Genomic DNA, 57,671 nt, shown 5'->3' on the forward strand with positions numbered 1-57,671 from the left:
GATAAAATTAAAAGTTCTTCACTATATAGCCGCTGAGAACGGCGAAAATTACGAGGTTTTTTAAACTGTTTAGAAAAAGTTCAAATTTTTAGAAAGATTCCAAATCATATCATACAGACCGGCAGTCGCAACTTTTGCAACGGTCCTCAAAATTTTTGAAAAAATTATCTCTACTATATAGCCACTGGGAAAAGGCAAAAGGTAACGCTCGCTGAAAAAATAATGGAATTTTTTCATTAAATTTCAGTATAACAGTATAACTTGCAGGATTCCTGCAAGTTTAGAGATGTAAAGCGAAGAATTTTTTCTCAAGAACTGGCCTAAACGCCAAAATTACACTTCAAAAACAGCATATCACCCATTGTGCTAAAAAACCTTGCACTTTTACAAAATATCTAAATCCATTTTAACAGGCAATGGGGAAAAAAACTGCCACATTACTCAAAATAAAACAGGCAAGCCGCAGATTAAAACGGCTTGCCTGTTTTAAGTGACGATGGTGACGGTAGTGACGATGTTTATGGGATATGGGTAGGGGTATGCAAGAAAGATCGTCACCATCGTCACCACCGTCACGCTTATAGTGAAATGACGCTTGCAGTTTACTACTGCTCGAAACAAAAACAATGATACTACGAGAAACACAAAATCAGAATGACGCAGATGACGCTAATGACGCTGAATCTGGGATATGGTATAGGGATGTCCTAAAAACAGCGTCACGAGCGTCATCAGCGTCACTATCGTCACGCAAGAACTGTGCCGGGGGTCTGGGGTACGCCCCAGAAATGTGCATGTGGATGACCACATGCTATGCTAGCAAAACATGTCTCCACTCAAAACGATGACAAACAAACCCGATACCCGCACAAATTCGTATATGCTCTCAAGAGTGAATCACTTCTGATTCATCCAAAAATCTTGACTCGAAAAAGTGAATCAGTTCTGATTCACGCTTACAATGGCTCCACTATATCGGCTACTGTTATAAACGGGTATCTTGTATCGAATTGAGAGCGCAAACACATCTTACAATGATCTATTTTGTGGTTTTACATTTTGGGCAGCAGTGGAAGAAGCCCAGAACGAAGGTGGCCAATTTGAGAAAGCTGGGCATCCCGGCTGACAAGGCTTACCAGTGGGGTAATTCAAGACTGGGCTATTGGCGTATCGCCGGTAGCCCTGTATTAAAGTGTTCCATTACAAACGAAAGACTCGCAGCAGCAGGATACTTCAGTATCCTCAACTACTACGAGTCCTTGCACTTATGCTGTTGAACCGCCGTGTACCGGTCGGTACGCACGGTGGTGTGAGAGGTCGGCTATCTATTTGAGAGAGCCTCCTACTTGATTTAAGAATTATTTGTCTCTTCGAAATTCTCAATCATTTTCACAATGTTTACTACCGGTAAAACGATTGGAGTCGTTCCGGGCTGTGCGGTAAGCAAGGTCAGTTGAGAACGTACATAGGCAAAAAGGATGGCAACAGCATTGCTATTCAATAAAGCATCTTTATTTTCTAGAGATTCGTCAATAGAACAAAAGCCGCTGATTTGAACTTTAGCAACATATTCGTCTTTGCGAGTAGCCGTTACCAAAACAATAACGCGATATTTCCCATCAGACAGTTTTATGACCTGCTTTGTTACATCTAAATTGGTCTGAACATTAGTGCCTTCATTTTCGAACCCTTCTCGATGAAAAGAAAGCTCATCAAAAACGACGGGATTTATTTGCAAAGCACTTGCTACAGGAGTTAAATTATCCGACTGATTCATTGTATACCACCTTGGTTCACATTATCGAATGGAATAAAAGATTATGCAGCAGTGGAAGGGCTGTATTCATTCCGATAAGATATTTCTGTACGAGGTATTTGCTTTACAGGAATATCCAGAGCGGACGGCGCTTCAGATATTTGAACAGCAGAATAGCTAAATGGCGCATTTACTTGAGGTGATGCTAAAAAGCTGAGATCCAAATTGCTAAACTGTACAGTTTCAGAATTTCCATCAGAGGTGGATTGGATTTCAGAATGCAAACGCTGCATAATGGACTCACGCAATACAGCATTTTCATACGAAGGATGACGTAAATGATTCAGTAGGTTTTCCATTGTGTCGCGTGAAATATTATAGACATCTTGCATCATAGGGCGTGCCTCCTTTTCTGAATAGATTATTTACATGTATGTGGCTTCTAAGGATTGTATCTTGTCTAAATCCGAAGAGGAGATTAAATCTGAAAACATAAGATTTGTTTCTGGATTGTCTAGGCTGGGGGCTAAATCTATGAAGGCGTACTTCGAATACCAATTTATGAGATCGTGAAAAGCCTCTAAAGTGACTAGACGAAGAGGACAGCACTTTACAATATCATCGACAGATTGTAGAATATGTTCGAAAATTGATGAGCCAATGTGGTGCTGTTGATATTCTTTCCGGACGGCTATATATTGAATATGAAGAGCGTAAAGATCACTATACAAATCAAGGGAGTGTTCATCCAATGGAGGGTCAAACTTAGAATTGTCAAAACGCTTTAATTCGATACGATAATAGCCAACAATAATCCCGTTATAGGTTACTTCATAAGCGTAACTACGTTTCATTAAGCATAGAAAGTATGAATCTTTTACCATCTTATCAATGCTTTCTATGCCGCACGTGAAAGTGGGATCCGCAGGTTTTGCCATTTTTGTAAAGGTTAGCGAATCCATGGGAGTCATCCTTTCAAAAAATGAGGTGATGATTTATATAAGATAGTGATTGTAGCAAAAATAAAGGTAATAATCAACCTATTTCTACATAATATACCATATTTTACGAGAAAAGTATAGCTTTTACGAAAAAAATCAAGCGCACTACGGAAAATAATAAAAACAATACGCCCAGTAACCTAATCCGAAACCGTATAGGGCTAGATTGGCGAGATAAATAAATTATACTACTACGGACAGGCATAATGCAATCGTAAGTTGTACTCTCTGGTGTTAAGTTGTACGCATGACCGCAAAACAATAGTGGGGAAAAATCCGACTTTCTACGTTTTTGCAGATAAGATAAGATACGATAGTATCTTAGTATTTTATTTATTTAGTTATTTATTTGTGTTGGATTTACCTATACAGGGAAATCCCGTCTAGGTAAATGCCGTTGCGGTAAAATAAAAATCCCCGGAAGGCGGGGATTTTAGGGTGGTATTTGGCTGGACGGCTATCGCGTCGATGCGGTGCGAACGCGCCCAAACAGGGGCGTTTCTCGCGGTGACAGGGGCGGTGTGCGGGGATTGCGTGGAGTAGTGCTTGCGTACAACTTTTTGCTAGAGGGTAAAACTTATATACGGATTCGTAGGGCTTTTCACTGGCAAGAACCCAGTGATGCTCGTATTCATGTTTCTCAATGAGACCAAAGCTGCGCATTTATTTGAGCGGTGCGAGTCAGAATCCGTTTCACCGATTTGCCCCCAAAACTGCCCCCAAAAGGAGTTGGGACGGTTCAGCACTGTGCAGCACTCCTTTGTACACATGGGACAAAACCCATTCTGAGCCTTGGTACGCAATACCACCAAACCCAACAAAACAACACTGTAACGCACGATTTTTAGATTTCTCATAACCCGGAGGTCGCAGGTTCAAGTCATGTCTCCGCAACCAACAAAAGCTCGTTGAAACGACAAGTTTCAACGAGCTTTTTTCTACCTTATGGCAAAATTGGTAATATTCTGGTAACTTTGACCCCAAAATGACCCCAAAACGGCAAAGCAACTGCGCCCGGGCGATTGAACTTTTCAACCGCCCGGGCGCTTTTTGTGGATAAATTTTGCGGAGTTGGCAGGTAAAAATAGGATCGGTCAGTGTGGTCAGCTCGCCTTGACGAGTACCAACACGCTGTTGTTTGGCACGACGATCTGTTCCTGTTTGGTGGGAATGGGCGGGTTCTTGTACTGGCGCAGGGCTTTTTGGATTTGCTGCTTGACTTCCAGCAGGGCGGCATCCAGCGTAGCTGCTTGGGTAGCGATTTTTGGGAAGTCGGGAACATGGGCGGTGCAGCCGTCTGCCGAGAGTGTACAAAGCACAGGATAAGGCTGGTTCTCAACGGAGATACTGTACTGCATCCCGAACATATCGTCCATCTTGTCCATCTCGCGCCGTTTGTGTTCGTCCATGCTGTGAACGTAGGTGTCCATTGTGAACGCTACCGAGTAGTGACCGAGAATGGCTGACAACGTTTTGTAATCCATGCCGCGCTCCAGCGCACGGGTGGCGAAGGTGTGGCGCAGGGCGTGGAAGGTAAAGTGCCCGATGTCGGCATCCTTCAACAGGCGGTCGTAGTAATCCTTGAAAGTTTTCTGCTCAAAGTAGTGTCCAAACTCGTTGGTGACAATGAAGCCATCGTCGGTGTACTTATCCCCTACCCGCTGCTTGTCCTGCGCCTGCTGCTGTTTCCAGCAGGCAAGCTCGTCTGCCATTGTGCGGGTCAGCGGAATCGTGCGGCGGGAGTTTTTTGTCTTGGGGGTGCCAAATACAATTTCGGTCTTGTTCTCGCCGTCGTGGGCTTCGTACTTGGCAAGGCGGTTGATGGTACGGCGTACATGAAGCTGCGCGGTGGAAAAGTCGATGTCCTCCCACTTCAGCGCCAGCAATTCCCCCATGCGTAACCCTGTACACAAATCCAGCCGGATGAACACGCCATAGCGGTGGCGGTAGCTGGCCTGCACCAACGCCCGCTGCTGGTCGTTGGTAAATACGCTGATTTCGGGCTTCTCTCCGCCGGGCAGGGTCACGGCATCGCAGGGATTGTAAATCAGCAGACGCTCTTTTACAGCTTGCTGCAGGCACTTATGCAGTGCCATGTGGTAGTTGCGCAAGGTCTTGGGGGATAAGCCTTCCTCGCGGAATTTGTAGTTATAAAACTCCTGCAAGGTGTGCGGTTCTAATTTCTTTAATAAAATCTTTCCCAGCACACAAAAGTGCTTGTTGAGATAACTGCGGTAGCTGGCGTAGGTGGATTGCTTGACTGTGTCCTTCATATAGGTATCCAGCCAATACTCGTACCATTCGCCAAGGGTCACCGACATAGGATCGCGCCAGCCCTGTGTGCGGACTTCGTGGGCTTGCTGCTGTAAAATGGCAATGGCTTCCTGCCGCGTGTTACAGCAGGTGGATGTGCGTCTGGGCTTACCGGTTTTGTAGTCGATTCCGGCAGATAGCCGCACCTCCCACCGCCCGTCTGTTCGCTGACGAATATTGCCCTCGTTATGCCCACGGCGCAGGGATGTTTTAGATGTGTCTTTCACGGTGCATCGTCTCCTTTCGTGACACAAAGACTACCACAGGTACGACCACAAAGCTATTCATCAGACCCGACAATCTTCGGGTTCTCGTTTTGGGCTTTATTGACCTTTTGCTGCTCCAGCCAGCCCAGCAGTTCATTCCGCCGCACCAGCAGTCGGTTTCCAATGTGGAACGCAGGAAAAGTCGCGTCGTGAAATATGCGGTAGGTGGTCGAGCGCGAAATGCCGAAGTAAGTTTGCACCTCCTTGGGACTTACAACATTGGGTAAATCTTGAAATTCCGTGTTCATGGGTTCCTCCTATGTAAGTAGTGAAAAAACGCTTTCACTATATAGCCACTGGGAAAGGGCAAAAAGTATCGCAGGCTTTTGAGATGTAATAATTTGTAATAAAATGTCGACATTATGTAGCCAGTGGGAAGGCGCAAGATTTGACCTGTATCCAACAAAAATTTTCATCAAAATTAAAGCAGGCAAGCCGCAGATTAAAACGGCTTGCCTGTTTTAAGTGACGATGGTGACGGTAGTGACGATGTTTATGGGATATGGGTAGGGGTATGCAAGAAAGATCGTCACCATCGTCACCACCGTCACGCTTATAGTGAAATGACGCTTGCAGTTATGACGCTAATGACGCTGAATCTGGGATATGGTATAGGGATATCCCCAAAACAGCGTCATTTGCGTCACAAGCGTCATCGGCGTCACTATCGTCACACAAGAACTGTGCCGGGGGGCTGGGGTACACCCCAGAAATGTGCATGTGGATGACCACATGCTATGCTAGCAAAACACGTCTACCCCAAAACGATGACAAACAAACCCGATACCCGCACAAATTCGTATATGCTCTCAAGAGTGAATCACTTCTGATTCATCCAAAAATCTTGACTCGAAAAAGTGAATCGGTTCTGATTCACTCCTAGGGATAGAGGTATATGCTTCTACCTGTCAAGTGTATACAAGGCGGATAAGCAGCACAATGATTTATTGAAAATTCGGAAAATAATCTGTATAATACTTATTAGATAAAGCCTATACCCATGAAAAGCAAACGGTTTAACCGTCGGCACATAAACTCATTTGTTTGCCCCCAAAAGGAGAACACATCGTGAACCACATCGCAGTAGTCGAGGACAGCGCACAGGATCGGGCAGTGCTGGACTCGTATCTGGAAAAATACCAGCAGGAGAAAAACTGCCATTTTCAAATCACACATTTTTCAGATGGTGACGAGATCGCGCTGGGCTATAAGGGCGGCTATGACCTGATCTTGATGGACATCGAAATGACCTTCATGGATGGTATGTCAGCAGCCGAGGAAATCCGCCGAGCCGACCCGGAGGTGCTTATCATCTTCATCACCAACTCGCCGCAGTATGCCATCAAGGGGTACGCGGTGCAGGCGCTGGACTACATTTTAAAGCCGCTGAGCTACTACGCTTTCTGCCAGCGGATGAACCATGTGCGGGAACTGCTGGAGCGCCGCCAAAAGCACTATCTCACCGTTCCCTGCGCGGGCGGCGTGCAAAAGCTCGATGCCTCCGACATTTATTATGTAGAGATTTGCGACCACGACCTGCTGTTCCACACCAAGCAGGGCGAGGTGCATTCCACCGGCTCCATGCGCGATGTGGAGCAGAAGCTGCCGCCGGAGAATTTCTTCCGCAGCAGCAAGGCGTACCTTGTCAATTTGGAGCACGTTGACGGCATCCAGGACGAGGACGCCATCGTCAACGGCGATCGGGTGCAGATCAGCCGCGCCAAGCGCAAGGCGTTTTTGGCGGCGCTCAACCACTACATGGGGGAAAACATCTGATGGAAACGGAAGTTCTGGGCAACATTCCCCGCCTGTATACCGCGCTGGCGGACTGGCTGGCCTGCCTTTTGTATCTGTACTATCTGCCCAAGCGTACAGCAGGCTGGCGGCGGTATACGATCCACGCGGTGTTTTTGCTGCTGCTCGGCGTCTTTATGCAGGCAACGGGGCAGGTGCCGCAATTCTGGTTTCTGCCCTGCATTGCGGTATCCATCTTGATCATGTATCTGTACATCCGAATGCAGGCCGATGTGCCCGCCCGGTGCGCGGGGTATTATTGTGTCCGCGCGTTTATTTTAGGAGAACTGGCGGCCTCACTGGAATGGCAGCTCTACTACTATATGGCAGGGCGGCAGGGTACACCGGGCGTTGGTGTGCGCGTGGGCATTCTGGCGGTCGTTTATGCCGCAGTGTATGGCGCGGTGTTCGCGCTGGAACGCAATTATAACGATATTGCCTCGCCTCTGCATGTCCACAAAAAGGAATTTCTCAGTACGCTGTTCATCGGTGTGGCGGTCTATGCCGCCAGCAACCTGAGCTATGTCAGCCCGGACACGCCGTTTTCCGGCAAGATGACGGCGGAAATTTACAACATCCGCACGCTGGTAGACCTGGGCGGCATGGCCATTCTGTTTGCGCACCACATGCAGCTGGTGGAGTACCGCCGCAAAAAGGAGCGCGACGCTTTGCAGAACGTCTTGCAGGCGCAGTACGCACAGTACCGTTCGGCGCAGGACAGCATTGACCTTATCAATAAAAAATATCACGACCTCAAGCACCAGATCGCTGTGCTGCGCAGCGAGGCATCAGAGGAAAAAGCCCACTATCTCGACGCGATGGAGCAGGAGATCCGCAGCTATGAGGCGCAGAACAAGACCGGCAACGAGGTGCTGGACACAATCCTGACCAGCAAAAGCCTGTACTGCCAGCAGCACGGCATCACGCTAACCTGCGTGGCAGACGGTGCGGCGCTGGATTTTATGGATACGATGGACCTGTGCTCGCTGTTCGGCAATGCGCTGGACAACGCCATCGAGAGTGTAGAAAAGCTGCCCGACAGCGAGCAGCGACTGATTCATCTGGTGGTGGCACGGCAAAAGAGCTTTTTGTGGATCCGGATCGAAAACACCTACGACGATGCTTTCCGCGCGGACGGCACGTTGCCCAAGACCACGAAGACCGACGCCCGCTACCACGGCTACGGTCTAAAGAGCATCTACGACACCGCCGAAAAATACGGCGGCACCGCCGAGATCACCACCCAGGAGAACCAGTTTACATTAAAGGTGCTGTTTCCCATCAAGCAGAAATAACCCAGACAGCCCATTTTGGTGGGCTGTTTTTTTGCTTTAAGCAACCTGCACAAAGCGCCCCGGCATTCAATTGTTAAAAACGACAATAGTGCGTACCGTTTGCGCTGCAAAAGCAACGGTTGACGTACGAATCTCCCACAAAAAGAACGAGATGTGGTATGGTTTTGTCATCGAAAGGGAGCCGAGTGGCTCCCTACAAATGACAGGAGGAGAACATGAAAAAACGTGATTCATCACCGAAAGCAGCACGCATTGCCACTGCATCGCTCAGTGTGCTGCTGGCAGTAGCCATCGGCACAACCTGCGGCGCGACCTCATACAGATCGCTGGTTTGCAACACGATTGGCGGTACCATGTACAAAACCATTGATAAAGCGAATGCAGAACCGCTTCAGGCCAGCACTGACAACGGCATGTCCCTGGATGAGTGGAAGAAAGCCGCTGACCAGTTGGTTGAAGATGTGGCCAGCGAGGGTATTGTTCTGCTGAAAAACCAGAATCAGACGCTACCGCTTGCTAAAGGCTCCAAAGTGACATTGTTTGGCCGTTCTTCTGTTGATCTGGTTCTCGGTGGCACCGGCGCAGGTAATATCAATACTGACTATGTGGTCGACCTCAAATCGGCAATGGAGGCAGACGGTCGTTTCACCATCAACAACACAATTTGGGATTTCTATAAAACCTACGATGGAAAAGACGGCTATGTCCGCAGCAACGGCGGCTATATGGGTGCCAAGCCGGAGGATATCTATACGGCAGAAGTTCCGGTAAGTGAATACACCGATGAGGTCAAGCAGTCGTACATAGACTATAATGATGCGGCCATTGTGGTATTCTCCCGCGTAGGCGGTGAGGCTTCGGATATGCCGACCGGTGCATTTGGCGACGGCGAAAAGTACCTCGCTTTGCAGCCTGCGGAAGAAGCTCTGCTGAAGGAAATCAAGAACAGCGGTGCTTTTGATAAGATCATTGCCGTGATCAACACTTCCAACGCGATGGAATTGAGCTGGGTCGATCAGGAAGAGTATGGGATTGATGCCTGCCTCTGGATCGGCGGTGTTGGGCAGAGTGGTTCGCGTGCGGTTGCTAAAGTACTTGACGGCGAAGTGAACCCCTCCGGTCGCCTGTCCGATACCTATGCGGCGGATTCCTTCTCTTCCCCCGCTATGCAGAACTTTGGCGATTTCACTTTCACGAATGCCGATGAAATAAACTCTTCTATCGGCGAAGCAAACAACGGCACAAAGTATGTTGTGTACCGCGAAGGCATCTACGTCGGCTATCGTTATTATGAGACGCGTTATTCCGATGGTGTGACGAATCCCGCCGGTACGAACGCGCTGTCCTCTGCGGGTGCTTTCGTAGGCGATACGTGGAATTATGACAATGAAGTCTGCTATCCCTTCGGCTACGGTCTGAGCTATGGCGCTGAGGATGGGCTTCCGTTTGCGCAGGAAGTTGTTTCTTCCAAGATGAGTGATGATGAGCTGGAAATGCAGGTCAAAGTTACGAACAACGGCACTGCTGCGGGCAAAAACGTCGTGGAACTTTACGCACAGCAGCCGTATACCTGCGGCGGCATTGAGAAATCCGCCGTACAGCTTGTTGGCTTTGACAAGACGGATATCCTTGAACCTGGTCAGTCTGAGACGGTCACGATCACAGTGCCGAAGAAAGAGTTCTCTTCTTACGATTACCGAACAGACAAGACCTATGTGCTGGATGCCGGTGACTACCGCTTCGCTATTGGCAACAGCGCCCACGATGCACTGAATAATATTCTGGCTGCACAGGGCAAGACGGTTGAGGATGGCATGGATGCCGAAGGTGATGCAGAGAAAGTTTATCTCTGGAACAATGCCGAGAAAACCCTGCTGAATGTTTCTTACAGCGGGGACGAAGTAACCAACCGTTTCGATGATGCAAGTCTGGAATATTATGGGGAGGATACGGATTATTTGACCCGCAGCGACTGGAGCACCTTCCCCGAAAGCTATACTGATCTGACGGCCACGGCGGATATGATGGCGGCCATTGACGCAGAAGGCAGCTATGAGCCGGGCAGCAGCGATACTTCCGCTATCATTACCGGTCAGGACAACCAGATGACGCTGGCAAAAATGTACGGCGTTCCTTTCGATGACACGGAAACTTGGGATAAGCTCCTGAACCAGCTTACCACCGAGGAGATGACCCGCATTGTCACCGGCTCGGCGCTGTCTACCATTCCGTCCATTGCGTATCCGGCCATGTTCATGAAGGACGGCCCGCAGGGCAACCAGCTCCGCACATATGTGGAGGATGGCACAAGTGCTACTGGCTTCTGCGGTGAAGTTCTCCGCGCTTGCTCGTTTAACCGTGACCTGATGTATGAAGTTGGCACCGCAATGGGTGAGGACTGGTACCGTACTGAAACGGTAGGCGCTTATACGCCGGCTGTCAATATCCATCGCACACCGTATGCCGGCCGTAACTTTGAGTATTATTCCGAGGATGGCTTCCTTTCTGGTGAACTTGCCACGCAGGAAGTGGAAGGTCTGCAGAATCACGGCGTTATCTGCTACATCAAGCATTTTGCACTGAACGATCAGGAAACCAACCGTCAGGGCATCTGCACCTTCTCTAACGAGCAGGCTATCCGCGAAATCTATCTGAAAGCCTTCGAGAAACCTTTCACTGAAGGAAAGGTCAAGGGGTCCATGGGCGCATTCAACCGCATTGGTTGCACCTGGGCCGGGGCACACAGCGGATTACAGAAAGACGTTGTTCGCACAGAGTGGGGCTCTACCGCAATCCTGGATACCGATATTGCAATCAACACTACGATGCAGAGCGTTGCGGGCGGTCTGGAAGGCGGCAACACGATGTGGGCGACTTCCGGCAGTGTATTCTACGGCTATATGGTTGATAAGGTGCCCAAAGATGCGAAACTGCTTGCCAATATGCGAGAAGCCTGCCACGTCATCCTGTACAATGTAGCAAACAGCAACGGTATCAACAGACTTTCTGCAACGGCACATGTCGTTTCGGTTACACCTTACTGGGAAAAGCTTGCCTATGCGCTGATTGCTGTGCTGTCTATTGCAGATGCCGTTGCCGCATTCTTTGTGGTCAAAAATTCCAAACGTAAAGAAACGCTGTGAGGTGCTAAGATGAATACATTCTTCAAAAAATCCTCCCTTCTGCACACGATTACTGCGGTTGGAATGGCAGCTACTGCCATTGTGTATGCGCTGGCTAAGGCAAAAGAAAATTCGCCTATTATCATTGCTCTTTTGGTGATTGGCGCATTGCTGGAACTCTTTGTCGCATCCGACAAGGCTCCTAAATATTTCGAGTATCCTCCATTTGCCGCAGCACTCGTCAGCGTGGCTATGTTCATCAACCTTGCCTTTGATGAGATCGGTGACATTCTGTCGAAGATCAATATGGATGGTTTAAGTACTTCCTGGATTGCAAGTGCGGTCCTGCTGGTCATCTGCATGATCTGCGCGGCAGTGTCTACCGTGTGGGGCAAAAAATAAGAAAGGGTGTATACCTTGCTGCGAAAGGTTTGGAATACGGCAAAAAAACATATAGACCTATGTGCCTTTGCGCTGATCACCGGAATCGCCGTCATTGACCTGCTGCGTTACGCTGCGTTGGGAATGCTTCAGCCGTTGCTTTATATGGTGGTGACAGAACTTATCCTTGTAAGCTTTGCTTTTGCAGCGTGGAAGGGCAAGCTGCCGATTCTAATGCTGCCGGTCGGCCTTGCAGTCGGCTGGCTGGGAACATGGACGAATTACCTGGAAACAACGCTGTTCCATATCGGCTTCTTCCTGCAAGCAGGCGTTGCGATTCTTTGGGCGCTGGGTGGCATTGTGCTGGCGCTGCGTCATATAAAGCAGGCCGCGCCGCATTGGTGGGTGTTTCTGGCGTTGCCGCTGGTGCTGACCGCCGGCTGCATGGTCGTGTGCAAAGTCAGCTATGATGCAGCGCGCACGGCAGACCGCGCCGGGCAAACCGTATGGGCCGTTCCGCAGACATACGAGCAGGAATGTGAACATCCCGGAATCGTAGAGCATATAAGCTACAAGACGAAAGCCTACGCTACCGATGAAAGAACCGTTGAAAAACAGGCATGCGTATACCTGCCCTACGGATATGACCCGGAAAAGCAGTACAACATTCTATACCTGATGCACGGCACCGGCGACAATGAAGACTACTGGCTTTTGGCGCATCCTGAGAACAAAACCATGCTGGATCAGATGATTGAGCAGCAGGTAATTGAGCCGCTTATCGTTGTCACCCCGACTTTCTATGTGGAAGATGACTGCAAAGACGGTTTGGATCCCTTGACTTACTCCTTTGCCAAGGAATTGCGAAACGATCTCATGCCTGCGGTGGAAGCGCAGTATTCGACCTATGCGGAAACCTGCGACGATGCAGGTTTCGCTGCCAGCCGTGAGCATCGTGCCTTTGCGGGTCTTTCCCGCGGCGCAGTAACGACGAACCATTCTGCCGTGTGCCAGGCGCTGGATTACTTTGCATGGTTCGGAACTTTCAGCGGCAGCAGAACCACTGCGGATGAATTCCGGGCGGCTATCCAGTCTGATGAGTTTGCACGGCTTCCCATCAAATATCTTTACGCTTGCGGAGGCAGCTACGATTTTGCACTGCCTGGTCAGATCGAGGATTACAACAATTTGCTTGCAGTCGAACCCCGACTGCAAAGCGGCGTGAATACGACATTTGCTGTCTATCCTCTGCGCCACCATTCAGCAGATAATTGGCATATCGCTTTGTATAATTTCCTGCAAAAAGTGTTCGTAGAATAAAGCCGCATCTCCAATAAAAGGGTTTCCTCTACAACGGGTTTCTGCCAGGAGGAAGCCCTTTTGTTGGCATCTGCGTGATTTCTGTAAAACAGACTATGTAAGAGGAACATACAATGAAACCAACCCCACTTCTCACCGGCTGGACCTGCCGCCATCTGGGCGATACCGCACCCGGCAAACCGGTGACCCTGCCCCATGATGCCATGCTGGCTGAACCCCGCACCGCCCTGAGCGCGGGCGGCACCAATACCGGCTGGTACGAGGGATATGACTACGAATACCAGCGCACCCTGACCGTGCCGGAAAACGAGCTGGCAGACACCCACATTCTGGAGTTTGAGGGCGTCTACCATAATGCCGAGGTCTGGCTCAACGGTCAAAAGGCAGCGTTCCGCCCCTACGGCTACACCAATTTCTACGTGGACTACGCCCCCTACCTGCATTCGGGTGAGAACGAGCTGCGGGTCATTGCCCGCAACGCCGACCAGCCCAACAGCCGATGGTATTCCGGCGCGGGCATCTACCGCCCGGTGCAGCTTTGGACGGCAAGGGGCGCGCATATCGCGTTGAACGGCGTTAAAATCTGCACCCTGTCGCTTGACCCCGCCATCGTGGAGGTGCGCGTAAAGACCACCGCCCCCGGCACGGTACGCCTGATGGTGGACGACCTGCCTGCCATGCAGCAGGAGAGCGACGGCGAGGCTGTATTTACCCTGACCCTTGATAACGCCCGCCTCTGGACGCCCGAAACGCCAAACCTGTACACCTGCCGCGTCAACTTTGCCGATGATGAGGTGACCGAGACGTTCGGTGTTCGCAAGGTCGAGTGGGGTACGGACGGTTTTCTGCTCAACGGCAAGCGGTACATCATCCAGGGCGCGTGCATCCACCACGATAATGGTCTGTTGGGTGCAGTTTGTGACCCCGACGCCGTGGCACGCAAGGTACGCCTGCTGAAAGCGAACGGCTACAACGCCATTCGCTCAGCGCACAACCCCTGCTCCAAGGCGCTGCTGACCGAGTGCGACCGCCAGGGTATGCTTGTCATGGACGAGTACATCGACCACTGGTATATCCACAAAACCGAGCATGACTACGTGGATTATTTCAACGACTGGTGGCATCAGGATCTGACCGACATGGTGGAAAAAGACTACAACCACCCCTGCGTGGTGCTCTACTCCACCGGCAACGAGGTCAGCGAGACTGCCCAGAAGCGCGGCATCGCCCTGACGAAGGAGATGACCGACTTCCTGCACGGGCTGGACGATTCTCGTCCCGTAACTTGCGGTGTGAACATCTTCTTCAACTTTTTAAGCTCCATCGGCTTCGGCGTGTACAGCGACGAAAAGGCAAAAAAAGAAGCCGAGCGTGCCGAAAAAGCCAAACAGCGCGGCGAAAAGGCCGCCAAGAAAAAGGCGGTCGGCAGTCAGTTCTTCAACAATCTGGCGGGGCTGCTGGGGGATGAGTTCATGAAGCGCGGCGCGACCCTGCACGGCTGCGACGTCAAGACCCGTGACGCCTTTGCCAACATGGACATTGCGGGCTACAACTACGGCATCTACCGCTATAAGCATGACCTGAAAAAGTACCCGCAGCGGTTGATTTTGGGCAGCGAGACCTTCTGCAACGATGCTTATAAATTCCGCGAGCTGGCCAAACAGGAACCCCGCTTGGTGGGCGACTTTGTCTGGGCGGGCATGGACTACCTGGGCGAAGTCATGGTCGGCTCATGGGAGTACGCCGACTACGCCGAGACCTTCGACGGCGGTCCGGGCTGGGTGTCGGCGGGTTCGGGGCGCATCGACCTGACCGGCAAACCGCTGGGCGAAGCCCTTTATACCCGCGTGGCGCTGGAGGCCGACAACGGCCCCTATATCGCCGTCTGCCCGGTCAACCATACCGGAGACCGCCACAGCCCCAGTGCGTGGAAGATGACGAATGCCATGCCCAGCTGGAGCTGGACCGGATGCGAGGGGCGCAAGGCCAACGTGGAGGTCTACGCCCGCGCTGCCCGCGTGGAGCTGGTGCTGAACGGCCGCACCGTGGGCAGCAAAACGCTGAAAAATGACTGCCTGGCGAGGTTCAGCATTCCCTACGAGAGTGGCACGCTGGAAGCCGTCAGCTATGACGCTGCCGATCACGAAATTGGTCGCTGCAAGCTGCAAAGTGCCGGCGGCACGACCCGCCTGACGCTGGACGCAGAAGAACCTGCTGCACAAATGGGGCATCTGTGCTACGTCCGTCTGCGCTACACCGATGAAAACGGCATCACCAAGCCGCTGGCGCGCGGCAATATTCGGGTACAGGTGCGCGGCGGCACATTGGTGGGGCTGGGCAGTGCCTGCCCTTTCAACAAGCACAGCTATCTGGACAGCGAAACCGATACCTACTACGGCGAGGCTCTTGCCATAGTCCGCATGGGGGACGGCGACGCCATGACGATTGCTGCTTCCGACGGCGAATACAGCGCGGAGCTGACCGTGCCTGCGCAAGCATGAGGTGAGCTATGGAAACGATAAATAATTGGTGGACAAACTTCTCCCAAAAGCATAAGCTCGTGGCACAGTTTGTGAAATTCTACGCTTTTTCGCTGTTTGTCACGGTGCTGCAATATCTGCTGCTGACCTTTTTGCCGGGGCTGTTCTACAACCTGACCGACTGGTGCAGCATCCCCTGCCAGCTGATTCATCTGAACCTCGGTCCGGTGGATACCTATGTATTCAACTACCCTGTCACCGGCGACGCTACCGGCGGGATGGGCTACTTTGCGGCGTTTGCCATCACGCTGTTTCTGGCGCAGTGCGTTAATTTCCCGATGCAGCGTAATATCACGTTTAAGTCGAAGGGCAACGTGTGGTATCAGATCGCGTGGTACGTGGTGGCGTTCGTACTCATCACCATCGTGTGCAGCTTTTTGATGGGCATTTATGTGCCGCTGTGTAAGCAATTCTTCCCGCCTGCGCTGTACAACGTCCTCATCACCGTCATCAACGGCGGTGTGCAGATGGTGATTTATTTCCCAATCTATAAGATCATCTTCCCGGAGGGTGAGCAGAAGAAAAACTAAACTGTCCTTTGGAAAATAAAGCAGCAGGAAGCCTTAATCGGTTTCCTGCAGCTTTTTTATTGGTTTTCAACTTCCCAATGCCCACTGAAGCCGCGGCCAATGTAGTGAACATTATTTTCTTTTTTAGTATTCTATTTATTTGGTTACTTATTTGTGCAGGTGAAAACCGTCCGGGCAACGCCTGCACAGGAAAAGCCGTTCTTGGGCAAAAAAGCCTCAAAGATGGGGAATTTGGGGCGGTATATGGCTGGGCGGGCATCGGTACTGACGCGGCGCGAACGCGCCCAAACAGGGGCGCTTCTCGCGGTGACAGGGGCGGTGTGCGGGAATGTTGCGGGTTGGGTTTGCATACAACTTCTTGCTAGGGAGTAAAACTTATATATTAGTTTGCTGGGCTTTTCACTTGCGAGAACCCTGCGATGTAGGTATCTGCATTTCTCAATTAGACCAAAGCTGCGCATTTATTTGATCGGTGCGTATGAGAATCTGTCTTGCAGATTTGCCCCCAAAACTGCCCCCAAAAGGGTTTGGAACGGTTCAGCACCGTATAGCACCCTTTTGTACACATGGGACAAAAGCTGTTTCGCCCTTTGGTACACAATACCACCAAACCCAACAAAACAGCACCCTAACGCACAAATTTTGAATTTCTCATAACCCGGAGGTCGCAGGTTCAAGTCCTGTCTCCGCAACCAACAAAAGCTCGTTGAAACGACAAGTTTCAATGAGCTTTTTTCTACATCATGGAAAAAGTGGTAACAAGCTGGTAACTTTGACCCCAAAATGACCCCAAAACGGAAAAGTGACTGCGCCCGGACGGCTGAAACTTTCAACCGCCCGGGCGCTTTTTGTGGATAAATCTTGCGGAGTTGGCAGGTAAAAATAGGAGCGGTCGGTGCGGTCAGCTTGCTTTGACGAGTACCAACACGCTGTTGTTTGGCACGACGATCTGTTCCTGTTTGGTGGGAATGGGCGGGTTTTTGTACTGGCGCAGGGCTTTTTGGATTTGCTGCTTGACTTCCAGCAGGGCGGCGTCTAGTGTTGGCGCTTGTGCGGTGATTTTGGGGAAGTCAGGAACATGGATTGTGCAGCCGTCTGGGGATAAGGTGCAGAGTACAGGATAAGGCTGGTTCTCTACGGAGATGCTGTACTGCATCCCGAACATATCGTCCATTTTGTCCATTTCGTGCCGCTTGTGTTCGTCCATGCTGTGGACGTATGTGTCCATTGTGAACGCAACGGAGTAATGACCGAGGATGGCTGACAACGTTTTGTAATCCATGCCGCGTTCCAGTGCGCGGGTGGCGAAGGTGTGGCGCAGGGCGTGGAAGGTAAAGTACCCGATGTCGGCATCCTTCAGCAATCGGTCGTAGTAATCCTTGAAGGTTTTCTGCTCAAAGTAGTGTCCAAACTCGTTGGTAACGATGAAGCCATCGTCGGTGTACTTATCCCCTGCCCGAATCTTGTCCTGCGCTTGCTGTTGTTTCCAGCGGGTAAGCTCGTCTGCTATTGTGCGGGTCAGCGGAATCGTGCGGCGGGAGTTTTTCGTTTTGGGTGTGCCGAATACGATTTCGGTTTTGTTTTCGCCGTCGTGGGCTTCGTACTTGGCAAGGCGGTTGATGGTACGGCGGACATGGAGTTGGGCGGTGGAAAAATCAATATCTTCCCATTTCAGCGCCAGCAACTCCCCCATGCGTAATCCGGTACACAAGTCTAAGCGGATAAACACACCATAGCGGTGGCGGTAGCTGGCCTGCACCAGCGCCCGCTGCTGATCGTTGGTAAATACGCTGATTTCGGGCTTTTCTCCGCTGGGCAAGGTGACTGCCTCGCAGGGGTTATAAATCAGCAGACGCTCTTTCACGGCTTGCTGTAAGCACTTGTGCAATGCCATGTGGTAGTTGCGCAAGGTCTTGGGGGATAAGCCTTCCTCGCGGAATTTGTAGTTGTAAAACTCCTGCAAGGTGTGCGGCTCCAGCTTTTTAAGCAGGATTTTCCCCAGCACACAAAAGTGCTTGTTGAGATAGCTGCGATAGCTGGCATAGGTGGACTGTTTCACTGTATCTTTCATGTAAGTGTCCAGCCAGTATTCATACCATTCGCCCAATGTCACCGACATAGGATCGCGCCAGCCCTGTGTGCGGACTTCGTGGGCTTGCTGCTGTAAAATGGCAATGGCCTCCTGCCGGGTGTTGCAGCAGGTGGATGTACGCTTGGGCTTGCCGGTTTTGTAGTCGATTCCGGCTGACAGGCGAACCTCCCACCGCCCGTCTGTACGCTGACGGATGTTGCCCTCGTTATGCCCACGGCGCAGGGCTTTTTTAGATGTGTCTTTCACGATGCATCGTCTCCTTTCGTGACACAAAGACTACCACAGGTACGACCACAAAGCTATTCATCAGACCCGACAATCTTCGGGTTCTCGTTTTGGGCTTTATTGACCTTTTGCCGTTCCAGCCAGTCCAGCAGTTCATCCCGCCGCACCAGCAGTCGGTTTCCAATGTGGAACGCAGGAAAAGTCGTGTCATGAAATATCCGATAGGTGGTCGAGCGTGAGATACCGAAGTAAGTTTGCACTTCCTTGGGGCTGACAACATTGGGTAAATTTTGAAATTCCGTGTTCATGGGTTCCTCCTATGTAAATAATTTATAAAAAGGTCTTTACTATATAGCCGCTGAGAATGGCGAAAATTACGAGTTTTTTTAAACTGTTTAGAAAAAGTTCAAATTCTTAGAAAGATACCAAATCATATCATACAGACCGGCAGTCGCAACTTTTGCAACTGTCCTCAAAATTTTTGAAAAAATTATCTCTACTATATAGCCACTGGGGAAGGGCAAAAGGTAACGTTCGCTGAAAAAATAATGAAATTTTTTCATTAAATTTCAGTATAACAGTATAACTTGCAGGATTCCTGCAAGTTTAGAGATGTAAAGCGAAGAATTTTTTCTCAAGAACTGGCCTAAACGCCAAAATTATACTTCAAAAACAGCATATCACCCATTGTGCTAAAAACCCTTGCACTTTTACAAAATATCTAAATCCATTTTAACAAGCAATGGGGCAAAAACCCTGCCACATTACTCAAAATAAAACAGGCAAGCCGCAGATTAAAACGGTTTGCCTGTAGAATGACGATGCTGACGGTGATGACGATGTTTTTGATATACCCCTTTACCCTATCCCACGAACACCGTCACCATCGTCACCACCGTCACGCTTATAGTGAAATGACGCTTGCAGTTTACTACTGCTCGAAACAAAAACAATGATACTACGAGAAACACAAAATCAGAATGACGCAGATGACGCTAATGACGCTGAATCTGGGATATGGTATAGGGATATCCCCAAAACAGCGTCATTAGCGTCATCTGCGTCACTATCGTCACACAAGAGCAGCGAGGGGGTCTGGGGAACACCCCAGAAATGCGTTTGTGGATATCCAAACGCTATGCTAGCAAAACACGTTCCCGCTCAAAGCGGGAGTAATCAAAGCGGATACGCATACAAATTCACATATACTCCAGAGTGAATCAGTTTAGATTCATCCAAAAATCTTGACTCGAAAAAGTGAATCAGTTCTGATTCACTTTCCAAAGTGCTGTTATTATTCCCCTTCCTCCACGTGCGTGGTCATCACGGCGATGCTCTTTTTTCCGGGAACGGGGTAACGCACCTTCTTAAATAGCAAGAAAAAAACAAGAATATAGTCATGGCGTTTTCAGAGAGCCGTGTTAGTCTATCTGATTCTTTCCAAATACATTGTCCGCGGTATTGCGCTCGGCAGCGTGAAAGGGTAAAATAACACTTACGGAGGTGCAGTGCGCTTGCGCTGCACCTTTTTTGGTGTTTATGCAAAAAAAGCAAACGACAAAATACGGAGGAATATACGATGTCATTTCCGGAAAATTTCGTCTGGGGCGCGGCAACCGCAGCCTATCAGGTCGAGGGCGCAGTGCAGGAGGATGGTAGGGGACTGTCCATCTGGGATACCTTCAGCCATACGCCGGGCAAAACAAGGAACGGTGATACAGGGGACATCGCCTGCGACAGCTACCACCGCTGGGCAGAGGATATTGCACTGCTGAAAGAGATGCACCTGAAGGCGTACCGGTTCTCGATTGCCTGGCCGCGCATCTTCCCGCAGGGCACGGGACCAGTCAATCCGGCAGGTCTTGCCTGGTATGACCGGCTGGTCGATGCGCTGCTTGCGGCAGGGATCGAGCCTTATGTCACGCTCTACCACTGGGATCTGCCGCAAGCCCTGCAGGACAAGGGCGGCTGGCTGAATGATGATACGGCAAAAGCCTTCGCCGGGTATGCCGCCGCGGTGGCCGCGCACTTTAAGGGGCGGGTGCGGTACTATTTTACCCTCAATGAGCCGCAGTGCAGCGTGGGGCTGGGCTACAGCAGCGGTGTACACGCACCCGGTTTCCGTCTGGATGACGGCTCGGTGTTTACAGCGTGGCACAACACGATCTACGCCCACTGCCTTGCGGCCGATGCGATCCGCAGGGCTGACCCCGATGCCCGGGTCGGCATGGCCCCGACAGGGCGCATCTGCACCCCGGCAACAGACGACCCTGCCGATATTGCGGCGGCCCGCGAGGCAACCTTTGCGCTGGCGGACGGAGACTGGACCTTCACCTATGCCCCGGCACTTGATCCGCTGTGCGGGCGCGGCTGGCCTGTGATCGCGGGCGGTCAGGCCCAGCGTGTGGTGGATGCCATCCCGCAGGAGCAGCTGGACGCTCTGCCGCTGGGCAGGCTGGATTTCATCGGGATGAACATCTACAACTCCGTCATGGTGCGCGCCGGGGCAAACGGCAAGCCGGAATTCTGCCCCCGGGCCGCAGGACATCCGCGCACAGCCATCGGCTGGCCCATCACCCCGGAGTCGATGGAGTGGGGGACACGCTTTATCTGGGAGCGGTACGGTCTGCCCATCTACATCACCGAGAACGGCCTTTCCTGCACCGACAGCATCCATCTGGACGGCAAGGTGCATGACCCTGCGCGCATTGACTTCACCCACCGCTATCTTCTGGCGCTGCGCCGCGCGATTGACAGTGGCGTGGATGTGCGCGGCTATTTCCACTGGTCACTGCTGGATAATTTTGAGTGGAGCGAGGGCTATAACGAGCGCTTTGGTCTGATCTATCTCGATTACGCAACCGGCAAACGAACCCCCAAAGATAGTGCTGCCTGGTACGCCAAGGTGGCCGAAACGAACGGAAAAAATCTGTGAAAAGGCACGGTATGGCCCCTCGCTATGTGTTTGTTTCCTCTAAGAGATGCCCTCTGCGCGCTGATGGTCGTGCTTGCGATCGATGCAGAGAAATGCTCGCGGAATAACCATACCTGACAGGCTGCACACAAAAAATACTCCCTTATTCTGCTGCGCGCGCAGCAGGATAGGGGAGTTTTCTGGTTCGTGAAGCAGCACGCCGGTGTATAAAGATCGTACAGAAAAGGCAGCAGCCCACTGCGGGCTGCTGCTTTGCGGTAAAAGGCGGGCGGTCAGCCCATGACGATCTTGACCTCTACGGTTGAGCCGGCGGGAACAGGAGAGAGGATGTTACCGCTTACAGGCTTGCCGTCCACGGTCATGGCTTTGACGCCCTTTTCCAGATGGTCAGGGTTCTCCACAACGATTTCATAGGTTGCCCCGCGCCAGACACGGCGCAGGGTAAAGCCGTCCATCTCGTGCGGGATGCAGGGATCGATCTTCAGCCCGGCCAGCGTGGGCTGGATGCCCAGGATATACTGGCTCACATCCACAAAGGTCCAGGCCGCCGTGCCGGTCAGCCAGCTGTTTTTTGCTTCGCCAAAGGTGGCGGCGTCGCGGCCAGCCACCATCTGGCTGTAGACATACGGCTCGGTGCGGTGGATCTCACTGATGTCCTCAATGTATGCCGGGCAGGTCTTTTTGTAGATCTCAAACGCGCGGTCACCATGGCCGACTACAGTCTCGGCACAGCTGACCCATGGGTTGTTGTGACAGAAGATGCCTGCGTTCTCCTTGTATCCCGGGGGATAGCTGGAAATTTCGCCCAGTTCGAGATGGTACTTCGTGTAGGCGGGCTGCAGCAGCACAATGCCGTACTTCGTGTCGAGCTTGTCTTTCACGCTCTGCAGGGCGGTTACGGCTTCGCCGGTGTTTACGCCGATGCCTGCCATGACGCACATACCCTGCGGCTCGATGAAGATCTTGCCTTCCTCGCATTCCTCACCGCCGATCACATGACCAAAGGCATCGTAGGCGCGGCGGAACCAGCTGCCGTCCCAACCGGAAGTCAGTACGGTATGTTCCATCTCTGCAACCTCGGCGCGCACGGCGGCAGCTTCGTCGGTGTGGCCGGTGCTGTCAAGAATTTCGGCAAACTGGTTGCCGTACTTGACATACATACCGGCAATGAACACGCTCTCGGCTACAGGACCCTCGCTCGGGCCGGTGGTCTGGAAGCTCTCGCCCGGCTCTTTGCTGAAGCAGTTCAGGTTCAGGCAGTCGTTCCAGTCAGCACGGCCAATCAGCGGCAGACCGTGCGGCCCCTTGTGGGTGCGCAGATAGCCAAAGCTGCGGCGCAGATGCTCAAGCAGCGGCTGTGCAAGGCTGTGGTCGTTGTCAAAGTCCACCGGTTCGTCCAGAATCGAGTAGTCGCCCGTCTCGCCCAGATAGGCGTACACGGCGGCAATCAGCCACAGCGGGTCATCGTTGAAGCCGGAGCCGATGTCCATGTTGCCCTTTTTCGTCAGCGGCTGGTACTGGTGGTAGGCGCTGCCGTCGGGGAACTGGGTGGCGGCAATGTCGAGAATGCGCTCCCGCGCGCGGGCGGGGATCAGATGCACAAAGCCGAGCAGATCCTGACAGGAATCGCGGAAGCCCATGCCGCGGCCGGTGCCGCTCTCATAATAGCTGGCAGAGCGGCTCATGTTGAAGGTGACCATGCACTGGTACTGGTTCCAGGTATTGACCATGCGGTCGAGCTTTTCATCGCTGCTCTTGACCGAGTAGGTGGACAGCAGGTTGTTCCAGTGGTCGTGCAGCCTGGCAAGTGCCGCATCGACCTGCGCATCCGTGGCATAGCGGGCAGCCATCGCCTGGGCGCGGGTCTTATTGATGATGCCGGGCGCGGCCCACTTCTCGTCCTCCGGGTTTTCTATATAGCCCAAAACAAAAATCAGGCTGCGGCTTTCGCCGGGCTGCAGGGTGACATTGACTTGATGCACGCCAACGGGTGCCCAGCCGTGGGCAACAGAGTTGGTGCAACGGCCGTTTTCCACGACTTCGGGGTTCGCATTGCTGCGCCATGCGCCTAAAAAGGCGTCCCGGCTCGTGTCAAAGCCGTCAATGGGCGTGTTGACGGTGAACAATGCGTAATGGTTGCGGCGCTCGCGGTACTCGGTCTTGTGGTAGATGGTGCTGCCCTCGACCTCGACTTCGCCGGTAGAGAAATTGCGCTGGAAGTTGGTGGAATCGTCCACAGCATTCCAGAGGCAGAACTCCAGATAGCTGAATATAGTAAACGATTTCGGTACATCACTCTCGTTGGTCAGCACCAGACGGTCGATCTCGCAGTTGTCGCCTACCGGCACAAACAGCTCCAGCTTCGCGGTCAGACTGTTCTTTTTGCCGGTAATGATGCTGTACCCGAGGCCGTGGCGGCACTCATAGCTGTCCAGCTCGGTCTGGGTGGGCTGCCAGCCGGGATTCCAGACGGTATCGCCGTCCTTAATATAGTAATACCGGCCGTTAGAGTCCGCAGGTACGTTATTGTAGCGGTAGCGAGTGATACGCCGCAGCTTGGCATCTCTGTAAAAGCTGTACCCGCCCGCCGTGTGGGAAACAAGGCTGAAGAATGCCTCGCTGCCCAGATAGTTGATCCACGGCAGCGGCGTGCGCGGCGTGGTGATGACATATTCGCGTGCGCTATCGGAAAAATGACCGAACTTCATAGAGACCCTCTCCTTACTTATGGAAAGCAGATAAAATCGTCAGTTCAAGTCGAAAACGATTAAGTTATTACCCTTACAATACCGCGTTTTCCGGATAATTGCAAGGGCTGCAGCTGAATTTAACGATGATTTGGCAAGTTTCACAATTTTGAAAACCGAAAATTGGCACGAAAATCGAATGCCACCTATTTTATATAAGAGTGTTTTCCGGTTGTGGCACCATAAAGAGCAAATTTGAGTCTGCATCACCGGGCCGAAAAGTGTAAAAACGGCAAGCAGGGGCGCAAATTATGTTCCTTTTTCAGCGAAACTCCAAACGAAATAGCCAAAACAGATGTTTTCGCTTTTTGCAAATCGCCAAATCGAATCGAAATGCACAAAAAATGCCAAAAAGGCATTGATTTTATGGTTGACATGTTGTATAGTGAAGATGCGAAAACGATTAAGGAAGATGCAAGGAGGCGATATCATGGCATCCATCAAAGACATCGCAAAGGCATGCGGGGTCTCGGTGGCTACCGTGAGCAAGGCTCTGAACGGTCACAACGATATCAGTCAGGCCACCAAAGAAAAAGTGCGTGAGGCTGCAAGGCAGATCGGCTACATGCCAAACTCCGCAGCGCGGGCCCTGAAAACGAACCGCACCTATAATCTGGGTGTCCTTTTCGTGGATGAGGCGCAAAGCGGTCTGACGCATGAGTTCTTCGCGGCTGTCCTGGACAGCTTCAAACGCCACGCCGAGGGCAGAGGCTATGATATCACCTTTATCAACCACAACATTGGCCACGGCCACTCCAGCTATTTAGAGCATTGCCGCTACCGCGGCGTTGACGGCGTGATCGCTGCCTGCATCAAGTTCGATGACCCGGAGGTCATTGAGCTGGCCAACAGCAACCTGCCGATCGTCACAGTCGACCATGTCTTTAACAACCGGGCTGCCGTACTTTCCGATAACACCGATGGTGTCCACAAGTTAGTGGATCAGCTTGCCGCGCTGGGGCATGAGCGAATCGCTTATATCCACGGAGAGAATCACAGCGCAGTCACCCAGAAGCGTCTGGTCGGTTTCTACCGCGCCTGCGCCGCCCATGGGATCACGGTGCCGGATGCCTACATCGTGCCGAGCACCTACCGCGATGCGAAAAGCTGCGCCGCTGCGACCCGTCAGCTGCTGGCACTGCCGCAGCGCCCCACGGCGATCCTCTTCCCGGATGACTTCTCCGCCATCGGCGGCATCCAGACGATCCGGCAGGAAGGACTTCTGATTCCGCGGGATATTTCGGTGGCCGGCTATGACGGCAACCTGATCTCGCAGATCATGTCCCCGCAGCTGACCACCTACCGGCAGGACACCGAAGCGCTGGGCCGCGCTGCGGCAGAGCTGCTTATCGAGCAGATCGAATCCCCGCGCACGGCCTTGCCGGAACAGAAGCTGGTCTCCGGCAGTTTGCTGAAAGGGCAGTCCGTTGATGTCCCCAATCTATAGGTTCAAACCCGCAAGGATGCGGGTCACAATATCTGATTCATACATGAGTTCTTTTTATTAAAAAGGAGGAAAACACATTATGAAAAAGGCAATGAGTTTATTGACCGCCACTGCAATGGCAGCCACCTTGCTGGCAGGCTGCGGCGGAGGCACCGCAAGCTCGTCCGCAGCCCCCGCCGCTGATTCGACCTCTACCGAAGCCAGCAGCACGGCCGCAGAGCCCGCTGCCGATGCAGCCGCAGAGGAGGGCAAGGTCCTGAACATCTGGTGCTGGAACGATGAATTCCAGTCCCGCTTCAACGACTATTACCCCGGCGTCAAGGAGATTGCCGCCGACAAGTCCACCACGACGCTGGATAACGGTGTTACCGTAAAGTGGACCATCAACCCCAATGATAACAACAACTACCAGAATAAGCTGGACGAGGCCCTGCTCAAGCAGGACAGCGCCGCTGCCGATGACAAGATCGACATCTTCCTGATCGAGGCGGACTACGCGCTGAAGTATGTGGATTCCGAATATACGCTGGATGTCAAGAAGGATGTCGGCCTGACCGATGATGATCTCAAGGATCAGTACCAGTACACCAAGGACATCGTTACCGTGGATGGCGTGCAGAAGGGCACCACATGGCAGGCGACCCCGGGCCTGTTTGCCTACCGCCGCTCCATCGCTGAAGATGTGCTGGGCACCGATGACCCGACCGAGGTGCAGGCCGCGCTGAACGATTGGGATAAGTTCAACGATGTGGCTGAGAAGGCCGCTGCCAAGGGCTACAAGATGCTCTCCGGCTACGATGATTCCTACCGCACCTTCTCCAACAATGTGTCCGCCGGTTGGGTGGACGGCACGACCGTCAAGGTCGACCCCAACATTATGAACTGGGTCGATCAGACCAAGACCTATACCGATAACGGCTACAACAACAAGACCAGCCTGTGGAGCGACCAGTGGGCCGCCGATCAGGGTCCTGCCGGCAAGGTTTTCGGCTTCTTCTACTCCACTTGGGGCATCAACTTCACCCTGCTGGGCAACTCTCTGGCCACGCCTGAGTCTGAGGGAGGCAAGCAGGAAGTCGGCAACGGTATCTTCGGCGATTACGCAGTCTGTCAGGGTCCTCAGCCTTATTACTGGGGCGGCACCTGGATCTGCGCAGCAGCCGGCACCGACAACATCCCCACAATCAAGGATGTCATGTACTCTCTGACCTGCGATGCTGACATCATGACCAAGATCACCGAGGATACGCAGGACTACACCAACTGCAAGAGCGCTATGGATTCCATCGCAGCTGACCCGAACTTCGGCTCCGCATTCCTCGGCGGCCAGAACCACATTGCCCTCTTTGCAGAGGTTGCACCTACCATTGATATGTCCAACGCTGGCCCGTATGATCAGGGCTGCAACGAGACCTTCCAGAGCTGCTTCAAGGATTACTTTGACGGCACGGTTGACCTTGAGACCGCGAAGAAGAACTTCGAGGATCAGATCAAGGTCAAGTATCCTGAGCTGAGCAGCGTCGAATGGCCTGCATAAATACCTGCGTGACCTTAAGGCAACACCGCACAATTCCCGCCTGACGGCTTAAGCACCGCTCCGGCGGCTGCGGCACCTCGCTCGCCGTATCGGCACTTAGAATTATGCGGTATTACCTTGAACAAAACGAACTGAACCGCAAACGCCATGCCAGGGGCGGGGAGAGACGCCCGCCCCTGGTTTTGTTTTTATCAGATTTTGAAAGGCTCTGCCCCCAGCAGGGCAATGCCCACACAGCTAAGGAGGGCGAGACCTATGAAAACAAAGAGAAAGGGCATGAGCTACGCCAAATGGGGCTATATATTTCTGGCGCCGTTCTTTATTACCTTTTTCATCTTCCAGTTCTGGCCGCTGGCAACGACCATCTACTATTCCTTCTTTGAGTATTTCCGCAGCGGCCTAAAGATCATCGGCCCTAATTTTGTGGGGCTGAAAAACTATGCCGCCATGATCAAAGAGGTGCCGAAGTATTTCAGCAATACCATGGTCATGTGGCTGATGGGCTTTATCCCGCAGATTATTGTATCACTGGTGCTGGCAGCGTGGTTTACCGATCTTCGGTTGAAGCTGCGGTTTCAGGGCTTCTTCAAGACCGTCATTTATATGCCCAACCTTATCATGGCATCGGCGTTCGCCATGCTGTTCTTTACCCTGTTTTCAAACTCGGAGACAGGGCCGATCAACTCGATCCTGCTCAAGCTCGGCATCGTGGCCGAGCCGGTGCGCTGGCTTTCCAATGTCTGGACAGCGCGCGGTCTGGTTGGGCTGATGAACTTCCTGATGTGGTTCGGCAATACGACCATCATTCTGATGGCTGCCATCATGGGTGTGGACCCCGGCCTGTATGAGGCCGCTCAGCTGGACGGTGCATCCTCGACCACAATGTTCTGGCGCATCACGATCCCGCTGATCCGCCCGCTGCTTGTCTATACGCTGATCACCAGCCTCATCGGCGGCCTGCAGATGTTTGATGTGCCGCAGGTTTTGACCAACGGCAAGGGCGACCCGAACGGCTCGACCAACACCATTATCATGTACCTGAACCAGCATCTGTACAGCAAAAACTACGGCACAGCCGGCGCTATCTCGGTGCTGATGTTCCTGCTCTGCGCGGTGCTTTGCGTCATCATCTACTTTACCCTCACACAGGAGGATGACGGCCTGACCCGTGAGCAGCGCAAGGCTGAGAAAGCCCGCATCAAGGCAGCCAAAGCGGCCGCCAGGCATCACTAAGGAAGGAGCGTGAACCAGTATGCCGAACGAAACCAAAACTGCAGCCACCACTACCGCAAAGGCAAGCAAAATTCACGACCCTATGCTGACCCTGCAGCGTGCAGTGGCCTATATCGTGCTGTTTGTCCTCTGCTTTATCTGCCTGTTCTTCTTCTATGTGCTGATCGTCAACGCCACGCACAACAACTTTACCATCCAGCAGGGGTTTGACCCGCTGCCCCGCGGCAGCTTTGGCGTCAACTTCTTCAACACCACCCATGATGCCAATGTGCCGATCCTGACCGGTCTGCGCAACAGCCTGATCGTGTCGGCTGCCTGTGCGGCGCTGTCGGTCTATTTCAGCGCACTGACGGCCTACGCCATCTATGCGTATGACTTCAAGCTGCGCAAGCTGGCCTTTACCGTCATTCTGCTCATCATGACGATGCCCACACAGGTTTCGGCGCTCGGCTTTTTGAACCTGATGGACTCGATGAAGCTGACCAACACCCTCTGGCCGCTGATTCTGCCGAGCATCGCCGCACCGACAGTGTTCTTCTTCATGAAGCAGTATATGGATTCGAGCCTGCCGCGCGACATTATTGATGCGGCGCGCATTGACGGCTCGGGAGAGTTCCACACCTTCAACACGGTCATTCTGCCGATCCTGAAGCCCGCCATGGCGGTACAGGCAATATTCAGCTTTGTGGGCGCATGGAACAACTACTTTATCCCGGCGCTGATCATCAACGATGCCAAGTGGAAAACGGTGCCCATTCTGGTTGCACAGCTGCGCAGCGCGGACTTTTTGAAGTTCGATATGGGCAAGGTGTATATGATGATTACCATTGCGATTCTGCCCGTTATGATCGTCTATCTGCTGCTCTCCAAGTACATTGTCCGGGGCGTTGCATTGGGCAGCGTGAAAGGGTAAAAAAGTTTTATAGACCGTAAAAAGCGGGCGAACAGAAATGTTCGCCCGCTTCAGTTTGTCGAAAAAGCCCTTTTTCGGGTAGAAATGTAGGGCGCGTGTCTATCTCCGCGCTAAGAGCCGCCGCTGTGCGGCGGTTGCGCTCCGAAACGCGCCTGCGGGCGCGGTGACCGCGCCGCACCGCTGGCTGCGCGCAGCGCATAAAATCGCGCCGGACGGCGCGCAGTTTCACGGTATATCGTACTATTGGATAGGCTCCATGCGCGTCTTGATGATCTCGCTGATTTTCTCGGCGTCGCTGTCGGGTTCGGTCAGCCCAACGATCTGCCCGTCATCCGCCATGCCGAAAATAAGCGCACCGCCCAGCGTGTTCGCAAAAGCGCTCATGCTCTTGCACCAGCTTTTGCGCGAACTATCGGTGCTTTAATTATACAACTTGGCAGGGTCGGTTTGCAATCGTAAGTTGTACTCTCCGGTGGTAAGTTGTACGCATGGCCGTAAGACCATAGCGGGATGAATCCAATTTTTTGTAGTTTTACGGATAGGATACGATAGTATATTAGTATTTTATTTATTTAATTATTTATTTGTGCAGGATTTACCTGTACAGGGAAATCCCGTTCAGGTAAATGCCTTTGCGGTAAAATAAAAAATCCCCGGAAAACGGGGAATTTGGGGCAATATTTGGCTGGGAGGGCACCGCTCCGACGCGGTGTGAATGCGCCTAAACAAGGGCGTTTCTCGCGGTGACAGGGGCGGTGTGCAGGGATGGTGTAGAGTTGGCTTGCGTACAACTTCTTGCTAGGGAGTAAAACTTATATATTAGTTTGCTGGGCTTTTCACTTGTGTAAACCCTGTGATGTAAGTATCCACATTTCTCAATGGAACCAAAGCTGCGCATTTATTTGAGCGGCGCAAGTCAGAATTCGTCTTGCAGATTTGCCCCCAAAACTGCCCCCAAAAGGGGTTGGAACGGGTCAGCACCGTATAGCACCCTTTTGTACACATGGGACAAAATCAGTTCTGAGCCTTGGTACACAATACCACCAAACCCAACAAAACATCACTGTAACGCACGATTTTTAGATTTCTCATAACCCGGAGGTCGCAGGTTCAAGTCCTGTCTCCGCAACCAACAAAAGCTCGTTGAAACGACAAGTTTCAACGAGCTTTTTTCTGCAATATGGCAAAAGTGGTAACAAGCTGGTAACTTTGACCCAAAAATGACCCCAAAACGGCAAAGTGACTGCGCCCGGACGGTTGAACTTTTCAACAATCCTGGCGCTTTTTGTGGATAAATTTTGCGGAGTTGGCAGGTAAAAATAGGAGCGGTCAGTGTAGTCAGCTCGCCTTGACGAGTACCAACACGCTGTTCTGCGGTACGACAATTTGTTCTTGTTTTGTAGGAATGGGCGGGTTCTTGTACTGGCGCAGGGCTTTTTGGATTTGCTGCTTGACTTCCAGCAGGGCGGCGTCCAGCGTGGGGGCTTGTGCGGTAACTTTGGGGAAGTCGGGAACATGGGCGGTGCAGCCGTATGCCGAGAGTGTGCAAAGCACAGGGTAAGGCTGGTTCTCAACGGAGATGCTGTACTGCATCCCGAACATATCGTTCATCTTGTCCATCTCGCGCCGCTTGTGTTCGTCCATGCTGTGGACATAGGTGTCCATTGTGAACGCTACCGAGTAGTGACCGAGGATGGCTGACAGGGTCTTGTAGCCCATGCCTCGTTCCAGCGCACGGGTGGCGAAGGTGTGGCGCAGGGCGTGGAAGGTAAAGTGCCCGATGTCGGCATCCTTCAACAGGCGGTCATAGTAATCCTTGAAAGTTTTCTGCTCGAAGTAGTGACCGAACTCGTTGGTGACGATGAAGCCATCCGCAAGGCGTGATGATTTGAAAGCAAGGATTGAGGACGACCGTTCCAAAATTGTTCCTGTTCGTTTATGCCACAGCGTAGCAAAACGCGTCTACCCAAAACAGTGGCTATCATGGCGCGCATACAAATTCATACATTCCTCGGGCGTGAATCACTGCGGATTCACGTCTGTCGAAAAAGTCCAAATTTCAGACATAGGTTTTTTGCATTGAGTTGGGGATGGGGCGCGTGCTACAATCAAAGCTAGAAAGCTGTGCCCTTTTCCGGGCAAGATTGTAGGAGGAACTGTCAATGAAACTTCGACTTGGCATCATCGGCGCGGGCAACATTGCCTCCGCCCACATCCAAAATGTTCTGGACGGGAAATGCCCGGATATCGAGATTGTGGCCGTGGCCGACCGCAAGGAGAGCCGCCGCCAGTGGGCTGCCGAAAAACTGCCCGATGCCCGCATTTTCACCGAGGGCAGCGACCTTATCGCCGCCAAATGCTGCGACGCGGTTCTCATCGCCGTGCCGCACTACCAGCATCCCACGCTGGCCATCGAGGCGTTCCGCGCCGGGCAGCACGTCATGTGCGAGAAGCCCGCGGGCGTCTACACCTTACAGGTGCGAGAGATGATCGCCGAGGCCGACAAGCACCCCGAGCTGACCTTCGGCATGATGTTCAACCAGCGCACCAACTGCGTCTACCGCAAGATGAAGGAGATGCTGGACGCGGGCGAACTGGGTGAACTCAAGCGCGTGAACTGGAGCGTCACCGACTGGTATCGCACCCAGTTTTATTATGACTCCGGCGCATGGCGTGCGACCTGGGCCGGTGAGGGCGGCGGTGTGCTGCTGAACCAGTGCCCCCACCAGCTGGATCTACTGCAATGGCTGTGCGGCCTGCCGGTGCGCGTGCATTCTTTCTGCCATGAGGGCAAGTGGCACGACATTGAGGTCGAGGACGACGTGACCGCCTACATGGAGTTTGCCAACGGTGCGACCGGTGTGTTCATCACCACCACCGCCGACGCCCCCGGCACGAATCGCTTGGAAATCACCGGCACGAAAGGCCGCCTGATTTGCGACGAAAACGGCTTGACCTACGACCGCCTGAAAGAGGACGAGCGCATCTGGTGCGCCACCTGCAAGGAGGGCTTTGAGAAGCCCGGCTGTGAGCGCGTCGAGGTCGAGACCGACGGCGAAAACCCGCAGCACGCAGGCGTGCTGAATGCCTTTGCCGCCCACATCCAGACCGGCGCACCGCTGGTGGCAGACGGCCGCGAGGGCATCAACGGTCTGATGCTCTCCAACGCCATCCACCTGTCGTCCTGGCTGGGCGAGACGGTCACGCTGCCCATCGATGAGAAAAAGTTCCTGAACCTGCTCAACGAGCGCCGCGCTCACTCCCGCTTGAAAGAGGACACCGACGTGGTCATGGACACTGCGTCCAGCTACGGCAGCGGGGCAAAATAAAATGGAAAAGGTAAAAACGGCGGTCATCGGCATTGGCAACATGGGCACGGCACACGCCCAAAGCCTGTGGGATGACCGTGTGCCCGGCCTGGCGCTGGCCGCAGTTTGCGACACCGACCCTGCCCGGCTGGCCTATGCCGCCAAAGCCTGGCCCGGTGTGGCCTGCTATGCCAGCGAGGACGCACTGTTGGCCGCAGGCGGTGTGCAGGCGGCCATCGTTGCTGTACCCCATCCGCTGCACAGCAAAATTGCCTCGCTGGCGTTAGCGGCTGGGCTGCACGTGCTGGTGGAAAAACCGTTGGACGTCCGCCTTTCGGTCGCACAGGCATTGTGTGCACAGGCAAAAGCCAGCGGCAAAGTGTTTGCCCTGATGCTGAACCAGCGCACGAACCCGCTGTTCGCCAAGGCGCGGGCCATCGTGCAGGGTGGGCAGCTTGGGCAGCTCAAGCGGTCGGTGTGGATCATCACAAACTGGTATCGCACCCAGCATTACTATGATTCCGGCGCGTGGCGTGCCACTTGGGCGGGCGAGGGCGGCGGCGTGTTGCTGAACCAGGCACCCCACAATCTTGACCTGTGGCAATGGATCTGCGGCATGCCTGAGAGCGTGACCGGCTACTGCGACGTGGCTCGCTACCACCACATAGAGGTCGAGGACGACGCGACGATTTTTGCCAAGTACCCGAACGGTGCGACTGGTGTGTTCATTACCTCCACCGGCGAAATGCCCGGCACGAACCGGCTGGAAATTGCCGGCACAAAGGGTAAGCTTGTCCTGGAGAACGGTGTGCTGAAATGGTGGCGGTTGAAAACGCCCGAGGATGCCATCCGCTTTGCCAGCTCCGACAACTTTGTGACGCCGGACTGCGACTATCAGGAGCTCACCCCCGACGCGCCCGAATCCGCGCACATCGGCATTTTGCGGAACTTCGCGGATGCGATTTCGCACGGCGCACCGCTGCTCAGCCCCGGCGAGGACGGCCTAAAAGAGCTGGCCATCTCCAACGCGGCCTATCTCTCCCAGTGGACCGGCAACGCCGCCATGCCGCTGCCGCCGGATACCGTGCTGTTTGATAAGCTGCTGGCCGAGCGGGTCAAGACCTCCGCCTATAAGCCCAAGACCGATACAGAGCGCCCCGACGGCCGATACAGCCGCCGCTGGCAGGTGAATTGGTAACAAGGAGAACGCTATGTCAAAAACAACGCAGCTGTCTTTCCCGGCGGCGGATCCATTTATCCTGCGTGCTGTCGATGGGCGGTACTACCTTTACTGCACTAGCGAGGACGGTAGCGGCATCCCTATCCATGTGTCCGATGATTTGGTGCACTGGCAGCGACGCGGCACAGCCATCGGCAAGGATACCGCCCGCTGGGGCGTGGGTTGCTTCTGGGCACCCGAGTGCTATGAGATAAACGGAAAATACTACCTGTTTTACAGTGCCGACTGGAAAGAAAACCCGACCGGTGCACTGGAAAACTTCCGAATCGGCGTCGCCGTGGCAGATGACCCGGCCGGGCCGTTCGCCGATATGGCCGACAAGCCGATTTTTGACCCAGGGTATCCCATCATCGATGCCGACGTTTACACCGAGGATGGGCGGTACTACCTTTACTATTCCCGCTGCTGCTATGAGCACAATGTGGACGGCCTTGAAGAAAGCTGGATCTACGGCGTGGAGCTGAAGCCCGATTTTACCGGTGTTATCGGCGAACCTGTGCTGCTGCTGCGCCCGGAGCAGGAGTGGGAGGGGCGCAGCGCTGCCGCCACAGGCCGCCGCTGGAACGAGGGTTCGTATCTCCTGAAGCACAACAGAAAATACTACATGACCTACTCCGGCAATTTCTTTGCAGGGCCGGACTACGCCGTTGGCTACGCTACGGCTGATACCCCGCTGGGCCCCTACACAAAAGCACCCGAAAACCCGATTTTGGAGCGCGGCGCACAGGTGACCGGCACCGGCCACAACTGTATGTTCCGCACCACGGCGGGCGAATTGATGATTTGCTACCATGGCCGCACCGAGGCCACCGGCAATGATCGCATCGCCTTTATCTCCCCGGCGCATTTTGATGAGCAGGGCAGATTGGTCATCGACGCGGAATAACGCACAACACAAAATCCCCCTGCACGTTGTCGTGCAGGGGGATTTGTGTTTTTTATTGGTCGGCCATCTGCTGGGCTTTCAAGCATAGCTCGGCAGCTCTAAAGGCGTGCGCCTGGGTCATGGCGGTCTCGGTGCGGTCGATGCAGTCGCGGATCAGCCGCCCAAAGAAAGGGCAGCCCACCTTGCCGGTGGCATTCGTGCTGAACTCACCCTGCCGGTTAGCCCAGTAGACCATGTTCTCCCGCTTTTCGCCGGCGGCCAGGTCGATGAACTTGCGCAGCTCGATGTAACCGTCTGTGCCGGTGATGAACGTCCGGCCATCGCCCCAGTTGCGCAGGCCGTCTGGCGTGAACCAGTCTACCCGAAAATACCCGCTCACGCCGTTGGCGGCGGTGGCGGTACATTCGCCGAAATCCTCAAACTCCGGCGTGGCAGGGTGGGCGTAGTTGGCCTTGCGGGCAAAGGTGATGTCGACATTCTCGACCCCGGCAAAGTAGAGAAACTGTTCCAGCTGGTGGCTGCCGATATCGCACAAAATGCCGCCGTACCGCGCTTTCTCGTAAAACCAGGCCGGGCGCGGGCCGCCCAAGCGGTGTGGGCCGAAGCCCTCAACGTGCAGCACACGGCCAATCGTGTTCTGTTTGATAAGATAGTCTGCCAGCGTGGCGGCCTCGCTGTGCAGCCGTTCAGAGTAGTAGACCATGTACTTGCGGCCAGTCTCGGCCACAGCGCGGCGGGCTGCTTCCAGCTGGGGCAGGCTCGTCATTGGCGCTTTGTCAACAAAATAGTCTTTCCCGGCGGCCATCACCCGCAGGCCAAGGGGGCAGCGCTCGCTGGGGATGGCGGCACTGGCGATAAGCTGAATATCCGGGTCGGCCAGCAGCTCGTCCAAGCTGGCCGCTGCCCGCGCCTGGGGAAAAGTGCGGCGGTAGGCGGCAACTTTTTCCGGGTCTTCATCCCAAACGGCGGTCAGTGTTGCGCCGGCTTCCAGCAGACCGTTTGTCATGCCGTAGATGTGGCCGTGTTCCAGCCCCACGGCGGCAAATTGAAATTCCCCAGGGCCGACGACGGGCTGAGGTTTCGGCGGTAGGTGCAGCTCCATGTTACAAAAACTCCTTCAGGGCGTTGCAGGCGGCGTCAAAGGCGGCATCGCTGCTGGGATAGCGGTAGCCGCCCACATGGCTGGTATTGCCGTCCTGTTCCAGATCTTTCAGTCCCTCAAACACTTGCAGGTGCGGTTCCACGGTCACGTCCTCACCGCCCTGGGCGCGGTAGGCGTCCAGAATGCGCTTGACGTTGCCCAGACCCTTGCCAGCGGGCACAACGCTGCCGTCGGCCAATGCGTCTTTGATATGCAGGTAGTCAATGTAGGGGTTCAGCTCTTCCCAGGCGCTCCACGTCTCCTGGCTGCACTGCACATAGTTGGCGGGGTCGAACACGCCGCGCATCTGGGGGAATGCTTTGTGCAGGTCAAGGCAACGGGAGGCGATATCACCGTAGATGCCTTTCTCATTTTCGTGGCAGAACAGCACGCCGCTGCCCTCGCCCACGCGGAGCATTTCGCCCACCTGATCGATGACCCTATTGCGGTAGTCGGCGGGATCCTTGCCTACGGGGATGTAGAAGGAGAACATCCGCAGCCGCTTTGCGCCCAGCACCTGGGCAACTTCCAGCGTGTGGCGCAGCTGCTCAAGGTGGGCGGCAAAATCGCCGGTCTCAATATCGATCTTGCCGATGGGCGAGCCGATGGACCAGGTACACAGCCCCGCATCGTCCAGCTTGCGGCGCACCTCTTTGGCCTTTTCCAGGGAAATGGCGGAGACGTTCTCGCCGTCTACCCCGCGGATTTCCAGGCCGTTCAGCCCATTGCGGCGCATCGCCGCAATCTGGCCGTCGATGGCGGGGGATGCTTCATCAGCAAACGCGTAAATTCTCATGGGAAACCTCCTGTTCGGTATATGTAGGGGCGCACCTGCGTGTGCGCCCGCCTTGCGTGGCAAACGGGCTGCGGGCGTACACATAGGTGCGCCGCTACGGAGTAAAGCCGCTTGCAAATCACGAACAGCCGCGCGGGACGTCTGCCCTGCGCGGCTAGGGGAAAATTACAGCATCAGTGCAAACAGTCCACCCTGCACGCTGCGGCCGATAAAGGCCACGAACCGAGTCGTTTTCGTGTCGTACCAGTCAGAGAACGGTACGCGGGACGTTGTCTCGTGCAGCTCTTTGGCAACCGGCGCAATCAGCGCGGCACGCACAGCCGGGTCGTCCGCCATGCGGGCGGTCCAGCAGATCCAGTCGGACTTGGTGTAGTCCGCGCGGGAATCCAGCGGCAGGCCGTAGGTGTTGATGCGCGGCAGATAGCTGGCGGTCTCGGCAGCGTAGAAGCTGTCGGGCAACAGGCCGAGGTGCAGCACCTTGTCCCACAGCAGATTGTACTTCATGCTCCAGCCCTGGCCGTCCAGTGTCAGCGGGGTGTTGCCCTTATCGCCGATTTTTTCCAGCAAGTGGGCGGCCATCGTCTTGGCCTGGGCGGTGCAGCTCTCGTCGCCGGTCAGGCGGGCATAGCAGGCCACGCCCACAATGGCCTTGGCGGTCAGGTTGACGTTGTGTGCCAGGTGCCCGGCAAAGTCGTCGGTGCACAGCTGCTCGGCAGGGTCCTCACCATATTGTACCAGATACTTGACCCAGTTGTCCAGCAGCGGGCGGTACTGATCGGCCAGTGCCTTGTCCGCGCCAAAGGCGCGGGCGGCCTCCAGCATGATCAGCATATTACCGCACTCTTCCACCGGCATCTGGTAGCGCGGATCCCACACATCTGTACCGGCAGGGTACAGGTAGTACGGCGGGTGGCTGGCCGTGCGACCAATGGGTTTGCGGGCAGCGTAAACCTGGCCGGTGGCCAGCGGGTAACGGCCGACATCATGCGGGGCAAAATCGCAGTCCCAAACCGGCATTGAGGCAAATTCCAGCACCGGGCGGCAGAGGGCATTGACGAGCTCGGGGCAGTAGTGCAGGAACAGCGGGATGGAGGGGTAGCTCACATCCACCGTGCCGATGCAGCCGTTGGAATCGTTCTCCTTGGAGAGGAATGCCATCTCGCCCTTGGGCGTGGCGATAAGCTTGTGCGCGGCAAAGGTGTGCCGCCAGGCGGCGTTGACGATATCCTCGTAGTCCTGACCGCCGGCTTTCTGGGCATCGTTGCTGACGGTCTCATCCATGGCAGCGCAGCGCAGCAGGATCTCGTCAAAGTGCTTTTGGGCGTAAAGGATGGCATCGGTGATCTGGCGGCCATCACGGCGATACCATGCCTTGCACAGATCGCCGAAGTAGTTGATGGAGGCAATATCGTCATAGGCGATGATGGCCTGCGCGGGCGCACCGCCCACGGTCAGGCTGCAGGTGGTCTGCACGCCGTCGCCGACGGCCTTGACAACGCCGTCGGCGCTCAGGTACAGGTAGCCCCAGTCGATCGTGATGTGGTCAGCGGAGTGGCTCAGCGGCTTCTGGGTCTCCTGGCCGATGTAGACGGTCTGCTTTGTGCCCAGCGTATACGCGCCGTCGATCATATTCGGGCGCAGCTCACCGTCATAGCAAAGCTTGTCGGACAGGTGCAGCTTGACCTGCACATCGTGTGCCTTGCCGTCGGTGGCCTTGGCGCTGAATGTGACCAGTGTGAGGGGCATACTCAGCAGATCCAAATCGTCGGGCAGGGCGGGAGTGGCAAAGGTGGTTTCGAACTGCACGCCGCCAAATTCGCTGACAAAGCGGGTGCGGGTGGCCGTGACTTTCAGTTCGGTCAGCGCGGCCTCCGGCTCTGCACCCTCGCCCAGGAAACGGCAGGCAGCACCGTCCACGGTCAGCACACCGCGGATGGGCTTGGCCGGGCCGCTCCAATGGCAGGTGTCGGTCTGGGTCATCGTGTCAGCGGGCATCCAGATGGAAAGATAGGGGTCAGACGCCACCAGTGGGATGGCGGGAAGCCTGTCGATACAGAACATACGCAAATTCTCCTTGTTGAAATGTGGAAAACTCAGCCTTTCAGACCCTGGATGGAGATACCCTCGACAAGGTTCTTCTGGAAGAAGAAGAAGAGGGTCAGCACCGGGACAAGGGAGGCAGTGGACATGGCAAATGTTGCGCCGTAGTCAGACATCGAGCTGTCGTTGAACATCTTCAAAGCGTAGGCAACGGTGTAAGTGGCGGGCTTGTTCAAGTAGAGCAGCGCACCCATGAAATCTTCCCAGCTGCCCATGAAGGTCAGCACGCCGACAGTGACGAGAGAGGGCACAATCATCGGGACGATGATGCGGAAGAAAACGCCGTACCAGCTGCAGCCGTCGATCTTGGCGGCCTCGTCCATATCGCGGGGGATGCCGCGGATGAACTGCATGATGAGGAAGATGTTGAAGCCGCTGGCAAAGAAAGACGGTACGATCATCGGCAGATAGCTGCCGACCCAGCCCATTTTGTTGAACAGGACAAAGCGGGGGATCATCATGACCTGGCCGGGCAGCATCATCGTAATGATCATCAGCACGAACCAGACGTTGCGGCCCTTGAAGCGGATGCGCGCCAGACCAAAGGCGACGAGCGCCGAGGAAATCGTCATGCCGATGGCGGAAAGAATGGCGACGAACAGCGAGTTCTTGAAGAACACCGTGAAGGTGTAGCCGCCAAAACCCTGCCAGCCCTTGATGTAGTGTTCCAGCGTGGACTGGGCAGGGATAAGGGAGGTGGCGGTGGTAAAGATATCACCGTTGGGCTTGAAGGACGAGGCAATCAGCCACAGCACCGGGTAGAGCATCAGGAAGCTGACAAGCAGCATCAGCACATGGTAGATGGTGGTACTGACCGCACGCCGGCGAGACATGCTGGGGGAAATGTATTTCATCAACATAGTCAATTACCGTCCTTCCGATTCATAGTAGACCCACGCGCTGGAGGAGCGGAAGATCAAAGCCGTGAAGAAGGCGATGATCAACAGCATGAACCATGCCATGGCGCTGCCGTAGCCCATCTCAAATTGGTTGAAGGCCTTGTTGTACAGGTAGACACCGTAGTACAGGGTCGTGTTCAGCGGCTTGCCGCCGGTGATGAGGTAGCTGGAGTTGAACGCCTGAAACGCGCCGATGACCTGGTTGATGAGGTTGAAGAAGATGATGGGGGTCAGCATCGGCAGCGTGATGGAGAAGAAGCGGCGCACAGGGCCGGCACCGTCCACGATGGCGGCCTCGTGGTAACTCTGGGGAATGTTCTTGATGGCGGCCAGGAAAATCAGCATCGAGGAGCCGAACTGCCACACGCCCAGGGCAATCAGGGTGCCCAGCGCGGTCTTGGGGTTGCCCAGCCAGGCGGTGCTGTCCGGCAGACCGAAGAAGCCCAGCACCTGGTTGATAACGCCCTTGGGGGAGAACAGCTGCTTCCACAGCAGGGCGATGGCAACGCTGCCGCCCATCAGGGAGGGAATGTAGAACGCGGCGCGGTAGAAGCTGGTCAGTCGGGTAGAGCGGGACAGCACCAGCGCGACGAGCAGTGCGACCGTCAGCTTGATGGGCACCTGGATCAGTGCAAACTTGAAAGTGACTTTGAAGGACGTCCAGAACAGATCATCCTCCAAGAACATCTTCTTGAAGTTGTCAAGGCCCACCCACTTGGGGGCGGACAGGATGTTGTAGTTGGTGAAGGCCAGGTACAGCGAGGTGAAAAAGGGAATGGCAGTGAACACGATCAGACCGATGATAAAGGGGAGAATAAAGACATAGCCTGCAACATTGTCCCGATCAAGCCAGCTGCCGAGCTTGTGGGAAAAGCCGTCTTTCTTTTTCATGGCAATGGCTCCTTTCATGGAATGTGGGGTGATTCAAAGAATCGCGCCGAAGGGAAAGACCTCCGACGCGATCAAGGAGAAGAAAACTTTTAAAAGAAGAAGGGGATAAGGAAGAAAATCAAATCTTACTCAGCGCTGGCCAGGATGGCGTTTGCCTCATCCATGAACTGCTGGGCAGCAGTGGGCAGGTCGGTGATCTCGCCGTAGCGGACCTGGTCGGAGTACTGGCTCAGCAGGTCAGAGATCTCGGAGTGCTTTGCCGGGTCGGGGTTCATCAGCGGGGAAGCCATGTTGGGCTGGCTGACGTAGTCAACAAACTCAACGACCTGCTTGCCGACCTCGTCCAGAGTGGGGGCAACATACTCGCGCATCTCAGAGGAGATGGGAACGGCGCGCTCGATACCAACGATATCGTAGCAGCTGGTGTCATTGGCGAAGTAGTTGATGAAGCGAACCGCGGCGTCCTTGACATCGCTGTCTGCAGCAACGCACCAGAACATGGCGGGCTTCAGATAGGTGGCGGAAGCGGTGGCGTCATCGGTGTTGGGAATCATGACCATGCTGATGTCCTTGCCGGTAGCATCGCGGTAAGCCTGCAGCTCATTGGAGTTCTGGTAGCGGCTCCAGGAGTCCATGACCATCGAGTCAAAGGCAGTGGTGGCGGTCTCTTCACCGATCATCAGACCCCAGCCCTCGTTCTGAGAATCCAGTGCCAGCTGCCACATATCCACGATGTACTTCGGATCGTCGAAGCCCAGGGCAGAAGCGTCGTCATTGTAAAGGTTCATGCCGTAGTTGCGCAGGCGGAAACGCAGGTTATCCGCAGAGCAGCTGGTCACGAAAGTATCGCGCAGGCCGGTGGCCTCATAGACTTTCTTGGAAATGTCGGTATACTCGCTCATCGTCGGGTTCATCGGCATCTCGATGCCCAGATCATCCAGGATGTCCTTGCGGTACAGCATGACGGGGGCGTTCGTGCCGGTGGAGACGGCGTACAGCTTGCCGTCGATCGAGCCGGAGTCAATGACGCTCTGGGCAACGTTGCTCAGGTCAAGGCTGCCGTCGGCAACGTAATCATCCAGCGGTGCCATAACGCCGTTTTCAACGTACTGTGCCAGCTTGGCGTAGTCCATCTGGAAAACGTCGGGGGTCTGGCCGCCGGCGACCTGGGCGGGCAGCTTGGTCCAGTAGCCGTCCCAGTCGGAGTAGTCCATCACGACTTCAATGTCGGGGTTCTCTTCCTGGAATTTCTCCAGCATCTGGGTGGTCAGCTCATGGCGGGTCTGAGAACCCCACCACAGGATGTTCAGCTGGGTCTTGCCATCCGCGGTCGTGCTGGCGGAAGAAGCCTCGGTGCTGGCATCCGTGCTGTCAGTGGAAGCTGCGGTGGAATCCGCGGCGGACTCGGCAGCAGAGCCGCAGCCGGTGGCAACGCTGGCGACCATCATACCGGCGCATAGGGTTGCGAGTACTTGTTTCTTTTTCATGTGAAGCACCTCCATGTGTTTCTTTTTGTTGTCATCATTATAGCCAAAAGTTTTGCGAAACTGAATTCACTTTTTCGATTTTTTGGTATGTTTTTCCGGGATGTACCCAGAAAAAACAGAAAAACCGCCGGAAATCGGCGGCTTTTGGGTGGGCGGTGCGGGTTTACCCCTGCCCGGTCTGCTCGTCCAGCTGCTTGCGGTAGTCCTTGGGAGTCATGCCGGTGTATTTGCGGAACAGTTGGCTGAAATAGTGCGGGTTCTCGCCCAGGCCGACTTTCTCGGCAATTTCGTAGCTGTGCAGCGAGGGATCACTGCGTATCAGCAGCTTGGCGTGTTCCATGCGGATGCTCAAAAGCTGGCTGCTGAATTTCTGCCCCACAGAGCGGGTGAACTCGCGGCCGATGTAGTCGGCGTTCATATATACTACATTGTCGGCAATATATTGCAGGGACAGCGCCTCGTCGGCATAGTGGGCGTTCATATAGGCAAGCATCTGCTGCACAAAATCATTGCTGCGGGCAGCACCGCCCTCCTTGCGCAGGCGCAGCAGGCTGCGCACGATGAGGTCTTCCAGCGATTCACGGTCGCGCAGTGCGTCGGTGATGACATTCATACCCCACTCGGTCTGGCCGCTGCCCATGCTGCCGGTCACAACAGCGATCAGCGTTTCCTGCAAAAGGCTGGGGTCTTCCACTGTTTTGACCAGCTCGCCAACCTGGCGCTTGATCTGGTCGGCATTCAGGCCGCTCTCCCGCAGGGCGTTGAAGCTGTCCACCAGCGATTTGATGCGCTGGCGACGCTCATCATAGAGATACAAAACCTTTTTGCGGTTTTTGTCAATGTTCGTGCAAGCACGGCGCAAGGCGTTCTCCAATTCCTCCTGGTCGCAGGGCTTAAGCAGATACTCGATGACACCGTATTTGAGCGCCTCTTGCGCGTACTGGAAGGTATCATACCCCGACAGCACGATACATTGCAGCATCGGGTGCAGGGCCACGGCACGCTGCACCAGTTCCAGGCCGGTCATGCCCGGCAGGCGGATGTCTGTCAGCAGGATATCGGGCATATCGTCGGTCATGCTGTCCAGCGCGGCAATGGCGTTCGGGCAGGAGGCTGTCATTTTCAAGCTCAGCTTTTCCCAGTCGATCATCCGCTCCAATCCCTCGCGTATGATGGGTTCATCATCGACCAATAACAGTTTGTACACGGTGTTCTCCCTTCTTTTCTCCTGTACCGCGGGGCGTTGAGGAATCCGCCCGGGGTGTTTCAGGTTTCTCCGGCCTTGTATCCGGCAGATGGATGATGATCTGCGTGCAGCCGTCCTCGCAGCGGATGCGCAGGCCGTACTCTTTGCCAAAGGTGTGCTGTACACGCTTATGGATGTTGCGCAGCCCGATACCAAGCCCCTCGGGCTGGACCTCGCCGCTTTCCAGCTTGGTCAGAATATCCTCATCGATGCCGGGACCGTTGTCCTGCACGATAACGTCTATGCCGTCCGGAACTACATTGCCGCTGATGCGGATAATGCAGGTGTCCAGCATATGCTCGGCGGCGTGGTGGATGGCGTTTTCCACCAGCGGCTGCACGGTCATAGCCGGGATGTGGCAGGGCATGACGGCATCGTCCACGGCGTACTCCATCTGCAAACGCTCGCCGTAGCGTATCTCCTGGATGCTCAGGTAGTCGCGCACGGTCTGCAGATCCTCCCGCACGGTGACGACGTCGCGCTTGTCGTTGAGCGAGGCACGCAGCAGTTTTCCCAGTGACGAGGTCATAACGGCAATGCGCTTGTCGCCGGAGTTCTGCGCCAGGCAGTAGATGGATTCCAGCGTATTGTATAGGAAGTGCGGGCGCACCTGGGCGCGCAGCTGCTGCATCTGCTTTTCCTGCAAAAGGTGCTGCTGTTCTTCTTTTTCGTGGTTGACGCGGGTCCATTCGCGGGTCATCCAGTCAAAGCCGCGGTGCAAATCGCCGATCTCATCAAAACGGTCTTTGTAGCAGGCACTCTCCTGGGTGGAGATTGGCTCGCCGCTGATGGCAAAGGCGTCGAATTTCTGCATCAACACCTGGAAATGAACCAGGATGCTGTTGATCAGCCCGGTGCTGACGGCTACGACCAGCAGCGCCGCCCCCAGGATGCAGAGGATGGTGACGCTGACCGCAGCCAGCGTTGTGGTGCGGATGCCGCTGTAATCCACCAGGGTCACATATTTCAGCCCGTTGGTGGCGGTGTACCGCACGCAGAGAACCGGCTTGCCGTCGGATTTCATATAGGTGTAGCCGTCCTCGCCCATGCCCAGCGCACGGATGCCCTCGTCACTGGCGTACAGGCAGATCCCTTTATTATAGACCGCACAGCGCGGCTCTACGCCCAGACTGCCCATGGCCTGGCTGTACTGCTCGACCAACGAGGGAAAATCCACCTCGATGAGCATATAGCCGAGGTTGTCCAGCGTCATGTTCTCCATCTCGCGGATCTCGCGCACCAGAAACAGACGGGAGGCGTCGCCGTTCTCCTCGGTCAGCCAGATGAACCGGCCCTGCCGCCAGGCAGCTGCGGTCATGCGCTCATCGGTCAGCTCGTTCGCGCCGCTGGACGCCCGGAAAAAGTGGCTGTATGTGGTGCCCCGCGACGTGCGCAGCTGAAAGCTGACCGTGTTGGAGAACCATAGGCTGTAATACGCCGCGCGGCTGGCGACGTTGCGCTGTGCGTCAATCCAGGTCAGCGTGCCGGGGGAAGCATCTTTTATGATGGCCAGATTCTCCTGCAGCGAGGAATCCGTCAGGATGCGGTAGCTGATATCCTCATAGTTTTTCATCTCGTGCTTGATCTGCTCGGCATAAAGGGAGATCATCTGGGAGCTGCTCTCGTACAGCTGCTCGTCGTAGGCGCGCAGCGGAATCAGCAGCGTCGCAATGGCGTCCACGCCGATGATGACGATGCCAACCAGCAAAATCAGCAGAAATTTCGCCCGCAGATGCAGGTTCTGCCAGAACGTTTGAAGCTTACGCATGGAGGACTTCCTTTTTTATATTTATTGTATTTATAGAACGCTGTGGGCTGTAGTGGTCGATTTATACTTATAAGTGTGACCGTTTCCATACACCTGCGTCAAGTCAAAAACTTGATTTTTCGGTACAAAAATCCGATGTGTGTCCCGAAAATTCATAAAAAACCACGCAAAAGTCGAAATTTTGCCGGTAAAGTACGGATTTGTGAATTGCACACTGCCCGGCAGACGAGTATGCTAAACTCAAGGCGCGCTGTGCGCATTTAGATTGTAGCACAACGCAAATCAGGTTTCCAGCATGAAACACTTTGATTGCATTTGTTCAAAACTTGTAAGGGGGCATACCATGGAATTACTTCATTCCGAATATAAGGATCGGATTGCGCACTGGCAGCGCGTGCTGGCGCAGGACTTCTACCACCCAGCGGGGGAAATCGCCTTTGAGGGCTTTACCACGATGGACCACCTGACGCCCGAACAGGCGGTGGGCGGCGGCTTCCGGCCTGTGCCGGTGGGCACGGTCTGGGGGCACACATGGGAATATCTGTGGCTGCGCGCTACGGTCACGCTGCCGGAAGAAACCGCAGGCAAGGCCGTGGCCATGTCGCTGGATATGGGCGGCGAGGCCACGCTCTTCGTCAACGGACAGGCTTTCGGCACCCGCCGTGCCGAGTGGGTCAGTGTGCCGCACCACTATATCAGCGATAACGTGCTGACCCGCTGCGCTGAACCGGGGCAGAAGTTTGACCTGCTGTTTGAGGTCTACGCCGGACACTATTTCCCCGATGTGGGTGGCTGCTGCACCGGCCCCGTGCTGCCCGGCACGCTGGGAGACCCCAAGGCCGAGGGCAGCCGCACCCGGTTGGGGCGCAGCACCTTCGGCGTCTGGAACGAGGACGCCTACCAGCTGTGGATGGACGTATCCACCCTGTTCATGCTGATGGACGAACTCCCCGAGGATTCGCTGCGGGCGGCCAAAATCGCCGACGGCCTCGAAGAATACACCCGCATCGTGGACTTTGAGCAGCCGCCCGCCGCCCGGGACGAGAGCTACCGCAAAGCCCGCGCTGCCCTGCGCCCGCTGATGCAGGCCCACAACGGCAGCACCGCGCCGCTGATGGCCGCCATCGGTAACTCTCACCTTGACCTGGCATGGCTGTGGCCGATGGCCGAGACCCACCGCAAGACCGCCCGCACCTTTGCCGCGCAGCTGCGCCTGTTGGACCGCTACCCCGAGTACCGCTATATCCAGAGCCAGCCCGCCGCCTACGAGATGTGCCGCGAACACTACCCGGAGCTGTATGCTCGCATCAAACAGGCCGTAAAAGACGGCCGATGGATCGCCGAGGGCGCAATGTATGTCGAGCCGGACACGAATATGCCGTCGGGCGAAGCGCTCGTGCGGCAGCTGGTCCTCGGCAAGCGGTTCTATAAAGAAGAGTTCGGCGTGGACAGCAAGATGCTTTGGCTGCCGGATACCTTCGGCTATTCCGCTGTGCTGCCCCAGCTGCTGGCAAGCTGCGGCGTAAAGTATCTGGTCACGCAGAAAATCTTCTGGAGCTACAACGAGGGCGATCCGTTCCCCTACCACTACTTCAACTGGAAGGGCATGGACGGCAGTCAGGTCGTATCCTTCCTGCCAACCAACTACACCTACCGCACCGACCCCAAGGAGCTATGCGGCGTCTGGAAAAACCGCGTGCAGAAGCGGCATCTGGAAGATTTCCTGATTCCCTTTGGCTACGGTGATGGCGGCGGCGGCCCCTGCCGCGATTACATCGAGTACGCCCTGCGCGAAAAAGATCTGGAGGGTATGCCCCGGGTCGATATGATGTCGCCGCTGGATTTCTTTGACGATTTGCAGGCCAAGGGCGGGCCGAAGAACACATGGGACGGCGAGTTGTACTTCAACGCCCACCGCGGCACTTACACGACCCAGGCCGCCGTGAAGAAAAACAACCGCCGCAGCGAGCGCGCCCTGCACCACATGGAGCTGTGGGGCGCACTGGCTGCCCAACGCGGCCATGCCTACAACGCCGCCGAGGCCGAGCGCCTGTGGAAAGTTCTGCTGCTGCACCAGTTCCACGATATCCTGCCCGGTTCGTCCATCGCTCGCGTGTACACCGAGGCAAACGCCGCCCACGCTGCGCTGCAAAAGGACGCCGCTGCGCTGTACACCGCCGCCCGCCGCGCTCTGCTGACGCCCGATGAGAACGCTGTGACCGTCTTTAACGGCCAGGGCTTCGCGCGGGAGGAAATCATCGACCTGCCCGCCGCTTTTGCCAACGGTGCGAAAACCGCCGAGGGCGAGACTGTGCCGGTCTGTGCGGGCAAGGCGCGGATTACGCTGCCCGCGTTCGGCGCGGTGACGCTGCTGCCCGCCGCCAACGGCACAGCCCCGGCGGCTGTGACCGCCACGGCCACCGCCGACGGCGCGATCCTGCGCAATGACCGCGTGACGCTGACGCTGGACCGCGAGGGGCATGTGACCGGCTACACGCTGGATGGCCGCGAGATGACCGCAGGCCGCCCGATGAACGTGCTGCGGATGTACAAGGATGTGCCCCGCATCTTCGATGCCTGGGATATCGACAGCAACTACCGCGAGCAGGATTCTTGGACCTCCACGGCGGAAACATTTGAAATTGTAGAGGCCGCCGGTTTTGCTGCATCAGTGCGATGGACCGGGAATATCGGCCATTCCACCGTCGCGCAGACCATCACGCTGTGCGCAGACAGCCCGGTGGCCGAGTTCGATACCACCGTCCAGTGGCACGAGCTGCACCGCCTGCTGAAAGTCGAGTTCCCGGTGGATGTGCGTGCGGAGAATGCGTACCATGAAATTCAGTTCGGCTATGTCGAGCGTCCGACCCACCGCAGCCGCGGCTATGACCAGCAGCGGTTTGAGGTCTGCAACCACCGCTACACAGCCCTGGCCGACAACGCCCACGGCTGCGCGGTGGTAAACGACTGCAAGTACGGTGTCGGCGTGGAGCAGAACAGCATCGAGCTGACGCTGCTGCGGGCAGCGGCCTCACCCGAGATGGGCACCGATCAGGGCGAGCAGACCTTCCGCTACGGCTTTACCGCGTGGAACACGTCTTTCGCCGAGGCACCCATCGTGCAGCAGGCGGCAGCGTTCAATGATGCACCGTTTGTTGAACTTGGCGGTGCGCTGCACGCATTCTCGGCCTTTACCACCGACGCGAAAAATGTTATCCTGGATACAGTCAAGCCCGCCGATGACAGCAGCGGGGATATCATTCTGCGCGTCTACGAGAGCAAAAAGGCCGACACGTTCTATCATATCCAATCCGGCCTGCCGGTGCAGGCACTTGTACCCTGTGATTTGATGGAAAACCCTATCGGCGAGGCCGCTGCCGCGGATGCCCAGCTGCACGTCAAGCCGTTTGAGGTGCAGACGTATCGCGTGAAATTATAAATGACTGGAGGAATTTTCATGTCCAACCAACGCCCGCGCATTGTGCTTGTGGGGGCGGGCGGGTATGGGCGGCTGTATGTCGAGACGATGGCCCAGCGCGATTACGGCGCGGACCTGGCGGCCATCTGCGATATCGACCCTCATCTTGCCGACCGTATACCCGTCATCCGGGAACAGAGTATCCCGATCTACCCTAGTCTCGAAGCCTTTTTTGCGAACGATACCGCCGACCTTGCGGTACTCGTCTCGCCGGTGCATTTCCACACCGATATGGTGCTGCTCTGTCTGGCGCATGGGCTGAACGTTCTGTGCGAGAAGCCCCTCTGCCTGACTACCCAGGAGGCTGAGACGATGCGCACAGCCGCCCAAAAAGCCGGGCGGTTCCTCTCCATCGGCTACCAGATCGACTACCGTCGCGACGTGCTGGCTCTGAAGCAGGATATCTTGGCCGGGCGGTTCGGCGCACCCAAGCGCATTGCCGTCTACCACGGTTTCCGCCGCGGCGCAAACTACTACGCCCGCAACGACTGGGCCGGGCACATCACCTGCCATGGGCGCGAAGTCTTTGACAGCCCCTTTACCAACGCCTGCGCCCATCATTTCCAGATGCTGACGTTTTTACTGGGGCCGACGATGCGCACAGCCTGCGATATCACCGGCGTACAGGCCGAACTGTACCGCGGCAACCCGAACGTGGAAAACTACGACGTGGCGGCACTGCGGTTCAAAATTGCCGGCGATACGCCGATTTTGTACTACACTGCGCACCCCATCCGCACCGAGTGCTGGGGTCCGGTGGGCGTGATGGAGTTTGAAAAGGCGACCATCACCTACACTGGGGAAAAGCCGGTGTTCCATGGCGTGATGGCCGATGGCACGCCCTTTGACTATGACGCTGTGGCCCCCGGCGGCGATATGCAAAAGCTGGTGGACGCCATCACGGCCACCGTCACCGGCGAGCCGCCCATCTGCGGCGTTGAGGCTGACCTGCCCCATATCCACGCCGTGCGCCTTGTGCAGCAGAACCCCATCACCCCCATCCGCCCCGAACTGGTCGAGCAGGTGGAGCAGGACGGCGACTACTTCTATTTTGTCAAAAACCTGGAAGAAACGCTGGCCGACTGCGCCAGACACTGGGCATTGCCCGGCGAGCTGGGCATTAAGCTGGGGTGAGCCTTGCCCCTTGCAAGAAACAGAATTGTCCAAAACAGGGGCAGAATAGGTCAATCCGCGCCGCCCGGGTGCAAAACCCTGAGTGGACGGCGCTGTAAAGCTGCACAAACATAAAGGTGCTGTTTTGTGCAGCTAACCAAAAAATCCTACCGCAAAGACAGAGACCGCTCTTTATACTGTAAAAAATACACGAAAACGCGCTGTAAATTTTGGCGGATTCCGCCAACGGAGAGAGAAAAGGAGAAAAGGACTACAAAATTGTACAAATTTGTGAGAGAATAGTCAGAGAGAACCCGGGCTTTCCTGTGATAAGATGAAGATGCAGAAACAAAGGGGGCGCTATCCGGAGAGCGCCCCCCCTGGATACAGAATCATACAGGATAATCCAAATCACGAAAGGAAAGCCCATGAAATCGATTGATGTGTTTTGCCATCTGATGCCGCCGGAATACGCGAAAATCTGCATGGCAGAAGCCCCCAACAAATCCCATATGTTTGTCCGGGCGCTCAATGTGGCGTCCATGTCCAACATGGACGCCCGCAACGAGGTGTTGAAAGCCTTCCCCGGGTACAAGCAGATCCCCAACATCGTTTCCCCGCCGGTCGAAACCTTTGCCGGGCCGGACAAATCCCCCCGCCTGGCGGCCATCGGCAACGACGAGATCAAAAAAATCGTTGAGGCCAACCCCCAATTTTACGAAGGCTTTATTGCCGGCATCCCGTTCAACAATGTGAAAGCCTCTGTCGAGGAAATCAAGCGCGCCAAGGATATGGGTGCCAAGGGCATCCAGATCTACACCCACATGAACGGCGAGGCCATCGACACCGAGAAGTACTGGCCCATCTACGAGGCCTGCGAAAAGTACGATCTGCCCATCCTCATCCACCCGGTGGGCGGGCAGATGGTGCCGGAATTCCCGAAGGAGGATCGCTCCAAGTACGAACTGTGGTTTACCATCGGCTGGCCGTATCAGACTACGATCGCTATGATGCGCCTTGCCTTCTCCGGTATTTTTGAGGATTTTCCCAATATCAAAATCATCACTCACCATGTCGGCGCTATGATCCCGATGCTGGAAGGCCGCATTGAAAACGGCCTGAAGATGTACGGCGGCCGCACCGCGCCCGAACTGCGCGATGAGCTGACCAAGACGAAGATGAAGGGCGCACCCATCGATACCATCCGCAAGTTCTATGCGGACACGGCGTCCTTCGGTTCGACCTCCGCCATCCGCGCGGGCATCGATTTCTTCGGCAGGGATCACATCGTTTTCGCGACCGATATGCCGTTTGACCCCGAGCAGGGGCCGGGCTACATCGACCGCACGCTCAAGTGCATTGACAACCTGGGCTTGAACGAGGATGATAAGGCAGCCATTCTGCACGGCAACGCGCAGCGGCTGTTCCATGTATAAGGGGGATACTATGGCTACGCTGATTTCGGTTCTGACGAACCAGTTCTTTCTGATTTTTCTCGCTATCGCACTGGGCCTGCTGCTTGGCAAAGTGAAAATCGGCAACTTCTCGCTGGGCGTTTCCGGCGGTATCTTCTCCGGCATTGTGCTGGGCTATATTGCACAGGCCTGGGCCAAGGGTGTGCAGGAGGGCGAGCTGGGCTACGCCAGCGCGGCTTCGGTGCTCAAGACCGGCGTTGTCAGCAATTTGTTCTTTACATTTTTCCTGATGCTGTTCCTTGTCTCCATCGGCATGAAGGTCGGCGGCAGCATCGGCGCTATCTTTAAAAAATACGGCGTTAAGTTTGTCGTCATCGGTGTGATGATCCCGGTCATCTCGATGGCCGTCGCGCTGGTCGCCTACCATCTCGTGTTCAAGAACAGCCCCGCAGTCGGCGAGTTTGAGACCATTGGTATGTTCGCCGGTGCTATGACCTCCACCCCGGCTTACGGCACCGCGCTGGATGCTGTCGGCAATGTCGTTGCTGGTGACGCGCTGGAGGCTGCTTCCTCCGCCATCAGCCTGGGCTACACTGTGGCCTTCCCCATCGGTGTGATGGTCATCGTCGTGATGATCTCTGCCCTGCCCAAACTGTTCGGCATCGACGTGGCCGCTGAAAAGGCAGCCTACGAAAAAGAGCTGCAGGAGAGCGCTGTCAACGAGAAAAAGATTAAGGAAGGCCCGCTGGACTTCATGGTGCTGGGTCTGGTCGCTGTGATTGGTATCCTGATTGGCAACATCAAAATCCCCCTGGGCGGCTTTGGTGAGTTCTCTCTCGGTGCTGCGGGCGGCATCCTCATCTCCGCACTGATTTTCAGCTACATCGGCAAGATTGGCCCCATCAACTTCCGCATGGATCAGAAGGCGCTGGGCATCCTGTATCAGACCGGCCTGACCTTCTTTATGGCCGTTGTCGGCCTGCGTTACGGCTATGACGTCGTCAATTCCCTGATGGGCTCCGGCCTGCAGCTGGCCATCGCCGCCGTCTTTGTCGAGGCCATCGCGGTCCTCATCGCCTTTATCGTCGGCCACAAGGTATTCAAAATCAACTGGATCATCCTCAGCGGTGCAATCGCCGGCGGCTGCACCTCCGCCCCGGGTCTGGGCGCTGCCATCAGTGCCACCGGCTCTGAGGAACCCACCGCCGGTTACGGCGCAGCACAGCCCTTTGCCATCCTGGCAAATGTTTTGCTGGCAACCTTGTTCTTCAATATTGTATAATAGGGAAAACTACCCTTTACGCAAGGAGAACTGAATTATGGAAGACGTCCGGATTGAACACAGATACAACGCGTCCGACTTCAAGCTGGGAAACCACCACGAAAATGTCTACCAGATGCTGCTCATCACCAATGGCCGTATCCGCTACCGCGTAGGCAGCAAAACCTACGAGACCGGCCGCGGCGGGATACTTGTGCTGAACACGCTGGAGGAACATGACCTGGAAGTGCTGGAATACCCGTATGAACGCTACATGGTCCGTGTTCAGCCGGACTTTTTCCAGAATGAGGTAAAATATCCCGAGGTCATTGCGGTCTTTATCAAGCGGCCGCCGAACTTCTCCCACCTGCTTACGGTGCCGGAGCCGGTCTGGAACTATCTGTATGATATCGTCCTGGAAATGGAGCGGGAATACAACGCCAAGAAAAAATACTGGGAGCTGTACGTGGGTGCGGACCTGCGCAGAATGTTCATTACCATTTATCGCGAGTGCGCGGACGTTATGACGATGAAGATAGGCCACAGCGTTACGGTAGCCTACAACATCATGAATTATATCAACCACCATTTTGCCGAGGAAATCACCGTAGACAAAATTGCGGCGGAATTGTACCTGAACAAAAACTATATCGCCCATGTATTCAAAGAGGAGACCGGGTACAGCCTGATCGGCTATGCCATCGCCCTGCGCATCAACCGTGCCAAGGTGCTGCTGACCAAGACGGACAAGAGCATCACCCAGGTGGCGGAGGAGTGCGGGTACGACGATTTCACCTATTTTTCCCGCCAGTTCAAAAAGTCCACCAGCCTGACACCCAGCGCCTACCGCAAGACCCATGCGGATGAGGACGAAGAACAAAAGAGGTAATACAATGCCACAAGAAAAATTCCACTATAAATCGTTAGAAGAAGTCAAGCAGCGTGCCGCAGAACTGGGTGTTGACCTGCCCTTTGCAGCCGACACCCACGCGCTGGCGCAGCCGCTGACCGTGCGTAATATTACCTTCCCGAACCGTCTGGGCATCGCGCCCATGGAGGGCGCGGACTCGACGCCCGAAGGCGCACCCACCGAGTATACGACCCGCCGCTATGTCAACGAGGCTATCGGCGGCAGCTCGGTCATCTGGTTCGAGGCAATCTCCATTGTGGAGGAGGGACGATCCTCCCAGACGCAGCTGCTGCTGAACCGCGACACATTGGACGAGTTCAAAAAGATGACCACCGCCGTCAAGGAGGCGGGCCTCAAGGCCAACGGCTATGCGCCGTATTTGATCATGCAGGCCAACCACAGCGGCCGCTACTCCAACCCCGGCAACAAGCCTGCCCCGATGATCGCCTACCGCCACCCGATTCTGGAGCAGTACCGCGCGGCGGATGACTCCTGCATTGTCAGCGACGACTACCTGAAGGGTCTGGAGGTCAAGTTCGGCGAGGCGACGAAGCTTGCCAAGGAGGCCGGTTTCGACGCCGTCGACATCAAGAGCTGCCACGGCTACCTGTTGGCGGAACTGGCATCCGCCTACAACCGCCCCGGCGAGTACGGCGGCAGCTTTGAGAACCGCTTCCGCCTGCTGAAAAACGGCATCCGCGCCGCCAAGGTGTACGAGGACGACAGCTTTATGGTCACGGCGCGCATCGGCATCTACGACGGCTACGCCTACCCGTGGGGCTTCGGCGTCAGCCCGGAGAGCGGCATGACGCCCGATTTGACTGAACCCATCCGCTTGGTGCGCGATTTGCACAACGAACTGGGTCTGAATATGGTCAACCTGACGATGGGCAACCCCTACGCCACCACCCATGTGACCCGCCCGTTCGATTTTGGCAAGTATGAACCGGACGAACATCCGTTTGTCGGCCTGTCCCGCATGATTCACGGCATTGGCGCAGTGAAAAAGGCCGTGCCGGAAATGACGGTTTGGGCATCTGCACCTACTTACCTGCGAGCCTATGCGGATCTGTTCAGCGCAGGCGCGGTCGAGCAGGGCCTGTGCGATGGTATGCTGTTCGGCCGCATGGCCTTTGCTGACCCGGATTTTGCCAACGAGATCGTCAAAAATGGCCGCATCGACCCTAAGCGGGTCTGCCTGACCTGCGGCAAGTGCGGCGATTTGATCCGCGCGCACAAGCCCACGGGCTGTGTCATCCGCGACAGTAAGACGTTTATGCCGTTCTACAAGGAATTTTTGGAGATCAAGAAAACGCAGCCCGCGAACTTCCGCGGCTGATGGAGAGGGTGTACTTATGAAAAAAACTGCCATCGTCACCGGGTCCAGCCGCGGCATCGGCTTTGCCATTGCCAAGCAGCTTGGGCTGGATGGATACAATATTGTTATGGTCGCCACCGGCCCACAGGAGAAAAACCAGGCAGCGCTGGACGAGCTGAAAACACAGGGCATCGACTGCGCCTATGTGCAGGCCAACATCGGCAGCGCCGACGACCGCAAGAAGATCCTTGACGGCGCACTGGCCGCCTTTGGCCGCGTGGATGTGCTGGTTAATAATGCAGGCGTTGCTCCCAAAGTCCGCGCCGATTTGCTGGATATGAGCGAGGAAAGCTTTGACTATGTTGTCGGCATCAACACCAAGGGCAATATGTTCCTGACGCAGCTGGTGGCCAAGCAGATGATTTCGCAGGAACCTGTCGATGGCCGCAAGGGCGTCATCGTCAATGTGTCCAGCTGCAGTTCGGTGGTGTCCTCCACCAACCGCGGTGAATACTGTGTCTCCAAGGCGGGTATCTCGATGCTGACGACGCTCTACGCCGACCGCCTTGCGTCGGAGGGCATCCTTGTCAACGAGGTGCGCCCCGGCGTTATCGCCACCGATATGACCAGCAAGGTGCAGGGCAAGTATGATGCCTTGATTGAAAAGGGCACCTTCCCCATCGCCCGCTGGGGCACGCCGGAGGATGTGGCCGGGGCCGTCAGCCTGCTGTGCAGCGACCGCCTGCGCTACACCACCGGCAACTACATTGATGTGGACGGCGGCTTCCATATCCAGCGCCTGTAAGGGAGCAACGAGATGGAAAACGAAATTTTTAAAGCCGGGGCGTACACGGCAAAGGTGTACCGCTGCAATACTGCCGTGGTCGGCAGCGGCGCGGCGGGCTTCAATGCCGCCGACCGCCTGTGGCAGCTGGGGCAGCATGACATCGTCCTCGTCACCGAGAACCGCGTCGGCGGCACCAGCCGCAACACCGGCAGCGACAAGCAGACCTACTATAAGCTGACCCTGTCCGGGGGCGACCCCGACAGCGTGCGCGAGATGGCCGACACACTGTTTGCGGGCCGCTGCGTGGATGGTGATATTGCCCTGTGCGAGGCCGCGCTCTCGACCCAGTGCTTCTTGAAGCTGGTCGAGCTGGGCGTGCCGTTCCCCCGCAACCGCTACGGCGAGTACATCGGCTACAAGACCGACCACGACCCGCGCCGCCGCGCCACCAGCGTGGGACCCTACACCAGCAAGCAGATGACCGAATGTCTGGAAGCTGCCGTGCAGGCCAAGGGCGTGCCGATGCTGGACAAGACACAAGTCATCAAAATTCTGACGGACGGCGGTACGGTTTGCGGCCTGCTTTGCCTGAACACGGCTGCGCAGGACGCCGCCGACCGCTTTACGCTGATTCGATGCAAAAACGTTATCTGGGCCACCGGCGGCCCAGCTGGTATGTACGCCGACAGCGTCTATCCCTTCAGCCAGTATGGGGCCACCGGCCTTGCGCTGGAAGCAGGCGCAAAGGGCAAAAACCTGACCGAATGGCAGTACGGCCTGGCATCGGTCGCGCCGCGGTGGAATGTGTCGGGAACGTATATGCAGGTGCTGCCGCGGGTCTACTCCACGGCGGCAGACGGCAGCGATGAGCGGGAGTTCCTGATGGACTTCTTCACCGATGCGCACGATATGCTCAGCAAGCTGTTTTTGAAGGGCTACCAGTGGCCCTTTGATGTGCGCAAGGTTGCCGACGGCAGCTCCATCATTGACATTCTGGTGTATCTGGAAACCTGCAAAGGACGCAAAGTCTATCTTGATTACCGCACAAACCTGATGGACGGCGCGTTTAGCTATGACGACTTGCTGCCCGAGGCGCGCGAGTACCTGACCCGCGCCGGTGCCTGCTTCGGCACGCCGATTGAGCGGCTGGCGCAGATGAACCAGCCAGCCATCGATTTTTACCGGGATAAGGGTGTGGATTTGTACACCCAGCCGTTAGAGATCGCCCTCTGCGCCCAGCATAACAACGGCGGCATTGGCATCGACTGCTGGTGGCAGACCGACGTGAAAGGCCTGTTTGCCGTGGGTGAAGCCGCTGCCAGCCACGGCGTCTACCGCCCCGGCGGCACGGCGCTGAACGCCGGGCAGGTGGGCAGCACCCGCGCCGCGCAGTACATTGCCGCCCGCTGCCGGGGCGATGCGCCGGACAATTTCGGTCTGGCCGCCGCCGAGGCGCTGGCCGAGATGGGCGCACTGGCCGACGGCTGCAAGGCCGAGACCGGCAACGTCCGTGCGCTGTGGAAGCACGCCGCCGAGGAAATGAGCCGCTGCGGCGCTGCCATCCGCGACCCCGCGCAGATACGCGCCTACGGCAAACAGGTGGAAGCGCAGCTTGCCGACTTTGCTCAAACGGTCAAGGCGGGCAGCCGCACCGAGCTGGCGATGGTCTACCGCCTGCGCGACATGCTGCTGAGCCAGCGCGCTTACCTGACCGCCATGGCGGACTATACTGCCCACGGCGGGCAAAGCCGCGGCAGTGCCCTGTACACCGACCTGACGGGCGGCGTTAAGCCGTTTGCCCAGCTGCCGGATACCTTCACCTTTGCCTTGGACGAAACCGAAGCCCCGCTGATTCAGGAGCTGTGGTTCGAGGATGGTACCTGCTGCACCGCTTGGCGCGCCCCGCGCCCCATCCCCGAGGATGACGACTTTTTTGAAAACGTCTGGCGCAGCTACCGCGAAACCGGCAATATATACTAAAGCAAGCGCAGCTTCGTGAAAAGCTGCGCTTTTGTAAAAGGAGTGGGAACTTTGTTTACTATCATCAAACGGCGGGAGCTGAACCTTACCGTAACCGAACTTTGCATCCATCCCCGGCTTTATCAAACACGTTGCCGAGGGCGACTTTGAGGCCGCCTACAACGTGATTGCCCAGTCCAGTGCGCTGCCCGCCGTCTGCG

General features: G+C 55.5%; 41 protein-coding genes and 2 pseudogenes (1 of these 43 only partly in view). 25 read left to right on the plus strand and 18 right to left on the minus strand.

The genetic code is table 11. The annotated features are described in order from the left end of the window. Positions 1 to 1,351: 1,351 nt before the first annotated feature. The 5 genes from GPK89_RS09845 to GPK89_RS09865 form a co-directional block, all read right to left on the minus strand. The gene (locus GPK89_RS09845; RefSeq protein WP_215692721.1) at positions 1,352 to 1,777 is read right to left on the minus strand and encodes a protein-export chaperone SecB; all 426 of its coding nucleotides are present in this window, start codon (positions 1,775 to 1,777) and stop codon (positions 1,352 to 1,354) included. Positions 1,778 to 1,818: 41 nt separating this feature from the next. Next, on the minus strand, positions 1,819 to 2,151 hold the full coding sequence (locus GPK89_RS09850) for a hypothetical protein (protein ID WP_215692723.1): 333 nt from the start codon (positions 2,149 to 2,151) through the stop codon (positions 1,819 to 1,821). 30 nt (positions 2,152 to 2,181) lie between these two features. Continuing rightward, the gene (locus tag GPK89_RS09855; protein ID WP_215692725.1) at positions 2,182 to 2,718 is read right to left on the minus strand and encodes a GNAT family N-acetyltransferase; all 537 of its coding nucleotides are present in this window, start codon (positions 2,716 to 2,718) and stop codon (positions 2,182 to 2,184) included. Positions 2,719 to 3,860: 1,142 nt separating this feature from the next. After that, the gene (locus GPK89_RS09860; protein ID WP_215692727.1) at positions 3,861 to 5,297 is read right to left on the minus strand and encodes a tyrosine-type recombinase/integrase; all 1,437 of its coding nucleotides are present in this window, start codon (positions 5,295 to 5,297) and stop codon (positions 3,861 to 3,863) included. 53 nt (positions 5,298 to 5,350) lie between these two features. After that, complete coding sequence (locus GPK89_RS09865; RefSeq protein WP_215692729.1) at positions 5,351 to 5,584, minus strand: helix-turn-helix domain-containing protein; 234 nt, start codon at positions 5,582 to 5,584, stop codon at positions 5,351 to 5,353. 820 nt (positions 5,585 to 6,404) lie between these two features. On the opposite strand from GPK89_RS09865, the gene GPK89_RS09870 reads away from it, so the two are divergent. The 8 genes from GPK89_RS09870 (at position 6,405) to GPK89_RS09905 (ending at position 16,683) form a co-directional block, all read left to right on the plus strand. Further along, complete coding sequence (locus tag GPK89_RS09870; protein WP_215692731.1) at positions 6,405 to 7,112, plus strand: LytR/AlgR family response regulator transcription factor; 708 nt, start codon at positions 6,405 to 6,407, stop codon at positions 7,110 to 7,112. Beyond that, positions 7,112 to 8,425 (plus strand): ATP-binding protein, encoded by a 1,314-nt coding sequence (locus GPK89_RS09875; RefSeq protein ID WP_215692733.1) that lies wholly within the window; start codon positions 7,112 to 7,114, stop codon positions 8,423 to 8,425. The genes GPK89_RS09870 and GPK89_RS09875 overlap by 1 nt, the downstream gene beginning before the upstream one ends. 215 nt (positions 8,426 to 8,640) lie before the next feature. After that, positions 8,641 to 11,568 carry a glycoside hydrolase family 3 protein gene (locus GPK89_RS09880; protein ID WP_215692735.1) on the plus strand — a complete coding sequence of 976 codons (2,928 nt, stop codon included), beginning with the start codon at positions 8,641 to 8,643 and terminating at the stop codon, positions 11,566 to 11,568. Between the two features lie 9 nt (positions 11,569 to 11,577). Further along, a complete protein-coding gene (locus GPK89_RS09885) occupies positions 11,578 to 11,949 on the plus strand; it encodes a hypothetical protein (protein WP_215692737.1) in 372 nt (123 codons plus the stop codon). Positions 11,950 to 11,964: 15 nt separating this feature from the next. Further along, complete coding sequence (locus GPK89_RS09890; protein WP_215692739.1) at positions 11,965 to 13,248, plus strand: alpha/beta hydrolase; 1,284 nt, start codon at positions 11,965 to 11,967, stop codon at positions 13,246 to 13,248. 113 nt (positions 13,249 to 13,361) lie between these two features. After that, positions 13,362 to 15,749, plus strand: coding sequence for a glycoside hydrolase family 2 TIM barrel-domain containing protein (locus tag GPK89_RS09895; RefSeq protein ID WP_215692740.1), 2,388 nt, complete (start codon positions 13,362 to 13,364; stop codon positions 15,747 to 15,749). Positions 15,750 to 15,757: 8 nt separating this feature from the next. Further along, entirely contained in the window at positions 15,758 to 16,318 is a 561-nt protein-coding gene (locus GPK89_RS09900; RefSeq protein WP_215692741.1) for a hypothetical protein, read from the plus strand. An 8-nt stretch (positions 16,319 to 16,326) separates the two neighbouring features. Then, complete coding sequence (locus GPK89_RS09905) at positions 16,327 to 16,683, plus strand: hypothetical protein (RefSeq protein WP_215692742.1); 357 nt, start codon at positions 16,327 to 16,329, stop codon at positions 16,681 to 16,683. A gap of 536 nt (positions 16,684 to 17,219) precedes the next feature. Here the strand turns inward: GPK89_RS09905 and GPK89_RS09910 are convergent. Both GPK89_RS09910 and GPK89_RS09915 read right to left on the minus strand, forming a co-directional pair. Beyond that, positions 17,220 to 18,656 (minus strand): tyrosine-type recombinase/integrase, encoded by a 1,437-nt coding sequence (locus GPK89_RS09910; RefSeq protein WP_215692743.1) that lies wholly within the window; start codon positions 18,654 to 18,656, stop codon positions 17,220 to 17,222. 53 nt (positions 18,657 to 18,709) lie between these two features. Next, positions 18,710 to 18,943, minus strand: a complete 234-nt coding sequence (locus GPK89_RS09915; protein ID WP_215692744.1) for a helix-turn-helix domain-containing protein — start codon at positions 18,941 to 18,943, stop codon at positions 18,710 to 18,712. A gap of 1,271 nt (positions 18,944 to 20,214) precedes the next feature. Between GPK89_RS09915 and GPK89_RS09920 the strand changes: the two genes are divergently transcribed. Beyond that, positions 20,215 to 21,570 (plus strand): GH1 family beta-glucosidase, encoded by a 1,356-nt coding sequence (locus tag GPK89_RS09920; RefSeq protein WP_215692745.1) that lies wholly within the window; start codon positions 20,215 to 20,217, stop codon positions 21,568 to 21,570. A gap of 272 nt (positions 21,571 to 21,842) precedes the next feature. Here the strand turns inward: GPK89_RS09920 and GPK89_RS09925 are convergent, their stop codons facing one another. Next, a complete protein-coding gene (locus GPK89_RS09925; RefSeq protein ID WP_215692746.1) occupies positions 21,843 to 24,278 on the minus strand; it encodes a GH36-type glycosyl hydrolase domain-containing protein in 2,436 nt (811 codons plus the stop codon). A 469-nt stretch (positions 24,279 to 24,747) separates the two neighbouring features. Here GPK89_RS09925 and GPK89_RS09930 point away from each other — a divergent pair, with 469 nt between their 5' ends. The 4 genes from GPK89_RS09930 (at position 24,748) to GPK89_RS09945 (ending at position 29,447) form a co-directional block, all read left to right on the plus strand. Continuing rightward, positions 24,748 to 25,764, plus strand: coding sequence for a LacI family DNA-binding transcriptional regulator (locus GPK89_RS09930; RefSeq protein ID WP_215692747.1), 1,017 nt, complete (start codon positions 24,748 to 24,750; stop codon positions 25,762 to 25,764). A 79-nt stretch (positions 25,765 to 25,843) separates the two neighbouring features. Then, a complete protein-coding gene (locus tag GPK89_RS09935) occupies positions 25,844 to 27,301 on the plus strand; it encodes a carbohydrate ABC transporter substrate-binding protein (protein WP_215692749.1) in 1,458 nt (485 codons plus the stop codon). A gap of 255 nt (positions 27,302 to 27,556) precedes the next feature. Then, complete coding sequence (locus GPK89_RS09940) at positions 27,557 to 28,534, plus strand: carbohydrate ABC transporter permease (protein ID WP_215692751.1); 978 nt, start codon at positions 27,557 to 27,559, stop codon at positions 28,532 to 28,534. Positions 28,535 to 28,616: 82 nt separating this feature from the next. Further along, complete coding sequence (locus GPK89_RS09945; RefSeq protein WP_242943432.1) at positions 28,617 to 29,447, plus strand: carbohydrate ABC transporter permease; 831 nt, start codon at positions 28,617 to 28,619, stop codon at positions 29,445 to 29,447. A gap of 240 nt (positions 29,448 to 29,687) precedes the next feature. Here GPK89_RS09945 and GPK89_RS09950 read toward each other — a convergent pair. Together GPK89_RS09950 and GPK89_RS09955 are read right to left on the minus strand one after the other, a co-directional pair. Continuing rightward, positions 29,688 to 29,843: pseudogene (locus GPK89_RS09950) on the minus strand (AlbA family DNA-binding domain-containing protein); the annotation flags it as partial. A 942-nt stretch (positions 29,844 to 30,785) separates the two neighbouring features. Further along, positions 30,786 to 31,367 carry a tyrosine-type recombinase/integrase gene (locus GPK89_RS09955; protein ID WP_252261620.1) on the minus strand — a complete coding sequence of 194 codons (582 nt, stop codon included), beginning with the start codon at positions 31,365 to 31,367 and terminating at the stop codon, positions 30,786 to 30,788. A 242-nt stretch (positions 31,368 to 31,609) separates the two neighbouring features. Between GPK89_RS09955 and GPK89_RS09960 the strand changes: the two genes are divergently transcribed. Genes GPK89_RS09960 through GPK89_RS09970 form a run of 3 tightly spaced genes read left to right on the plus strand, consistent with a single transcriptional unit; the run spans position 31,610 to position 34,881 of the window. Beyond that, positions 31,610 to 32,776 (plus strand): Gfo/Idh/MocA family protein, encoded by a 1,167-nt coding sequence (locus tag GPK89_RS09960; protein ID WP_215692754.1) that lies wholly within the window; start codon positions 31,610 to 31,612, stop codon positions 32,774 to 32,776. A gap of 1 nt (position 32,777) precedes the next feature. After that, a complete protein-coding gene (locus tag GPK89_RS09965) occupies positions 32,778 to 33,953 on the plus strand; it encodes a Gfo/Idh/MocA family protein (protein ID WP_215692756.1) in 1,176 nt (391 codons plus the stop codon). A gap of 13 nt (positions 33,954 to 33,966) precedes the next feature. After that, complete coding sequence (locus tag GPK89_RS09970) at positions 33,967 to 34,881, plus strand: glycoside hydrolase family 43 protein (RefSeq protein ID WP_215692758.1); 915 nt, start codon at positions 33,967 to 33,969, stop codon at positions 34,879 to 34,881. A gap of 52 nt (positions 34,882 to 34,933) precedes the next feature. Here GPK89_RS09970 and GPK89_RS09975 read toward each other — a convergent pair whose 3' ends face one another. From GPK89_RS09975 to GPK89_RS10010, 8 genes are all read right to left on the minus strand, one after another. After that, positions 34,934 to 35,983 (minus strand): Gfo/Idh/MocA family protein, encoded by a 1,050-nt coding sequence (locus GPK89_RS09975; protein WP_215692760.1) that lies wholly within the window; start codon positions 35,981 to 35,983, stop codon positions 34,934 to 34,936. A gap of 1 nt (position 35,984) precedes the next feature. Further along, positions 35,985 to 36,818 carry a sugar phosphate isomerase/epimerase family protein gene (locus GPK89_RS09980; RefSeq protein WP_215692762.1) on the minus strand — a complete coding sequence of 278 codons (834 nt, stop codon included), beginning with the start codon at positions 36,816 to 36,818 and terminating at the stop codon, positions 35,985 to 35,987. Between the two features lie 165 nt (positions 36,819 to 36,983). Next, positions 36,984 to 38,879 (minus strand): glutaminase domain-containing protein, encoded by a 1,896-nt coding sequence (locus GPK89_RS09985; protein ID WP_215692764.1) that lies wholly within the window; start codon positions 38,877 to 38,879, stop codon positions 36,984 to 36,986. Between the two features lie 32 nt (positions 38,880 to 38,911). Next, a complete protein-coding gene (locus GPK89_RS09990) occupies positions 38,912 to 39,778 on the minus strand; it encodes a carbohydrate ABC transporter permease (protein WP_368043160.1) in 867 nt (288 codons plus the stop codon). A gap of 6 nt (positions 39,779 to 39,784) precedes the next feature. After that, positions 39,785 to 40,708, minus strand: a complete 924-nt coding sequence (locus tag GPK89_RS09995) for a carbohydrate ABC transporter permease (protein ID WP_215692766.1) — start codon at positions 40,706 to 40,708, stop codon at positions 39,785 to 39,787. A 125-nt stretch (positions 40,709 to 40,833) separates the two neighbouring features. After that, positions 40,834 to 42,195, minus strand: a complete 1,362-nt coding sequence (locus GPK89_RS10000) for an ABC transporter substrate-binding protein (protein ID WP_215692768.1) — start codon at positions 42,193 to 42,195, stop codon at positions 40,834 to 40,836. Between the two features lie 163 nt (positions 42,196 to 42,358). Further along, positions 42,359 to 43,402 (minus strand): response regulator, encoded by a 1,044-nt coding sequence (locus GPK89_RS10005; RefSeq protein ID WP_215692770.1) that lies wholly within the window; start codon positions 43,400 to 43,402, stop codon positions 42,359 to 42,361. Then, positions 43,377 to 45,209 (minus strand): sensor histidine kinase, encoded by a 1,833-nt coding sequence (locus GPK89_RS10010; RefSeq protein WP_215692772.1) that lies wholly within the window; start codon positions 45,207 to 45,209, stop codon positions 43,377 to 43,379. Before GPK89_RS10010 ends, GPK89_RS10005 begins: the two co-directional genes overlap by 26 nt. Before the next feature lie 343 nt (positions 45,210 to 45,552). Between GPK89_RS10010 and GPK89_RS10015 the strand changes: the two genes are divergently transcribed. From GPK89_RS10015 to GPK89_RS10055, 9 genes and pseudogenes are all read left to right on the plus strand, one after another. Next, positions 45,553 to 48,648, plus strand: coding sequence for an alpha-mannosidase (locus GPK89_RS10015; protein ID WP_215692774.1), 3,096 nt, complete (start codon positions 45,553 to 45,555; stop codon positions 48,646 to 48,648). An 18-nt stretch (positions 48,649 to 48,666) separates the two neighbouring features. Then, on the plus strand, positions 48,667 to 49,821 hold the full coding sequence (locus GPK89_RS10020) for a Gfo/Idh/MocA family protein (RefSeq protein ID WP_215692776.1): 1,155 nt from the start codon (positions 48,667 to 48,669) through the stop codon (positions 49,819 to 49,821). A gap of 407 nt (positions 49,822 to 50,228) precedes the next feature. After that, a complete protein-coding gene (locus GPK89_RS10025; protein ID WP_215692778.1) occupies positions 50,229 to 51,236 on the plus strand; it encodes an amidohydrolase family protein in 1,008 nt (335 codons plus the stop codon). Positions 51,237 to 51,246: 10 nt separating this feature from the next. Continuing rightward, a complete protein-coding gene (locus GPK89_RS10030) occupies positions 51,247 to 52,497 on the plus strand; it encodes a hypothetical protein (RefSeq protein WP_215692780.1) in 1,251 nt (416 codons plus the stop codon). A 37-nt stretch (positions 52,498 to 52,534) separates the two neighbouring features. Further along, complete coding sequence (locus GPK89_RS10035; RefSeq protein WP_215692782.1) at positions 52,535 to 53,365, plus strand: helix-turn-helix domain-containing protein; 831 nt, start codon at positions 52,535 to 52,537, stop codon at positions 53,363 to 53,365. Between the two features lie 4 nt (positions 53,366 to 53,369). After that, the gene (locus tag GPK89_RS10040; protein ID WP_215692784.1) at positions 53,370 to 54,725 is read left to right on the plus strand and encodes a flavin oxidoreductase/NADH oxidase; all 1,356 of its coding nucleotides are present in this window, start codon (positions 53,370 to 53,372) and stop codon (positions 54,723 to 54,725) included. 16 nt (positions 54,726 to 54,741) lie between these two features. Next, entirely contained in the window at positions 54,742 to 55,509 is a 768-nt protein-coding gene (locus GPK89_RS10045; RefSeq protein ID WP_215692786.1) for a 3-ketoacyl-ACP reductase, read from the plus strand. Between the two features lie 12 nt (positions 55,510 to 55,521). Further along, the gene (locus tag GPK89_RS10050; RefSeq protein WP_215692788.1) at positions 55,522 to 57,471 is read left to right on the plus strand and encodes an FAD-dependent oxidoreductase; all 1,950 of its coding nucleotides are present in this window, start codon (positions 55,522 to 55,524) and stop codon (positions 57,469 to 57,471) included. 109 nt (positions 57,472 to 57,580) lie between these two features. After that, positions 57,581 to 57,671: pseudogene (locus GPK89_RS10055) on the plus strand (hypothetical protein); its annotated part runs 16 nt beyond the window's last position; the annotation flags it as partial.

Origin of the sequence: Gemmiger formicilis, from assembly GCF_018784445.1 — a bacterium.
Lineage (GTDB): Bacteria > Bacillota > Clostridia > Oscillospirales > Ruminococcaceae > Gemmiger.

Bases quoted from the DNA above. Each gene is read 5' to 3' on its own strand.
- GPK89_RS09930 (WP_215692747.1), top strand. From the start codon at position 24,748: ATGGCATCCATCAAAGACATCGCAAAGGCATGCGGGGTCTCGGTGGCT.
- GPK89_RS09985 (WP_215692764.1), bottom strand. From the start codon at position 38,879: ATGTTCTGTATCGACAGGCTTCCCGCCATCCCACTGGTGGCGTCTGAC.
- GPK89_RS09850 (WP_215692723.1), bottom strand. From the start codon at position 2,151: ATGATGCAAGATGTCTATAATATTTCACGCGACACAATGGAAAACCTA.
- GPK89_RS09900 (WP_215692741.1), top strand. From the start codon at position 15,758: ATGGAAACGATAAATAATTGGTGGACAAACTTCTCCCAAAAGCATAAG.
- GPK89_RS09995 (WP_215692766.1), bottom strand. From the start codon at position 40,708: ATGAAAAAGAAAGACGGCTTTTCCCACAAGCTCGGCAGCTGGCTTGAT.
- GPK89_RS10045 (WP_215692786.1), top strand. From the start codon at position 54,742: ATGAAAAAAACTGCCATCGTCACCGGGTCCAGCCGCGGCATCGGCTTT.
- GPK89_RS09855 (WP_215692725.1), bottom strand. From the start codon at position 2,718: ATGGATTCGCTAACCTTTACAAAAATGGCAAAACCTGCGGATCCCACT.
- GPK89_RS09885 (WP_215692737.1), top strand. From the start codon at position 11,578: ATGAATACATTCTTCAAAAAATCCTCCCTTCTGCACACGATTACTGCG.
- GPK89_RS10000 (WP_215692768.1), bottom strand. From the start codon at position 42,195: ATGAAAAAGAAACAAGTACTCGCAACCCTATGCGCCGGTATGATGGTC.
- GPK89_RS09875 (WP_215692733.1), top strand. From the start codon at position 7,112: ATGGAAACGGAAGTTCTGGGCAACATTCCCCGCCTGTATACCGCGCTG.
- GPK89_RS09965 (WP_215692756.1), top strand. From the start codon at position 32,778: ATGGAAAAGGTAAAAACGGCGGTCATCGGCATTGGCAACATGGGCACG.
- GPK89_RS09975 (WP_215692760.1), bottom strand. From the start codon at position 35,983: ATGGAGCTGCACCTACCGCCGAAACCTCAGCCCGTCGTCGGCCCTGGG.
- GPK89_RS09980 (WP_215692762.1), bottom strand. From the start codon at position 36,818: ATGAGAATTTACGCGTTTGCTGATGAAGCATCCCCCGCCATCGACGGC.
- GPK89_RS09960 (WP_215692754.1), top strand. From the start codon at position 31,610: ATGAAACTTCGACTTGGCATCATCGGCGCGGGCAACATTGCCTCCGCC.
- GPK89_RS10025 (WP_215692778.1), top strand. From the start codon at position 50,229: ATGAAATCGATTGATGTGTTTTGCCATCTGATGCCGCCGGAATACGCG.
- GPK89_RS09865 (WP_215692729.1), bottom strand. From the start codon at position 5,584: ATGAACACGGAATTTCAAGATTTACCCAATGTTGTAAGTCCCAAGGAG.
- GPK89_RS09940 (WP_215692751.1), top strand. From the start codon at position 27,557: ATGAAAACAAAGAGAAAGGGCATGAGCTACGCCAAATGGGGCTATATA.
- GPK89_RS09920 (WP_215692745.1), top strand. From the start codon at position 20,215: ATGTCATTTCCGGAAAATTTCGTCTGGGGCGCGGCAACCGCAGCCTAT.
- GPK89_RS09880 (WP_215692735.1), top strand. From the start codon at position 8,641: ATGAAAAAACGTGATTCATCACCGAAAGCAGCACGCATTGCCACTGCA.
- GPK89_RS09925 (WP_215692746.1), bottom strand. From the start codon at position 24,278: ATGAAGTTCGGTCATTTTTCCGATAGCGCACGCGAATATGTCATCACC.
- GPK89_RS09935 (WP_215692749.1), top strand. From the start codon at position 25,844: ATGAAAAAGGCAATGAGTTTATTGACCGCCACTGCAATGGCAGCCACC.
- GPK89_RS10050 (WP_215692788.1), top strand. From the start codon at position 55,522: ATGGAAAACGAAATTTTTAAAGCCGGGGCGTACACGGCAAAGGTGTAC.
- GPK89_RS09970 (WP_215692758.1), top strand. From the start codon at position 33,967: ATGTCAAAAACAACGCAGCTGTCTTTCCCGGCGGCGGATCCATTTATC.
- GPK89_RS10035 (WP_215692782.1), top strand. From the start codon at position 52,535: ATGGAAGACGTCCGGATTGAACACAGATACAACGCGTCCGACTTCAAG.
- GPK89_RS10015 (WP_215692774.1), top strand. From the start codon at position 45,553: ATGGAATTACTTCATTCCGAATATAAGGATCGGATTGCGCACTGGCAG.
- GPK89_RS10030 (WP_215692780.1), top strand. From the start codon at position 51,247: ATGGCTACGCTGATTTCGGTTCTGACGAACCAGTTCTTTCTGATTTTT.
- GPK89_RS10020 (WP_215692776.1), top strand. From the start codon at position 48,667: ATGTCCAACCAACGCCCGCGCATTGTGCTTGTGGGGGCGGGCGGGTAT.
- GPK89_RS09915 (WP_215692744.1), bottom strand. From the start codon at position 18,943: ATGAACACGGAATTTCAAAATTTACCCAATGTTGTCAGCCCCAAGGAA.
- GPK89_RS10040 (WP_215692784.1), top strand. From the start codon at position 53,370: ATGCCACAAGAAAAATTCCACTATAAATCGTTAGAAGAAGTCAAGCAG.
- GPK89_RS09895 (WP_215692740.1), top strand. From the start codon at position 13,362: ATGAAACCAACCCCACTTCTCACCGGCTGGACCTGCCGCCATCTGGGC.
- GPK89_RS09945 (WP_242943432.1), top strand. From the start codon at position 28,617: ATGCTGACCCTGCAGCGTGCAGTGGCCTATATCGTGCTGTTTGTCCTC.
- GPK89_RS09845 (WP_215692721.1), bottom strand. From the start codon at position 1,777: ATGAATCAGTCGGATAATTTAACTCCTGTAGCAAGTGCTTTGCAAATA.
- GPK89_RS09990 (WP_368043160.1), bottom strand. From the start codon at position 39,778: ATGTTGATGAAATACATTTCCCCCAGCATGTCTCGCCGGCGTGCGGTC.
- GPK89_RS10010 (WP_215692772.1), bottom strand. From the start codon at position 45,209: ATGCGTAAGCTTCAAACGTTCTGGCAGAACCTGCATCTGCGGGCGAAA.